Origin of the sequence: Streptococcus varani (assembly GCF_001375655.1) — a bacterium.
Classification (GTDB): Bacteria; Bacillota; Bacilli; order Lactobacillales; family Streptococcaceae; genus Streptococcus; species Streptococcus varani.
This window is the reverse complement of the sequence record NZ_CTEN01000002.1, coordinates 288,358-346,028: the sequence shown is the minus strand read 5'-3', so window position 1 is coordinate 346,028 and position 57,671 is coordinate 288,358. Positions and strand designations below refer to the sequence as shown.

Sequence of the window (57,671 nt, the reverse complement as noted above, 5' to 3'; positions counted from 1 at the left end):
ATATCGAAATATGATGAACGGCTCTTCATGGTGCGTGAAGCGAGAAGATGGTTAGTTGAAATGCAGTAGTAGTTAGATTGATGTTCAACTAAGTTTTGCTCGAACATCAATCGATTATTTAATATTTTTTGAAAGTAGTGTATGAAGAGTTATATTTATAAACATGAAAATAAACTGATACTCATAATAAATGCAACAATGTTCAATTTATTGCTAATTTGTTTGTACTTACTTGGGCTATTTCCAGCGGCTTCGGTGTTAATCCCCTATGCCGTTATTGTAGCTACTTTGTCATATATTAAGTATTATCTACCAATCAAGATAAGTTCCCGACTATATTCCTGTCAACTAGATGATTATGAAGATTATATTCAACACCTCAAAATAAAATTGAGGAAAAAAACCTCGCTGAAGAATTACTATCTATTTCGGATAGCTCAATACTCATATTACCTTGGTCATTATGAGTATTGTATTCAAATACTTAAACAGGTTAAGGTGGAAAGTCTTTCTTCTAAAAAGTATGGGAATATAGATAAACTAGACTATTACTTACTAGCATATAGGATTAGGATAGAACTGGGTGGTGAACGTCAAATTATGAATATTGCCTCCCAATTGTCTTCCCAGCCTCAAAGTAAGAAAAAAGATTTGTATCTAAAGAGAATTCACTGTTATGAAGACTTGATAATTGAGAATCAAGGAAATGATTATGTTCATTTTTTACCAGATGATAGTCTTTTGAGTACAATTGAAAAAAATTACTTTATTGCTAAAAATAGTATCTTGAATAATGATGTTATACTTGCGAAAAATTATTTTGATAATGTAGCCCAGTATGATGAACGGCTCTTCATGGTGCGTGAAGCGAGAAGGTGGTTAGCTGACAATGAAAATGCAGCTGATAGAAAGCTACATAGCTATTAAACATCTCGGAAATTGACAATCATCAGCAGAACACATTTTGGAATAAATAAGAAAGAGGCATACTATGGATATTCAAAAAACATTAGCAAAGTTACATGAAGTCTACACGATGGAACCCTTGGTTTTAGATTTTCGAGCAAGGTATCTAGGTGATGAGGCTAGTTTGTTTATAGAAACAACAAAAGGATTTGAGGAAGATACAGAATGTTGGGAAATCAAGTTCTTGCAATGTTATCAGGGAAAAACTTCATTTCAATCTTGCTGATACTCAGATTGAAAAGTGGACATTTTATGATTCTAGGAAATTAGTCATAATTATTCTTTCAGATTGCAGTGCAAATATTTCAGTGTGTTCTGATGGTATTATAATTGAAGCACCATTCTGGTTGTCTTTCACTTTTGTTAGCAAAAGCGACTTCAATATTAAGGTCACAAATGAATCGGATGGTCCTATCACATTCAATTTTGATTTAGTTTATGAGTAAACAAAACAGTGTTTACAGTAGCTAATGGATTAAATTTCTACTAAATATTTCTAAGTAAAGTGAAACCTGTAATTGACGAGAAAACATATAAGAAAAATTTTCTAGGTAATTTCTTTCTGATGTACTAAAATAAAAAATAAAGACCGTTAAAGATACAGTATTTATTTAAAGACCAAAGGAGGTAAGAATGACTACATTAAGGGAAATTTTTCATCAAGCACCCAAGTTATTTTTTAGTCAAGAAGGATTAGTTAATATAAATATACTAATTAATCTTATCTCAAATTCTTCAGAATTAATTTTAGTACCAGGATTATTGTTACCATTTTATGTTGGAGAAGAGAGAAAACGTTATGAGCTATACCAGTATGAATTGATAATAAATGGATTCGAAGAAAAAGAGTTTGAAGAATTTATTTTAAAGAGAACCTCAAAATCTACAATTGAGGAAATTGATAAAAAAATTATTAAAATTTTGAGTTATTGTTTTATAAAAATTCAGATGATGGAAGATGATAAAACTAATTTTTTCAGATATATAGATTTTTTAAAGAATGAAGCTGATTTAAGAAAAGAGATGGTTGAGATATTTGGAGAGTTTTCACCAACGAATATCTATTTTGACTTTTACTAATTGTTATAGAACCTATATTTCGGAGATGAATGCCTATGTTAAGAAGATTGTGGTACCGGTAAGAATACGAAATATGCAAAACAGATTATAAAATAATCTCCCAATTTTAAAGTAATTCCATAGGAGGACATACAATGTTGCTAATAAAAGATATCATTTGGATAAGCGAAAAAATTGGAGAAGCTGATGTCGTAGTGACAGATGGAAATTATGAAATAAGATGTTTTCCGTTTTATACCCATCCAACGCTCAAAACAATTCCAAAGTAAACATGTTTATGGAAATATGGAATCAAGTATTATTTTTAGAGACAAATAATATAGAAGTGGATGGAATTGAGTTTAAATTGTAAAAAAAATGATGCTAGTCGCTTAGAAGTTTCTAATCTAGCATCATTTTTTATTATCTTTTTTCCAATGGGTTTTTATCTTTGTCTAAAGTAAAGCCTTCACCTAGCACTTCGTGGGCATCTGTAATGGTGATAAAGGCATGCGGATCGATGCGGTGAATCAGTTCTTTTGTTTCCTGAAGCTGGCTCTTATAGATCACGGAATAAATCATATCCATATCTGTTCGACTATAAAAGCCCTGAGCTTTGATGAGAGTGACACCGCGCTCGATTTGACTATCAATGGCAGCAGCGATTTCTTGTGACTTTTGACTAATTATCATGACCCCTTTACTACCATAGCCACCGTCACTGATAATATCAATTACACGAGAAGCGATGGTGACCTGAAGCATGGTATAGAGCACCACTCGTAAGTCTCGGGAAACGATAATGGTTAAAATCAAAACTAAGATGTCAATAGCTAGGATGATCTGACCGATGGTATAATGGCTGTATTTGTGGCCAATACGGGCTAAAATATCGCTGCCCCCAGTCGTTCCGCCGGCTTTGAAGATGATGCCTAAACCTATCCCCGATAGGACACCAGCAAGCATAGAGACGATGATGAGATCGTGGTCCAGATCCACTACAAATGGTAGCTTTTCAAAAATAGCCAACCAAATGGTAACAGAAAAAGTACCGAGGAGGCTGAGATGAAGGACATTCCTACCAAGAATTTTCCAACCTAGGATAAAAAGGGGAATGTTAATGAGAATATTGGTTACCCAAGGCTGTATATGAAAGAGATAGTACAGAATCAGGGAAATTCCTGTTGCTCCACCTTCATAAAGACCATTTGGCATGACCAAATAGTTGAGTCCAAAAGAAAATAAGCCTGCACCGATGATGATGAGGATAATGTTTTTGATGCGCATAGAAAACTCTCCTAAACAAGATGTCAACTCATTTTATCACAGTCTTCATTGAAAATAAAGAGTGCTTTTTTGTCTCTTTTTTGGTAGAATGAAGAGAAGTAGGAGAAATGAGGAACGATATGAATAAGGGTATTTTTATTAGTTTGGAAGGTCCAGATGGAGCTGGGAAAACATCTGTCTTGCAGGCTTTGTTGCCTAAATTAGCGGCATTTGATATGGAGCTTGTAACAACTCGTGAACCAGGTGGAGTTGCCATTGCAGAAGATATTCGTTCGGTTATTTTAAATCCTGAAAATACAGCCATGGATGATAAAACGGAGTTGCTTCTCTACATTGCAGCCCGTCGCCAGCATTTGAAAGAGCGGATTTTACCGGCTCTGGATGGTGGAAAGTTGCTATTGGTCGATCGTTTTATCGACTCCTCGGTGGCCTATCAGGGCTTTGGTCGTGGTCTGGATGTAAAGGATATCAACTGGCTCAATGACTATGCCACTGACGGTTTGGTGCCAGATTTGACTCTTTATTTTGATATCAATGTGGAAGAGGGCTTGGCTCGTATCGCTAAAAATCGTCATCATGATGTGGATCGTTTGGATATGGAAACGGTGGATATGCATGAGCGGGTGCGTCAAGGGTATCTGTCCATTTTGGAGCAAGATCCGGAACGCATGGTTAAAGTAGATGCCAGCCATCCCTTGGAGCAAGTGATTGAAGAGGCTTTTTCAATCATCTCAAAGCGATTTTTTAAGTAAGAGAAAATGAATCTAGAACAATTAAAACAATACCAACCCAGAGTTCTGGCTGGCTTTGAGCAGGTTTTACATCAAGGTAAATTAGCTCATGCTTATCTTTTTTCGGGTCAATTTGCCAGTTTTGACACGGCTATTTTCCTCAGTCAGGCTTCTTTTTGTCAAGAAGGGAAAAATAGTTTACCTTGTGGGAATTGTCGAACCTGTCGTCTGATTGAACAGGAAGAGTTTTCAGATGTGACGATCATCCGTCCTCGTGGAAACGTGATAAAGACAGAGCGAGTCCGTGAACTTGTCAAAGATTTTTCCCAATCAGGTTTTGAATCGTCAAAGCAGATTTTTATTATCTGTGATGCCGAAAAGATGCACCCAAATGCGGCTAATTCTCTCCTCAAAGTAATTGAGGAACCTCAATCGGATGTGACTATTTTTCTCTTGACCAATCACGAGGAAGCGGTGCTTTCGACCATAAAAAGTCGCACTCAGCTGGTCCATTTTCCCAAGAATCGCCAGGTGCTGATCCGTCAGTTGGAAGAAGAAGGTTTGCTAAAGTCTCAGGCTCGTATCTTGGCAGAGTTAGTTGCTAGTAGCGAGGAAGCAATGGAACTGATGAAGCTAAAGGCTTTTCAAGATTTGCTGCATCTGATTCCCAAGTTTGTGACGACTTTATTGGCTACACCTGATCGTGCTTTTCTGATGGTGCCTCAGTTGGTCCATTTGGCAAGTGAAAAAATAGAGCAAGAGAGAATCTTGGACTTGTTGACTTTATTTTTATCTGAGAAAAAAGAGAATCCTCAGGCTTTGATGCGACTGGAAGAACTCTTACAAGTGAGAAGAATGTGGCAAAGTAATGTCAGTTTGCAGAATGCCCTAGAGTATATGATTTTAAAAGAGAAGTGAGATAAGAGAATAGATGGATAAGAGAGAAATTTTTGATGCCCTAGATGGCTTCTCACAGAACCTCTTGATGACCCTAGCAGAAGTAGAAGCTATTAAGAAGCATTTGCAAGGAGTTATCGATGAGAATACCGCTTTGCGATTGGAAAATTCCAAGCTACGGGACCGCCTGTCCAAGGAAGAAAAAGAAGATGCAAAAAGCTCCAACTATGGTAAGGAAAATTTGGAAAATATCTATGAGGATGGTTTCCATATCTGTACTTTTTCCTATGGTCAACGCCGTGACAATGATGAGCCCTGCATGTTCTGTTTAGAATTACTGAATCGAGATTAAGATGCAAGTACAAAAATCATTTAAGGGAGTGACGGCAAGAGGAAGTCTTTATCTGGTCGCAACTCCTATTGGTAACCTGCAAGATATGACCTTTCGAGCGGTAGCTATTTTGAAATCTGTCGATTTTATCTGTGCAGAGGATACGCGAAACACAGGACTCTTGCTCAAACATTTTGACATTGAGACCAAGCAGATTTCTTTCCATGAGCACAATGCCTACGATAGAATTCCAAATCTCATTGACATGCTTTTAGCTGGCCAATCCTTGGCTCAGGTTTCAGATGCGGGGCTTCCATCCATTTCGGATCCTGGTCATGATTTGGTCAGAGCAGCCATCCAAGCGGATATTCCAGTGGTGGCAACGCCAGGGGCATCGGCTGGTATTACGGCCCTGATTGCTTCTGGTATCGCTCCCCAGCCTCATATCTTCTATGGTTTTTTACCACGCAAGGCTGGACAACAGAAGGAATTTTTTGACAGTAAGAAAGCTTATCCAGAAAGCCAGATTTTCTACGAATCTCCTTATCGGGTGGCGGATACATTGGAAAACATGTTGGCTGTTTATGGTGATCGTCAAGTAGTAGTAGTTCGTGAACTAACTAAGCTCTATGAAGAATACCAACGAGGACTGATTTCAGAAGTTTTGGACTATATAACAGACAATCCTCTCAAAGGCGAGTGTCTCATTATCGTTTCTGGTTTTGATGGACAAGTTAGGGATGAGGATTTGGAAAACTTGGACCCGCTTGAACAGGTTGAGCAACTGATTAAGGACGGAAACAAACCCAACCAAGCCATCAAAAAAGTGGCCAAGGATTTGGGTCTTAACCGCCAAGAACTCTATAACGCTTATCATGAAGTGTAACCAAAAAGATGATGCTCAAGCGACCATCATCTTTTTTGGTTTTATATCTTTGTCCCATGGACAATATTGGTACCCGTCAGACTAGCTAGTTTATGGCAGTTGTCAGCTGTCACACCGCCACCCATCATAATTTCAATGCGATGGTCGGCATAATCAACCAATTCCTTGATATGAGTGACATTCTCAAAGATATCATGACGTTGAGCGGAGCCGTGTAAGAGAATCCGGACAAATCCGTAGTCAATCAGCTTATCCATGGCAGTTTTTTGCTGCTCCATTGGAATCAAGTCAAAGGCCATGTGAAAAACCAAAGGCAGGCCTTGTGTCGCTGGAAGAAGTTGTTCAATTCCTTCTGTATCCAGTTCATTCTCTTCTGTCAGTAAGCCAAGGACTAGGCTATCCGATTCCAATTCAACCGCTTTTAAGATATCTTCTTCCATTACCCGCAATTCAATGTCATTGTAAACAAAATTGCCACCGCGCGGTCGAATCATGGTGGCCAAACTAATGCCTTTTTCATGCAGATAATGAGCGGCTTCTTTGAGAACACCATAAGATGGTGTAGTACCGCCTTGGGCCAAATTATCACAGAGTTCGACACGCCTTATTTCTGCGGCAGTCAGGTTTGGAAGATCGGTTAGATTTTCGGCACAAAATTCTTTTATTAACATCCGTTCACCTCGTTTTGTTTTAATCTATTATATCACGGAAAATCATTCTGACAATAAAATAGGCAATATCTGTCGTTTTTGTGTCAAAGAGTTGATAAAGCATGTCAAAACCGATACAATGGTCATGATAGTTAGACAGAGAGTTGAGATTATGCAAGATTTAACCCAAGGAAAACCCATAAAAGTCATATTACAATTTACACTTCCACTATTGATCGGAAGTTTTTTTCAGCTGGCCTATAACTTTGCTGATGCCATGATTGTAGGGCAGACTTTGGGTCAACTCGCCTTTGCTAGTGTTGGCGCGACAGGTTCCATCGTTTTCTTAATATTGGGATTTGCTCAAGGCTTGACAACGGGACTATCCATCATTATCTCTCAACGCTTTGGAGCAGGAGATAGTGAGGGGATAGAACGTAGTTTTGTTCACGGTCTTTTTTATTCGATTTTAGTGAGTTTTGTCCTGAGTTTTTTATCACTAGTCGGTCTACGTCCCTTACTTGAAATCATGCAGATGCCGCAAGAGTTGATCGATGGTTCCCAGGGTTTTCTAACAGCGATTTTTGGTGGTATGGTTTTTACAGTGCTCTATAATTATTTTTCCAGTGCCATCCGGGCATTGGGCGATTCCAAGACACCTCTTTATGCTCTGATTGTTGCCAGTATCATCAATGTCTTGCTTGATTTTTTCTTTATTCTAAATCTCAAAATGGGTGTTTTTGGAGCAGGACTTGCGACTATTTTGGCCCAAGCTTTTTCGGTTCTCTACCTTGTCATTTATAGTCAGAAAAAGATTTCTTACTTCAAGGTTCATAAGGGCATCTTTCAATTGAAGAAAGAAGAACTGCTGGTGCATGCTAAGATTGGTTTTCCTATGGCCTTTCAAGCTAGTATTATTGCCATTGGGGCCATTACCTTGCAGGTGGTCCTTAATCAGCTAGGAACCGATGCCATTGCAGCTCAATCTATTGCGAGTAAAACAGATCAACTAGCCATGCTTCCCATGGTCAATCTTGGTTTGGCCATTTCTACCTTTACGGCTCAGAATTATGGTGCAAAGAAATTTCATCGTCTTTTAGAAGGCTTGAAACAAACGCTATTGGTAACCGTTGTTTGGGCTATCTTCTTTGCAATCATTTTGATTGTCTTTAATACTCAATTTTCTGGTCTCTTTTTAGCCAATCCTTCCAAGAATGTCTTGGACTTAGCTTTTATTTATTACATCATCAATGGTCTTTGCTATTGGATTTTATCTATTCTTTTTGTGACGAGGTCCTTTATTCAAGGCTTAGGAAATGGTTTTGTTCCTACTTTGGCTGGTTTTGCTGAGTTAGTCATGCGAGCCGGTGTTGCCATTTTGGGGGCGCAATTCTTTGGCTATGCAGGAGTAGCAGCGGCAAGTCCTGCCGCTTGGATTGGGAGTGTTGCTATTTTAATTCCTTCTTTATTCGTTTTTATTCGAGGCATGAAGAAGGAAGGATTAATTCTATAAAATGACCGAATAAAAGCAGCTTGATCTTCAAGCTCTTTTTGCTTTAAAAGAGCTTTAGGCAAATAGTTGAAGATAGGAATAGATAGGAAACGATTCTTAGGAAATAAATATTCTTTCTTTGTATTTTTTTTCACAATTTTTCTTATTAATCTTTCAATATTCAGAAAATTGTGTTATAATTCTTTTATTATATTTTGGAGGTGTCGTATGACAATTTACAATTTTTCAGCAGGACCTGCTACCTTGCCAAAAGCCGTTCTTGAAACTGCTCGTGACGAAATGCTTGATTACCAAGGCTCCGGTATGTCCGTGCTTGAAATGTCCCATCGCTCTCCAGAATTTGACAAGATTATCAAGGATGCGGAAAGCACTTTGCGTGAACTAATGGCTATTCCGGATAACTACAAGGTTCTTTTCTTACAGGGTGGAGCTTCTCTTCAATTTTCTATGCTTCCTTTGAATTTGGCGCAAGGGAAGAAAGTCTACTACTTGGTGGCTGGTTCTTGGGGGAAAAAAGCCTACACAGAAGCAGTCAAATTGTCTAAAACCATCGAGTTTGAACCCATTTTACTGGCGTCATCAGAAGATACGGTTTACGATCATATCCCAAGTTTTGATGCGGCAACGATTGATCCACAAGCAGCTTATGTGCACTTGACTACCAACAACACTATCGAAGGTACAGCCATTTACGATTTGCCAGATACAAATGGTGTGCCAATAGTGGCGGATATGTCTTCAAATATTCTAGCTGCTCGCTACAATGTGGAAGATTTTGCGGTCATTTATGCCGGTGCTCAAAAGAATATCGGACCAGCTGGTGTGACGGTTGTGATTATCCGTGAGGACTTTCTCAATGACCAGCCGATGCTGTCCTCTATGCTGGATTATCGCATCCAAGCAGATAACGATTCACTTTACAATACACCACCAGCTTACAACATCTATATTTCAAAACTGGTCTTCGACTGGGTGAAAAATGAGATTGGTGGTGTGGATAAAATGGCAGAAATCGAACGCGAGAAATCAGGGCTCCTCTATGATTTTATTGAGAAATCAGATTTCTACACTAGTCCGGTGAAATTTGCCAAGGACCGCTCTGTCTGCAATATTCCATTTGTCACACCAAGTAAGGACTTGGATGCCAAATTTGCCAAAGAAGCTGATGCAGCTGGATTTAAAAATATCAAAGGGCATCGTTCAGTTGGTGGTATGCGTGCAAGTATCTATAACGCCTTCCCTCGCCAAGGTGTGCTTGACTTGTTAGACTTTATGGCTAAGTTTGAAGCAGAGAACAAATAAGTTAAAATAGAAAAGAGAAATGATGGAAATTCGTCTGGCTCATCCCAATGAACTGGGACAAATTACAAGCATCTTGGAGGAAGCAAAAGCCTTTCTAGCTGCTTCTGTGTCTAGCCAGTGGCAGGGCGAAAATGGCTATCCAAATCAAGAGGATGTTTTCGAAGATATTATTGAAAATCGGGCTTATGTAGGTTTGATGGAGGGGAAAGTCGTGGCCTATGCAGCTGTCTATCTTGATAACCAAGCGGAATACAATGCCATCTATGATGGTAAGTGGAAGCACGATAACTATCTTTATGTGACCTTCCACCGAATTGCGGTTTCCAATCAGTATCGAGGGCAACAAGTAGTCCAGACATTCTTACAAGGTCTGATTGAGGGGCACAAGGGGCCAGATTTTCGCTGTGATACCCATGAACTCAACAAACCTATGCAGCACATATTAGAGAAGCTTGGCTTTGTCTATTGTGGCAAGGTTCCCATTGATGGGGAGCGTCTAGCCTATCAGAAAATCAAGCATAAGTCTGAGACCAGCTTGTATCAAGAAATCTAGTCGGTTTTAGCATTATTTTTCAAAAAGAGGGAGAAGGCAGGTGGCTGCCTAGAGTGAAAAAATGATTTATAGCGTAAAAACATTTAATAATATCAACCAAATCGGCTTAAAAGAGTTGGGAAATCAATTTCAGATTGATGGAGATAAGGCGGAAAATCCGGATGCCTATATTATCCGTAGCCAAAACTTGCATGGAGTGGAATTTCCAACTAATCTCAAGGCCATTGCCCGTGCCGGTGCTGGAACCAACAACATTCCGATTGATGAAGCCACTGCAGCGGGTATCGTCGTTTTCAATACACCCGGTGCCAATGCCAATGCAGTAAAAGAAGCAGTTATTACTTCCATTCTCTTGTCTGCTCGTGATTATTTCTCCGCAACAAGTTGGGCAAATACTTTGTCAGGTGACGATGTACCCAAACAAATTGAAGCGGGCAAGTCACAATTTGCTGGAAGTGAAATTGCTGGCAAAACCTTGGGTGTGATTGGTTTAGGGGCTATTGGAGCTCGTATTGCCAATGATGCTCGGCGTTTGGGGATGAATGTTCTCGGATATGATCCCTACGTCTCTATTGAAGCAGCTTGGTCAATCTCTAGCCACGTCAAACGCGTCAATGATTTGAAGGAAATCTTTTCGAACTGTGATTACATCACTGTCCATGTTCCCTTGACGGCTGATACCAAGAATACGTTTGATGCGAATGCCTTTGCGCTTATGCCAAAAAGAACAACACTCATTAATTTTGCCCGTGCAGAATTAGTAGACAATGCAGCCCTCTTTGAAGCCATTGAGGCAGGGGTAATCAAGCGTTATGTGACTGACTTTGGTACAGAGGAATTGCTCAACAAAAAAGGAGTGACTGTCTTCCCACACGTGGGCGGCTCAACAGAAGAAGCAGAACTCAATTGTGCCATTATGGCGGGTCAAACAATCCGACGTTTTATGGAAACTGGAGAAATTACCAACTCTGTTAATTTCCCGAACATGCATCAGGTCCTAGATGCTCCTTATCGAATTACCTTGATCAATCAAAATGTACCAAATATTGTAGCGGCAATTTCCACGGCGGTATCTGATTTGGATATCAATATTGCAAATATCCTCAATCGTTCAAAAGGGGATTACGCGTATACCATCTTGGATTTGGATGAGACAGACGAAGCGAAAATTCAACAGCTGGTGGATCTCTTTACTAGCAGCGATCATATCGTTAAAGTCCGTCTGATTAAAGGTAAAAAATAAAGAAAATAGGCCTTTCTAAAGAGATTGGCCTTTTAAGGATGATATGACAGAAGAGCGATACCACCAAATCTATCTCAGTCCCATCGGAGAAATTAGTTTAGTAGCAAACAGTCAAGCTCTTCTGGGAGCCTGGTTTCATGGACAAAAATACCAGTTACGTGGTTTTGAGGAGACCGTCTTTTTGGAAGCAAGCAATCCTGTCTTGCAAGCAACTTGTGACTGGTTGACTGCTTATTTTTCAGGGATTGACTTACCTGCTTTACCCCCATTAAACCCTCAAGGAACAGAATTCCAACAAAAGGTTTGGAGAGAACTGTTGAAGATTGATTTAGGCCAAACCAGTACCTATGGTCAAATCGCAAAAAGCCTGAACTGTAAGTCAGCTCAGGCCATAGGTGGAGCTGTCGGGAAAAATTCCATCTCTATTCTTATTCCTTGTCACCGCATTTTAGGTTCAGATGCTTCTTTAACTGGTTATGCGGGTGGACTGGAACGAAAATTGTATTTATTAGCATTAGAAAAAGAAAGGAATGAAAAAGTCCAAAAACTTAGGGAAATGGAGTAGAGAACTATCTGGCTCCTCACAATGAAGAAAGTGACTGGTGAGAGCCGTTTGTAAGAGAATGAAAAAAAACGCTTGTAATAGCAGTTCGTTTTTTTATTCTAGGCTTATATACTCCACATGGATTATGTGAGTTGATTGCCCCTTTCACTTTCCTTTTGTTTTTGGTCGAATTCGGTATTTTAATGATGTATACGTTTTATGAATATCCTAAATGTAGCACTTGTAAGCAAGCGAAGGCAGAGTTGAAGAGTCTGAGCTTGGATTTTGAGGCCATTGATATTAAGACAAATCCACCCCAGGTGGAAATGTTGCGTAGTTTGATGGAGAAGTCAGGACTTGACTTGAAAAAATTCTTCAATACCTCTGGAAATTCTTATCGGGCCTTGGGTCTTAAGGACAAATTTGATACTTTGACCGTTGATCAAGCTTTGGAGCTCTTAGCTGCAGATGGCATGCTCATCAAACGGCCAATCCTCATCAAGGATGGAAAGATTCTGCAAATTGGCTACCGGACCGCTTATGAAGAGCTTGATTTATAGGAAATGGATTCAATATGAAAAAGATTTTATTGTCATCTTCCACTCTGCTTCTGGCAGTTGTCTGTCTGACAGCTTGCCAAGACAAGAAAGAGGTTCGGCTAGAAGATAATTTCTACCAAGCCGTCAACCAAAAATGGCAAAAGGAGAACCCTCTTAAAGACAATCAAGACGCTATTTCTTCCTTTGATGTCTTACAGGAAGAGATTGACCAACAGCTACAGAAAGATTTGGATGACTTTAGTTCTGGCAAGAAAGACGTTCCTTTTCAGGCCATGCAACCTGCGGTTGATTTTTACAAGCTGGCTATGAATTTTGAAGAGCGAGAAGACTTGTCTATCGCTATCATCAAGCCATACCTTGATGAAATTGAAAATCTAGACAGTTTTCAAGATTACCAACTCGTTGAAAAAGATCGTCTCCTACAGAAAAAAGCGATGCCTTATAACTTGGCTAGTGGTGCTTTTAGTCATCAAAGAGTACTCTATCTAGAGGCTCCAAATTTGATTCTGCGAACCACCAGTAACTATGAGGATGAAAAAAGTAAAAAGGAACATCTAGAGACCTTCCGTAAAAATAGCTCCAGTCTTTTGAAAAAATTAGGCTATTCGGATAAAAAAATCCAATCCATCATAGAGGATACTATTGCCTTTGATGAGTTGCTGCTTCCTTATATGCAGCATAAGTCTGGAAAACTGATTGGCACAGGCAATCAAAATACGCATCTCATACAGTTAATGAAATCCATTACAGGTGATGTAAAGGATGATATCGCTGTGAGTGAGGATGTTTATTTTTCGAATACGGATAAGATCATCAATGAGCAAAACTTTCCAATCATGAAATCCTGGCTCTTAGTTCAGCAAGTTTTACAATTGTCTGAACTGGTTGATACAGATACCTATGACAGGGCTAATCAGGTGGAACTTGAATTACGTGGCTTAAAAGAGAATGACAGCCCTGAAAAAAATGCTTTACTCTATACCTATTCCCTCTTTCCAGAAGTCTTAAGTAGCTATTATGGACAGACATATTTCAAGGAAGAGGATAAGCAGCAAGTTATCGAGATGACCACGGCTATTCGGGGAACGTTTAAAGAACGCTTAAAAACCTTGGATTGGTTAACGGAGCCGACACGTGAGAAAGCGATTGAAAAAGTCGATAAGATGACTCTACATATAGCCTACCCAGATGCAATGGATCCAATTGCAGACACGTTTACAGTGGACAAAAATAGCAATCTTGTGGATGCCTATTTAGACTTGAAGAGTCAGCGGTTAGCCTATGATTTGGGCCATCTAGGACAGCAGGAACAACATTTGTGGATTGCTCCAAGTTTTAATGTCAACGCTTTTTATTCTCCAACAGAAAATGCCATCTATTTGCCTGCCAGTATCTTGCAAGCACCATTTTATGATAGCCAACAAAGTAAGGCTGAAAATTATGGTGGAATCGGAACCACTATCGCCCATGAAATGATTCATGCCTTTGATAATCAAGGGGCCATGTATGATAGTGAGGGTAAGTCTAATTTTTGGTGGACTTTGGAAGATAGGAAGACTTTCCTAGATAGAATGCTTGCAGTGGAGAAACAATGGTCCAACCTAAGCTATGCTGATCAGAAAGTTGACGGACAGTTGACCTTGGGTGAAAACATTGCCGATGCAGGTGGTCTTGCATTTGCTCTGGAAACCTACGGTAAGCCGGATAAAGCCTTTTTCCAAGCTTTTGCAAGGGTCCACAGGAGTAATGCTCGCAAGGAATACACCAAGTATTTATTGACCTATGACCCGCACTCACCGGATGAACTGCGCACCAACATCCCACTCCAAAACCTTGATGCTTTTTATGAAGTGTATGATATTAAAGAAGGAGATGGTATGTATCTGCCTCCTCAAGAACGCGTCAATGTTTGGTAAAGAGAGTGACTTTAGGATAAAGGTCCAAACATAGATATCCATAGAGAACAAGACCGGTTTCTGTTATTCAGAAATCGTTTCTTGTTCACTATTTTATTTAATTGGATTGAAAAAATTCAAGGAATTTTTGAAACTCAGAAGAGCAATTTTGTCTGATTTTCAAAGAGTATTAGAGAAAAAAAGACAAGCCAAGAGCATAAATCGGCTTGTCTTTGGATAAAGCACGGGGGTGATCCTTGTGCTTTTTGTTTAGTTAGAACGAAAACTCTAAGCTACAGTGGTCAAATTCTTGTGTCAGTTTATCCAACAGATGATTTTTCTGGAGAACTAATCTTTCAATCAATTGACTGTCTTCTGGCTTTAAAATGTAGATTTTAACCTTGATATGCATCCCTTGTTTAAAAATCAAGATATCCAATTTATCAGCTTGAGTATGTAGGATATCACGGAAAATATCATTGATTTTATCATGAATCTCATCGTTTTGAACTGTTGAACGGGCAAACTCTTTAAAGGATTGGGATAAGACGGAAATTGGCTCCTTGAGTGAAAAGACGACTAAGAAGAAAGTAATGAAGAAATCTCCTGTATAGTGGAAGAAACCGAATGGTCCATTGATGTCTACTAGACTAAGTGCGATAATGGCGACACCGACACCAGCAGAAATCAGACCATCAATATAATTACCACGACTTTCAGCCTCCAACATGGTACTCAAACCATTTATTTTACAGTTTTGCCTTTTATTGTAATAAGCTAATCCGAAACAAGAAATCACCATGATGATGGTATATGGAAGGACGGGCCCAGTTACCATAGGCTGACCATCATGATGAACAAAATAGGCATACGCTGTGGCTGAGGTTTCCAAAAGTGTAATCACTAGCAGCATGAGTGTAGCGATAGATTTTAAGATTCCATATAAGGGTTCTAAAAAATACATACCATTTGGGAAATTCTCTGTTGTTCGATGACTATTTTTTGAAATAAAGAGGGCTGCAATGGATGATACAAAAGCAATAAGAGTAAAGACGCCATCTAAAAGCAAGGCATTCAAATCCGTTACAATATAGATGAGAATACCAGCTAAACCGTTAATGAGATTCATAACGATTGAAACCATCAGTGCCTTACGTTCGATTACTTTTTTGTCCATCTTTCCTCCATTTAATCCAATTCGTAGTTACAGATGCAAACTCTCATTTTCCACTTTAATCTTGATCTTATATATTATAGACTGATTTCTAAAACGATTGGAGTATGGTCTTGGCGACTACCCGAATCAATCATGTCTGATTTTTGGATGTTATTGGCCAAGCGTTGGGAAGTCAACCAGTAGTCAATTCTCCATCCTGTGTTATTGATTTTACTAGTTCTGCTGCGTTGCGCCCACCAAGTGTAGGCATCTGTCACATCGCCATGGACGTATCGGAAACTATCGATGAATCCTTTTGCCAAGAGATTGGTAAATCCTTGGCGCTCTTCATCCGTAAAGCCAGCTGAGCGGCGATTGGAAGCAGGGTTTGCCAAGTCAATTTCCTTATGGGCAACATTGTAGTCACCGGTTGCTAGAACTGGTTTTTTACTGTCCAATTCTGCCAAGTACTCAGCGTATTTTTCATCCCAAATTTGACGATCATCCAAGCGGCCCAAACCATCGCCAGCATTTGGTGTATAGACTTGGGTCACAAAAAATTCATCAAATTCCAGAGTAATGATCCGACCTTCACTGTCCATGGTAGAAGGAGCACCGATCTCTGGGTGAGTAATCTTTGGCTCTGGGAGCGTATTTTTGTAAAGGAACATGGTTCCGGCATAGCCCTTACGAGCTGGCTCTACCGATGAGCGCCAAGTAGTGTGGTAATCAGGGAAAAAGGTGTGAAGAATTTCTAAGTGTTTCTTTGTTGGACCAGCTGCTGAGAGTTTGGTCTCTTGAATGGCGATAATATCTGCATCCTCAGCAACAAGCGTGTTCATAACGGCACGAGATAAGAGGGCGCGTGGGGACTCGCTAGTGAGAGCAGCGTTGAGGGAATCAATGTTCCAAGAAATCAATTTCATAGTTGTAGTAGATGCCTTTCGCATTTATTTTATACTTCTATTTTAACAAAAAAATGCCATCTTCGCGACTCTTGTATTCTTGAACTATTTAGAAAAAAACCGAAATAGTTCTTGACAAGTCCAACAGGAGTGTTATAATCTATTTAGAAAAAGTTCTAAATAGAAAGGAGTCCACACCATGAAAAAAGTTTTTCCTTTTATCTTTCTTAGTTTTGCTCTAGCATGGGGGATTTGGGTCACAATCTGGCTAATGGGGATCAAACTGGGTCAACCAATCCAACAAATTGGAACGATCGTCGCTATGTGGATGCCTGCCTTGGCCTATTTTATCTTAAAAGCAGTAAATCCTCGCTCTTACAGATTAGGGGCTGGTTTTCGGTTAGCCTTCAAGAAAAATTGGAAGTTGTTCCTTTTGGCCATGTGGGGACCAACTATCTTGACCTTTATAGGGGTTGTACTCTATTTCCTTGTTTTTAGAGAGCAATTCAGCCTGAGTTTTTCCCCTCTAGGACAAATGTTAGCAGAACTAGGGGTTAAAACACCAGCTCTACCCTTGGAGATGATAGTCTTATCCCAAGTCCTTGCTGCTATGACATATGGTCCTGTAGTCAATTCTTTCTTGGCTATGGGTGAAGAAATCGGCTGGCGAGGCTTTCTTTTCCCGACACTGAGAGAAGAATTTTCACCACTACACAGTCATCTACTGGTGGGGCTCATTTGGAGCCTCTGGCACCTGCCAATCAATCTACAGGGCTATAATTTTGGTTTAACCTATTGGGCTTATCCATGGTGGGGCATCTTAGCCATGTTTTTCTTCTGTTTTAGTGTTGGAGTCCTTCTCAGCTACATGATGGAAAAAACGCATACCCTTTGGGCACCTGCTCTCTTGCACGGTGCTGTCAATGCTAGTGCTGGTATTGGAATGCTTTTTCAAATATCTTCTCAACAAACCCGAGCGATGAGAATTTTTGGTCCCTCGCCAGTAGGTTTGTTGGCAGGTCTGCCATTCTTCTTTGTGGCCATATGGATTCTCTCAAAAGAAAGGAAATAAGAAGATGAGCTTTGCAGAAACCTTTAAAGCCTTGTCCCATCCAGTCCGGCGTGACATTCTTAATTTATTAAAGACGGGACGTCTATCTGCTGGAGATATTGCGGCTAACTTCAATATGACAGGTGCAACGATTTCCCATCATCTGGCGACCTTGAAAAAGGCTGATTTAATTACGGAGACAAGGGAAAAAAACTTTATTTATTATGATTTAAACGCCTCTGTTCTGGAGGAAATTATGGTCTGGATTGCAGACTTACGAGGTGAAAACGATGAAGAAAATTAATGTAAAATTGCTAGTCCTAACATCTTGCCTAACTCTGCTTCCCATGTTAGTCGGACTACTTTTATGGAAAGAGTTACCAGATAGCTTGCCAAGTCATTTTGGGTTTGATGGAACAGTAGATGGCTATTCATCTAAAGCTGAAGCGGTTTTTATGATACCTGCTCTCATGATGGGGATACATATCCTTGCGGTTGTGATGACCTCGTTGGATCCCAAAGCAAGAAATGTAACCCCTAAAATGACTACATTTATCTATTGGGTCATTCCCCTTATCAGTGGACTTGTTCAATTATCTATTTACGGTTCCGTTATGGGATGGATCCACAACAGCACTCGGTTGGGTCTTATCTTTATCGGGGCTCTCTTTCTGATTTTGGGAAATTATCTGCCAAAAATTAAGCAAAATTATACCGTTGGCATCAAGTTGCCTTGGACACTCCACGATGAGGAAAATTGGAATAAAACACATCGCCTAGCTGGAAAACTGTGGGTTAGTGGTGGTTTCATCATTCTAATCAGCGAATTGCTGGGATTGACACACCCCTTCGTCTTTATTGCAACGATTGTCATCATGGTGGTGCTTCCGATTATTTATTCCATCGTTTTAGCAAAAAGTATATCAAGTCAAGTCTAAGAAAACGAGTTCGGATGAAGTGGGAGGCCCAAGGGCAGAGAGGATTTTGTCTTGGTCAAAACCCACTTTTTTATTTGAAATTCATATTTCTATGATATAATAGGTTAACAATTTCGAAATGGAGATGTGTGATGAGGAAAATGCTTAGTCGATGTTTAGTGATTCTTTTGCTGGCTATTATGGCGGTCACGTATTGGATTTTCTTGCCACCGCTCAATCTCTTGAGTACTGGATTTTGGTTCTTTCTTCTTGAGGGAATGCTCCTAACAGTATTAGGCTTATGCCTTTTAGGAATGGTGGATTCATTCCAATTCAAGGGCGCTAAGCTATTTTCTGGTCGCAAGGAAGTGACTACTGTCTCAGGCAAATATGGCAAGATTATCACTCGTTTGGGAGCTGGGATTGTTCTGATGCTGGCTTTGGGCTTTTTCATGAGCATTTTTAATTCGCGCCTCTTCCGTGCCAAAAGTTATGCCGCTGTTATATCCGTCAAGGAAGCTGATTTTAATCAAGATTTTCCTGAGACAGACATTTCAAAACTAGCTCTTTTAGATCGTTCTTCCGCTGAAAAAATCGGGGATACCTATCTAGGCACCATTGACAGGGTGTCACAGTTTGGGATTTCGGATGATTATCGTCAGGTCACCATTGGCCAGCAACCGTACCGTGTTTCCCCTTTAGAATACAAAAATTTCTGGAAGTGGCTTTCCAATCGGAAAGAGGGAATTAGTTACTATGTCAAGGTCAATCAAACCACAGGTAAGGCTGAGTTAGTCCGTTTGGAACAAGCTATGAAATATTCCGATTCGGAGTATATGTTCCGAGATACCTTGCGCTACCTGCGTTTCAAGTATCCTTTTACCATCTTTGGGGAGCCATCTTTTGAAGTAGATGATGAGGGCAATCCCTACTATGTAGCGACTGTTTATCAGCCTAAGTTTATGCTGACCTCTAATGACCCTGTTGGAGTAATCCTGCTCAATGCAGCCACAGGGGAGACTAAAGAATATGACCTAGATCATATCCCTGAATGGGTGGATCGTGTTTATTCAGCTGACAATGTCATTACTCGTGTGGATGATTATTATACTTATCAAGATGGTTTCTGGAACACTGTCTTTAGTCAAACTGGCGTTAAACATACAACCGATAGTTACAATTATATTTCCATCGGTTCAGATATCTATCTTTATACCGGTATCACCTCAGCGACAGCAGATTCGTCCAATCTTGGTTTTATCCTGGTCAATATGCGCACTCGCGAGGTCACCAATTACAAACTGGCTTCAGCTACCGAATCCGCCGCTATGGAATCAGCGGAAGGAGAAGTTCAGGAAAAGAAATACAAGGCGACAGCTCCAACCTTGGCCAAACTAAATGATAAAGCCTATTACATCGTTTCCCTCAAGGATGATGCTGGCCTCGTCAAATCCTATGCGGTTGTCGATGCCGAGGACTACCAGCAAGTTACGGTCAACAATGATATCCAAAGCCTAATTTCGCAATTTACCGATGTAGATACCTCCGTTCTTTCAGGGACTGTAGTTCCTTCTGGAGAAAGTGATAAGGATCTAGAAGTCATTAAAGGCGTGGTTGAACAATTAGCCAGTCAGATGATTTCAGGCTCGACCGTTTACTACATTTCTTCATCAGGTAAGATTTATAAGGTCAAGGCGACAGAAGAAAGTATCGATCAATTGCCCTTCCTCAAAGTAGGAGACCATTTCACAGGGGAACTGACTAAGAATAATTTTCTGCAGAATTTCAAGATTGAAGTGAAGAAGACAGACTAATCAAAAAGCCAAATCGGAAAAGATTTCCAATTTGGCTTTTTATATCCACTCATTTTCTTGGGCCTTATTGATGGCTTCGACGCGGTTGTTGACGCCTAATTTAGTAAAGATAGAAGTGGTGTAGTTGCGAATGGTTCCGTCGGATAGATAGAGTTGGGAGGCAATTTCCTTGCTGGTCATGCCAGCAGCAATCAATTTCAATACATTTTCTTCTTGTTTGCTTAAGGGATTTTCATGGCTCATGATAGACTCCATAAGTTCTGGCGAATATTCCTTACGGCCGGCTAAGACGGTGTGGATGGTGTTCATCAGTTCGGTTATGGAGCGGTCTTTGAGCACGTAGGCATCAACCCCGGCCTTGACAGCTCGCTGGAAATAGCCGACGCGCTTAAAAGTCGTAACGACAATGACCTTGATTGGCAAGTCTTTAGAGCGTATCCATTCCAATACATCAAGCCCCGTTTTTTGAGGCATTTCAATATCTAAGATGGCTATGTCCACAGACTGGTTCTCCAGCATTTCTATGGCTTCTTTGCCATTCTTGGCTTGGAAAATTCCCTCGATATCCTCTTCCATGAGAAGGAGTTGGCACATGGCGTCGCGGAGCATGGACTGGTCTTCAGCAACTAATAATTTCATGATTTCTCTCCTTCCTCTAAGGTCATACGGATTCTAGTCGGATTCTGGGAAGAAAGAATCTCTACCCTCCCTTTGACCAAGTGTAGGCGTTCCTTGATCGAATGCAATTCATGGCCAGTTAATGCTGGAAATCCTTGTCCGTCATCAGTCACTTCAATGACAATTTCTTTAGTTCCTTCCAGTTTGATGTGACACGTTCTAGCCTTGGCATGTTTGATGATATTGGTGGTCAATTCCCGCAAAATCATATTGATACTAGACTGGATGACCGGTGAGAGTTGATCTGTGTGGATGGTCTTTTCGATTTGAAACTCAATATTCGCTAGGGCGAACATGTCGCCAATAGTCTCTAACTCTTCAGTAACCGTACGGTATTTGAGGTTATTGATGAGTTGTCGGACATCTTTCATGGAATTCTTGCTGATGTGATGGAGGCCTTCCAATTCTTTCTGAACAGCCGTCAGATTTTCCTTGTCCAATTGTTTGAGTGCCAGCTCAGTCTTGAGGGTCATCATGGCAAAGGTGTGTCCCAATGTATCATGCAAATCCCGACCGATACGATTGCGTTCATTTTCAGTTATCAAAATACTGTTTTCTTGGGATTTTTGATAGAGTTGATTCTTTAAGCGATCTTCTTCTCTGGTTTGTACCATAAACACGGTCATACCAAGGATGAAAAGGAGGATTAACATAATGGCAATTTTATCCGCTACAGAGTTGGTAGATAAGATTCCAAAGATTGAAACCAAGCCAATCATGATTAATAAACTAATCCCACGGTAAGACCGCCAACTATTGTCAAATTTCCAGACCAAGAGATTGCTAGGATAGAAGAAAAACCACATCATATTTCCATTGATAAAACAGCTCATATAAGTGATATAGAGAAGAACATAGAGCCAGAGTATTTCTCGAACCTTGCCATACCCTTGTTTTAAGTGAATCAAGGCTAGATAAGCTATTAGAAAAAGAAGTGTGATTGGTAGTGTCCATAGTGGATAGCCAAAATATCTCAATCCCAAAATGGGAAAGACTATAAATACCAGACCAACATAGTAGGGCAGGAAGTGTTTTGAAAAGGGGTAAAACATTAGTTGACCTCTAGTTTTTTTCCGACTGCTAAGGCAGCTAGTAATACTATCATAGCATATCCCAGTAAAATTAGCAGAGACTGGCTGGAAAAGTCCTTGTCAAAATAGGAAATCAGTAGGTTGTTAAAGTGATAGGTTGGTGTGAAGCGTGCGATGGTTTGCATGAAATCTGGAAAGGATTGAACGGGCATCCAAAGTCCGCCTATAATCGCCAAGCCCATATAGAGGATGTTAGCTACGATAGAAAGTGTTTGAGAGGATTTGATATTGGCTAAGAGGGCGCCAAAGGGCATGAAACAAATGGCTCCGGCAAACAAGATTCCAGCACTTGTCAGCCAATCTATCAGAGGCATATTGATGTTTTTGACAAAATGACCCACTGCAAACACAACGATAATCGCTAGGATGAAGTGAACTAGGATTCCAATGATTTTACTAGCATAGTACTGCCATAAAGGAATGGGGCTGTGTTGGATGACTCTCAATCGATTGCCTCGTCGATCTTCCTGAAAGGCAAAGGGAAGGGAGAAGAAGGCAAAACTGAGACTTGAAAAAGCCGTCATCTGCATCATATATTGGCGTACCCATAGGGCAAGTTGGTCTTTTGGGATGCTTTCATCGTTTGTCCAGATGGATGTGAAAAGTAGAAAGAATGCTAGAGGCATCCCAATGGCCATGATTAGATTTGACAGAGAGCGTTTGTTTATCAGATATTCTTGTTTCAGAAGAGCTTTAAAGGTTTTCATGGCTAACCTCACTTTCAAAAATAGAGTCTAGGAGCGTTCGATTAGTCATTTCAATTTCTTCAATAGAACTGCCTGCTTGAGAAAGATGATTCCAAATGACTTGTGGTTCCTTGCTACTAAAGGAGATGGTGTCTGATTTTATGACTAAATCATTCATTTCTTTTTCTTCAAAGAGCGTTAGATAGGTAGCTGGAAGCGTGAAGACTTTTTCTTTTTCTTCTGTTCGCATGAGATAAGGTGTCGTATCTCGAAGGAGCTGACCTTGATGAAGGACTAAAATCCGATCAGCTGTATGCTCCACCTCTTCGATATAATGGCTAGAGTAGATGATGGTCTTGCCAGCCTTTTTCAAATCGGTCACAATTTCCCAAAAACGGACCCGGGTAGAGGTATCCATGCCAGAAGTTGGCTCATCAAGAAAGAGGATATCGGGTTGTCCAATCAAGACCTGCACAAAAGCGAGTAGCCTGCGTTGACCACCGGATAATTTTTCGGCAAATTGTTTTTTCTGCTCATCAGTAAATTGCAAGAGAGTATCAATTTCTTTATCCGATAAAGGATTTGGATAGATGGCCTTTTGGAAATCTAGTAAATCGTTGACTGTCATCTTATGTTCCGTTTGATTCTCCTGAAAGAGGATACCGACCTTTTCCTTGAGTTGCGGAGAACGTGTCTCTTTATGCAAGACTGAAATCTGACCGGAACTGGGATGAAGATCACCCAAGAGGCAGTTGAAGAGTGTCGTTTTCCCCGAACCATTTGGACCGATAAGGGCCAGACAATCTCCCTGCTTAATCGTAAAGGAAATGTTCGATAAGGCTTTCTTTTCCCTAAATTTTTTACAGAGGTCCTTGACTTCAATGACTATAGACATGGCGATTCTCCATTTCTTTATTTCTATATCCATTTTACAAGCAAGTCAAAAAAGATTTCAGCACCTATTGTCATGACTTGATATGACAAATGTCATGGATTTGGGCAAAAAGAAAAGCCTAGTGGCAGCTAGGATTTTTGATAGGGATTAGAAGCCCAACCAGGCCAGGAATGGCACAAGAAGGATGGGCAAAAAGACAGCGGGGATGTAGTTCATAACCTTGAATTTGGTGATGTCCAGCATATTAAGAGCCAGGGCGATGAGGAGTACAGAGCCCGTTGAAGACATGGCGGCGATAACTGAGGAACTGAGGTAATTTCCTAGTTGCCCAGCTAAAAGAGTCATGCCTCCTTCATAAATCAGAATGGCTACTGCTGAAAACAAAACCCCGACTCCATTGGTGGCCGCTAGCAGAATAGAAATGATGCCGTCGAGAATCCCCTTATTATAAAGCATGCTATGGTCGCCTAAAAGTCCGCTTTGTAAACTTCCGACAATGGCCATGGCCCCGACACAAAAAATCATGACTGCAGATAAGAAACCTTGGGCGAATGTAGATTGATCAGGATTTTTTACCAAGATTTTTTCTAATCGATAAGAAAACTTTTCCATGACTAGTTCAATATTGAGGGCTTCGCCAATGATAGCTCCCAAGACAATCGCCAGGATCAACAAGAGACCATTCTCAGCCTTTATAGCTCCTTGGATGCCCAGCAGCAAGACACAGAGACTAGCCCCTTTCATGATGATATCGCTAAACCGTGGGGATAGCCCCTTATGGATGATGAGACCAATCCCCGAGCCAATAACGATACAAATAGCATTTACAATCGCACCCATATTTTTCCTCCAAATAGACATTTGTTTACATTATACCATGATGTTAGATGAAGTGGGAAATTCTCTTTTCAAAATGCAGTTGAACTATGATATAATGAAGTGTTATAAAAACGTGTTTCATTAGCACGGAAAGGAAATTTATTTATGAAAAAACCATTTTACATCACAACCCCTATCTACTATCCATCTGGTAAACTCCACATCGGGTCTGCTTACACAACCATTGCTTGTGACGTCTTGGCTCGCTACAAACGCCTCATGGGGCATGATGTTTATTACTTGACTGGTCTAGATGAGCATGGTCAAAAGATTGAAACAAAGGCTGAAGAAGCAGGTTTGACACCACAGGCTTATGTGGACGGGATGGCAGTTGGTGTAAAAGAACTCTGGAAACTCCTCGATATTTCCTATGACAAATTCATCCGCACTACTGATGATTACCATGAAGAAGTGGTGGCAGCTGTTTTTGAAAAACTCTTGGCACAGGATGACATCTACTTGGGGGAATACTCGGGTTGGTACTCTGTATCTGATGAAGAATTTTTCACAGAAAGTCAACTAGAAGAAGTCTTCCGTGATGAAGTTGGCAAGGTAATCGGCGGTATCGCGCCATCAGGGCACGAAGTAGCCTGGGTTTCAGAAGAATCCTATTTCCTTCGCCTCAGCAAGTATCAGGATAAACTAGTCGAGTTTTTCACAGCTCATCCAGATTTCATCCAGCCAGATGGCCGTATGAACGAAATTATGAAGAACTTCATCGAGCCTGGTTTAGAAGATTTGGCAGTGTCACGTACCTCCTTTACTTGGGGTGTACCTGTTCCATCCAATCCAAAGCATGTCATCTATGTCTGGATTGATGCCCTCCTCAACTATGCAACAGCCTTGGGTTACGGCCAAGAAGACCATGCCAATTTTGATACCTTCTGGGAAGAAGGAACGGTCTTTCACATGGTTGGTAAAGACATCCTTCGCTTCCATTCGATTTACTGGCCTATCCTGCTAATGATGTTGGATATGGAATTACCGGATCGTTTGATTGCCCACGGTTGGTTTGTCATGAAAGATGGCAAGATGTCCAAGTCAAAAGGCAATGTCGTTTATCCAGAAATGTTGGTGGAACGCTTCGGTTTAGATCCGCTTCGTTACTACTTGATGAGAAGTCTGCCTGTCGGCTCAGATGGTACTTTCACACCGGAAGATTATGTCGGTCGTATCAATTATGAATTAGCCAATGACCTAGGAAATCTCCTTAACCGTACCGTTGCTATGATTAATAAGTACTTTGGTGGTCAAGTGCCGACTTATGTGGAAAATGTTACAGCATTTGATGGAGACTTGGCAAGTGTCGTTGCGGAAAATCTAAGAGCTTATCACAAGAATATGGAAGGAGTGGACTATCCACGAGCTCTGGAAGCTGTCTGGAACATTATTTCTCGGAGCAATAAGTACATTGATGAAACAGCGCCTTGGGTCTTGGCCAAAGAAGATGGGGATAAAGAGCAACTAGCAGCCGTTATGGCTCATTTGGCAGCTAGCCTGCGCGTGGTGGCCCACCTGATCCAACCTTTCATGATGGAAACCTCAAATGCGATTATGGAACAGCTTGGATTGGCTGCTGAGTTTGATTTGGAAAATCTTGAATTGGCCGCATTGCCAGCAGGGTTGACAGTCGTTGCCAAAGGTAGACCCATCTTCCCACGCTTGGATATGGAAGCTGAAATCGACTATATCAAGGAGCAAATGGGTGGTGGTTCAGATCCTGTCGAGGAAGCAACAGAATGGGACCCAGCAACTGTGGAACTCAAAAATGAGAAAAAAGCCATCAAATTTGAAGATTTCGATGCGGTAGAGATTCGCGTGGCAGAAGTTAAGGAAGTAGCTAAGGTGGAAGGTTCAGACAAACTTCTCAAATTCCGCTTAGATGCTGGTGATGGACAAGACCGCCAAATCCTCTCAGGGATTGCTAAATTCTATCCAAACGAACAAGAATTGGTCGGTAAAAAATTGCAAATCGTTGCCAACCTCAAACCACGTAAGATGATGGGCCTCCTCAGCCAAGGCATGATTCTCTCAGCTGAACATGACGGTAACTTGACCGTCATGACAGTGGATTCATCCGTTGCAAATGGCAGTCAGATTGGGTAATGTATACATCAAATGAGGAAGTTTCTTGACCTCTTCAATGAAAAGAATTGTCTGACTTAAAATAGGCCACAGTATGAAATACCTGTAAAAAATAATTTTCTAAGTAGGAAAAAATAAACAGTGAAAAAAGGAATGACCGTTTGTTAGTCTCTTAAAACTGAAAAAAATCATTTCTTTTTCTTTGTTTATTTCAAAATATACAAGTGGGATAGTCGATCTTGAGCAATACTGGATTTTTGGAGATATCTCCTTCATTTAATAAAAAATCAGTCTAAGGATGGATTAAAATTTTAGGCGAAAGATTGCTTGCAAGCTAAAAAAATGATAAAATTAACACTCAAAGATAGGGTTTCCGAGTGACAGCTTAGCCTAACTAGGTATAATTCTCTATCGCAAAGGAGTCCTATGAAAGAAGTGGGTCAATTTTTACTTAAAACTCTATTTTATGCCTTGATTTTTCTGATTTTAATTTATCTTTACGTTTTTTTGGGGCGTGGTCAAGGTGGCTTTATTTACAATGAATTTTAGGAAGGCAATAACATATGTTGCACGATATGATTGAAAGGCTGGAGCACCATGCTCAGCAACAGGGAGATTTTCCCGTCTATGATTATTTGGGTCAAAAATATAGCTATGGTGAATTGAAGGTGGATTCGGATTCATTAGCTGCCCATATTGACTGCTTAGGTATCGAAGAAAAATCTCCAGTTTTGGTTTTTGGTGGCCAGGAGTATGCTATGCTGGCAACTTTTGTAGCTCTTACTAAGTCAGGACATGCCTATATTCCAGTGGACCAACATTCGGCTTTGGATCGAATTGCAGCAATTATGGAAGTAGCAGAGCCAAGTCTTATTATTTCCATTGGCGAATTTCCACTAGACACGGGCGCAACTCCACTAATCAACAAGCAAGAATTACAAGAAATTTTTGCGCAAAAATCAGCCTATGAAGTGACACATTCTGTCAAGGGCGATGATAATTACTACATCATCTTCACTTCTGGTACGACTGGTAAACCAAAGGGTGTTCAGATTTCCCATGATAACTTACTCAGTTTTACCAACTGGATGATGGAGGCAGAAGCTTTTTCTCTACCTCAAAGACCGCAAATGCTAGCTCAAGCTCCCTATTCCTTTGATCTATCTGTCATGTACTGGGCACCAGCACTGGCTATGGGGGGAACCCTCTTTGCCCTACCAAGAGAGTTGACTCTTGATTTTAAAGATTTGTTTGCGGCAATCCATCAATTACCGGTTGGTATTTGGACCTCAACACCTTCTTTTGCAGAAATGGCCATGCTATCTGATGATTTCAATGCTGAAACTTTACCAAACCTGACTCATTTCTATTTCGATGGAGAAGAATTAACGGTTAAAACAGCTCAAAAATTACGCGATCGTTTCCCGGAGGCTCGTATTGTCAATGCTTATGGGCCAACAGAAGCAACAGTTGCTTTATCGGCTGTAGAGGTAACCGATGAGATGTTGACAAATTGCAAGCGACTCCCAATCGGCTATACCAAGGCAGATTCGCCAACCTTTATTATGGATGATGAGGGTAAGAAGCTGGCTAACGGTCAACTGGGGGAAATCATCATTGCAGGACCAGCAGTTTCTAAAGGCTACTTTAACAATCCAGAACGCACTCAGGCGGCCTTCTTTGAAGTAGATGGTCTGCCAGCCTATCATACAGGTGATTTAGGCTCCATGACAGACGAGGGCTTACTTCTCTATAGTGGTCGAATGGATTTCCAAATCAAGTTCAATGGTTTCCGTATCGAGCTGGAAGAAGTATCTCAAAATCTCAACAAATCGAGTCTTATTAAATCAGCGGTAGCTGTTCCCCGTTATAACAAGGATCATAAGGTACAAAATCTTTTGGCCTATGTTGTCTTGAAAGAAAATGTTGCCCAGAAGTTTGAACGGGAATTAGACATTTCAAAAGCCATCAAACTAGAACTCAAAGATATTATGATGGACTATATGATGCCATCCAAATTCCTCTATCGTGATAGCTTACCATTAACTCCAAATGGGAAGATTGATATCAAGGGGCTTATGAATGAGGTAAATCAGCGATGATGGATTTTTTTCGCCATCTACCTCGATTAGAGGCTTATGGCAATCCTCAGTACTTTATATACCTGCTCATTGCCATCCTGCCTATTTTCATCGGTCTCTTCTATAAAAAGCGTTTTGCTTTCTATGAAGCTTTGGTCAGCCTCAGTTTTATCGTCCTTATGCTGACGGGCAAACAACTCTATCAACTAGTTTCTCTCCTAATCTATGTACTTTGGCAGGTCGTGCTCGTCTATAGTTACAAGATTTACCGCAAGAAGTATGACAGTAAGTGGATTTTCTACCTCTGGGTTTTTCTGGCAATTTTCCCGCTAGCATGGGTTAAGCTTCTTCCTCTTATTGAAGTGCAGGGTAGAGCAGCCTTTTTTGGCTTCTTGGGGATTTCCTATCTGACTTTTCGCGCTGTCGGTATGATTATGGAAATGCGGGATGGAACTCTGACCCAATTTAGCCTCTGGCAATTCTTACGTTTCTTGCTTTTTATGTCCACTTTCTCAAGTGGTCCTATTGATCGTTTTAAACGATTCAATGAAGATTATGAAACTATTCCAGAGCCTGATCAACTCATGGACATGTTAGAAGAAGCTGTCAAGTACATCATGTTAGGTTTCTTCTATAAGTTCATTTTGGCTTATGTTTTTGGTCAGTTAATCTTGCCAGAAGTTAAAGAAATGGCTCTTTCGGAAGCTGGTATTTTTAATTTACCGACCTTAGCCGTTATGTATGCTTATGGTTTTGATCTTTTTTTTGATTTTGCTGGCTACAGCAGGTTTGCTCTAGCTGCTTCCAATCTCATGGGTATCAAGAGTCCAATCAACTTTAAGCAACCTTTCAAATCTCGGGATTTGAAAGAGTTTTGGAATCGTTGGCATATGAGTCTATCTTTTTGGTTCCGAGACTTTGTTTTCATGCGGCTCGTCAAGCTTATGGTACAAAAGAAAGTCTTTAAAAATCGCAATGTCACCTCTAGTGTTGCCTATATCATCAATATGCTGATCATGGGATTCTGGCACGGCTTGACTTGGTATTATCTAGCTTATGGTCTTTTTCATGGGCTAGGACTAGTCATCAACGACATATGGATTCGGAAGAAAAAAGCTATCAATAAGGAAAGAAAAGCCAAGGGCTTACCCGCTTTACCAGATAACAAATGGACGGTTGCATTAGGAATTTTTATCACTTTCCATGCCGTCATGTTTTCCTTTCTACTTTTTTCAGGATTCTTGGACCAGCTTTGGTTCCCACAAATTCCTGGTAAATAGATAAATTCAAAAAAGAAGGAGTATAAAAATGGATATTAAGACAGAAGTCATTGCATTGATTGATGATCTCTTCATGGAGGATGTTACTGATATGATGGATGAAGATTTGTATGATGCAGGTATTCTAGATAGTATGGGAACTGTTGAATTGATTGTCGCCATGGAAGAAAAATTTGAAATCAGTATCCCTGTTTCTGAGTTTGGTCGCGATGACTGGAACACTGCAAATAAAATTATTGCAGGTGTACAGGAACTTCGTAATGCTTAAGCGAATTTGGCTTATTTTTGGACCAGTTTTTTGGGGTCTCATACTGGCCGTAGCTATCATCTTTTTCTATCCAGTTAAGATTGATCATTCTCAACTATCTGAATTGGTTGATGCAACATCATTGACCAAGGATAATTTTAAAAGTGGAGATAAGAAAGTCCGTGCCTTATCGGATCCGACTCTCCATTTCGTGCCTTTTTTCGGTTCAAGTGAGTGGTCTCGCATGGATAAGATGCATCCGTCAGTTTTAGCGGAAGCTTATCAGCGTTCGTACCGCCCTTATTTACTGGGGCAAAGAGGATCAGCTTCTTTGACGCATTATTTTGGCATTCAACAGATTAATAGTCAATTAAAAGATAGACAGGCTGTCTATCTTATTTCTCCACAATGGTTTGTGAGAAAAGGAGCTAATGCCAGCGCTTTTCAAAATTATGTGAGTACCGGTCAGATCGTAGACTTCTTGCAGCAGCAAACCGGAAGTCCTTATGATCGTTATGCTGCTAAACGTTTTTTAAGACTCAATCCAGATACAATTTTCACTAAAATGATGGAAAAAGTTGCCAAAGGGAAAACTTTAAGTTCTTCCGATAAGGAAAATTTAGTTTTACAAGCAAAAATTTTTGAAAAAGTAGATGTTTTTTTTAGTCAGTTTCGTTTTGTCAATCATCAGGAGAATATCATTTTGCCTCAGGTGGAGCAATTGCCTCGGAAATTTTCTTATGAAGAATTGGAAAAAATTGCGACTCAAGATGGTCAGTATTCGTCCACGAATAATTCATTTGGGATTGAAGATGAATTCTATAATAAACGGATTAAGAATCAATTGAACTATATTGAGGGATCACAAAAGAACTTTACTTATGTTCAATCACCTGAGTATAATGACTTGCAATTGGTTCTAAATGTCATGGCAAAAAATCATACGGATGTGCTTTTTGTGATTCCACCGGTCAACAGTAAGTGGGCAGCTTTCACAGGTTTAGATTTAGAAATGTATGAAAAGTCAGTCGCAAAGATCAAGTACCAGTTACAAAGTCAAGGTTTTGATAATATAGCAGATTTTTCAAAGGATGGAGACAAACCATACTTTATGCAGGATACGATCCATATGGGTTGGAATGGGTGGCTAGCCATGGATAAATCCGTTAATGACTTTATCAGTCAAGAAAGACCTGCACCAACTTATAGGATTAACGATACTTTTTTGACCAAAGAATGGGCAAGGTATGAAGGAGATCCTAGTCAATTTCAACCATAAACCTTAATAACTGGAGCGAAAGGGCTACTCAGCCCACTGGAAAAGTCTAATAATCAACATTTGAGCAACTAAAAAACGAATGATCGTTTCGGGTTAGAGAATTCCGATAACGATTCATTCGTTTTTTTTTTACCTTGGTTATTCTAAGAGAGAAGTCTTTGTTATTTTTTGAAACTCTCTACTTTTTCAGTAGCCTCGGGACTGCTTTCCTCTTTTCTGCACCTTTTTAGATAGACAAACCCAAATATTTTTTTCTCGTAATCAAAGAAAATCAAAAATCAGACAAAGCGATCTAAATATATCGAGTGGTAGGCAAGGAGCTTGAACCACTTATAATGTTGATTTTCAAAGAGTATCAGGATATTGTAATTCGAGAATAGACAATGCTTTATTGGATAGAGAAATGGTAACAAAAGAGGTAGTCAATTTCGATTTTTTCAAGGAAAAAGTTAATAGATTTTTTACCTAAATACCAGGGAAAGCTATCTATTTTTTCCCACCTCTGTCTTAATTTTACGAATAGATAAGATAAGGAGGACGTATGCTAACTGCCTTAAATCAAGATTCACAACTAATTAATCTACTCACGCAAGAAGTCAAAAAATCGGATACTTTCAACTGTCCTGGCTGTGGTGGACAAGTTCGTCTCAAGGCCGGGAAAATTATGCGAAGGCATTTTGCCCATGTCAGCCTCAAGGCCTGCCATTACTTTCATGAGAATGAATCTGCACAGCATTTAGAACTCAAATCCTCTTTGTATTCTTGGTTGCAAAAAGAGTCTCAAGTCGAAATGGAAGCCCATTTGCCTGAACTGAATCAGATTGCAGATCTTTTAGTGGATGGAAAGCTAGCTCTAGAAGTTCAGTGCTCCCCACTTTCAATTACGCGGCTACAAGAACGGACTCAATCTTATCACGCCAAGGACTATCAAGTTATTTGGCTTTTAGGTAGAGACCTCTGGCTTAAGGATAGACTGACTTCTCTGCAAAAACAGTTTCTACGTTTTAGTCAAAACATGGGATTTCATCTCTGGGAATTGAATTTGGAGAGAAAGCTTCTCAGGCTACACTACCTGATACATGAGGATTGGCATGGTCGAGTTCATTATTTGACCAAGTCATTTCCTTTTTTCAAGGGCAGTTTAGTAGCTATTTTCCGCCAACCCTATGCCAAACAGAGTTTATCTTTTTTTAAAGGCCAGTTGGACCAAAATCTAAAAATGTATATTGCTAAACAACTTTATTATCAAACGCCTCTTTGGATGGAGAAGCAAAGGCAGGCTTATGAAAAGGGGGAGAATCTACTGACCAAATCTTTGGATGATTTTTACCCTCAGATTCGTCCACCTCAGTCCAACATCGGATTTGCTCAGATTCGAGAGGATGTAGAACTTTACCAGAAGAATTTTTTCCATTACTATGAAAAACAAAACAATAAGCAAGAACAAATGGTCTATCCCCCGGTTTTCTACTATGGAAATCTTGGAGATTAAGCGCTTTTATGGTAAAATAAAAGGCATGGAGGAAATACAATGACCAAAGAACGGAAAGAAATTGAAGAAAAATACAAGTGGGATTTGACCACTATTTTTGCGACAGATGAAGCTTGGGAAGCTGAGTTGGCAGACTTGATGTCTGAAGTTGAAAAAGCTAAGGAATTAGCAGGCCATCTCTTGGATTCAGCTAAGTCATTCTTGGACATCAGCGAAACTCAATTGGGCTTGAGCCGCCGCATCGAAAAACTCTATGTTTATGCTTCTATGAAGAATGACCAAGATACTCGTGTTGCAGTCTACCAAGAGTTTCAGGCTAAAGCAACAGCTCTATATTCACTCTTCTCACAGGCTTTCTCATTCTATGAACCTGAATTTTTGAAGATTACAGATGAGCAATTAACAGCTTTCATGGAAGAAGAGCCTGCTTTGAAACAGTATGCCTTCCAATTGGAAAAATTATTGTCCAATCGTGATCACGTTCTTTCGCAGGAAGTGGAAGAAGTATTGGCAGCAACCAGCGAAGTCTTTGAAGCACCGTCCGAGACTTTCTCACTTTTGGATAATGCCAGCATCCGTTTTCCAGAGATTGCGGATGAAGAGGGTCACTTGGTACCTTTGTCACATGGTAATTACATTTCCTTCATGGAATCAAGCAACCGCGAAGTGCGCGAAGAAGCATATGAAGCCATGTATAGCACCTATGAGCAATTCCAGCATACCTATGCTAAAACCTTGCAATCAAATGTAAAAGTCAATAATTTGCAAGCACGTTTGCGCAACTACAATTCTGCTCGCCATGCAGCCCTATCACACAACTTTGTACCTGAAGCTGTTTATGATACCTTGGTATCAGCTGTCAATAAACACTTGCCACTCTTGCACCGCTATATTGATCTTCGCAAGAAACTTTTAGGTATTGACGACCTCAAGATGTATGATATGTACACGCCTCTATCATCTACTGACTATAAGTTTACTTACGAGGATAGCTTGAAAAAAGCAGCAGATACCCTCACTATTTTTGGGGACGATTATAGCAAAAAAGTGGATCAAGCTTTTGCGGAACACTGGATTGATGTCCACGAAAACGAAGGCAAACGCTCAGGTGCCTACTCAGGTGGTGCTTATGATACCAATGCCTTTATGTTGCTCAACTGGCAAGATACTCTAGATAATCTCTACACCTTGATTCATGAGACGGGACACTCCATGCACTCTATGTACACCCGTGAGAATCAGCCCTATGTGTATGGACACTATCCAATTTTCTTGGCAGAGATTGCTTCAACAACCAATGAAAATCTCTTAACAGAAAAACTATTGTCAGAAGTAGAAGATGACAAGGTTCGCTTTGCTATCCTCAACCATTACTTGGACGGTTTCCGAGGCACTGTATTCCGTCAAACCCAGTTTGCTGAGTTTGAGCATGCTATGTACCAAGCAGACCAGGAAGGTCAAGTCTTGACAGCTGATTTCCTCAGCAACCTCTATGCAGGTATCAATGAGAAGTATTATGGTTTGTCTGCGGAAGATAATTACTTCATCCAATTTGAATGGGCACGCATTCCGCATTTCTATTACAATTACTATGTCTTCCAGTACGCAACCGGTTTTGCGGCTGCTTCAGCTCTCTCTGACAAAATTGTCAATGGTAGTCCAGAAGATAAGGAAAAGTATCTCGATTACCTCAAGGCAGGAAGCTCCGACTACCCACTGGAAGTCATGAAAAAAGCAGGTGTGGATATGACCAAGGAAGATTATCTGAACGATGCCTTCAAGGTCTTCGAAGCTCGCTTGACCGAGTTGGAAGCCTTGGTTGAAAAAGGTGTTCATCTATAATGAGAGTCGTTTACTTTTTCTAGTTGCTTTCAAGAATCAAAAACAATCAGCACTCGAGTGGAAGTGCTGATTGTTTATTTTTTAAGAGAAAAATCGATACCAACCTTATTTGATAAGAAACGGAAGAGGTAGTAGGCTAAGTAAAAATCAATAAGACCATGAACTACGGTACCCAGTCCAACCAAGCCTAAGATGGTCCAGATATAGCCTGCTTCTGTAGTGGTCGTGACTGTCAGAAGGTAGACAAGAGCAAATTCTGCGATGCCGTGGATGAGATTAATCATGACTGCAAAGAGACTTAGTGTAAGGGGTTTATCTATGAGTTTTGGGAATTTTTGTAAGATTAGTCCCCCAATAAGTACAAAGAGAAGGTGGCTTAAAGCTCGCAGGACAATAAGGAAGGGCATACCAGTAAGGAGGAAGCCAAGTGTCGTTCCAAATGCTACTAGGATAGCTACTGGTAAAGAGATGAAAAGTGCCATAAAGATGGTGACATGACTGGCCAGAGTGTAAGAAGCTGGCGGAATAACAATCTTAGCCGGCATCATCATCGGAATCAAAATACCAAAGGCGATTAAAATGGCCGTAAAAGCCATTGATTTGTTTCTTGTCTTCTTCATTGGAACTCCTTTTAGTGACTTCTATTATAAAAGAAAACAGTACAGGTGTCAAGACACCTGTACTGTTTGTAGTTTATTCTTCCTTCATTAAATATCCTCGATTATCTAAAGCTTCTTTAATCGTATCAAAGATATCCTTAGATGGGCAAGCTATCGTATGCAAATGAATGCCTTGTGTCAAACTCGAGAGAAGAGTGGCCTTGGAGGAGTTCATTTTTTCTGCGAAATTCAGTACGTCTTCTATAGTGGAGATATTGAGAGCAGCTGTCAGCATACCATAGACAGGGTGCTCGATTTCGACATCCAATATTCTACCACCATTCTCTACAATTAGTTTTAGTTCATCTTGCGACTCTTCTAGACTATGGCAGCAAACAAGTTTTCCTTTGTAGTCGTGAGATATAAGATTATTGGCTAAAAGGTAACCACGTGGGGTGGAGAGAATGTCCTGATTATTGGCACGAAGGAGTGCGACATCACCGACAATAACTTGGCGACTCACCCCTAACTGATGAGCCAGTTGACTAGCTGAAATGGCCTGACTAGTTTTACCTAAGATCTCGATAATGGTTTGTCGACGCTGAGTGGCTTTCATGAGAACTCTCCCTAAAACAAGATTTTATTTTCTTTCATCATATCATAAATTGGCTCATTAGGCATATACTTGAAAATTTCTAGTTTTAGGAAAAATGTTTTGAAAAAGAAAGTAAATCAGGTTATAATAAAAGACATGGTTGAATCATATAGTAAAAACGCAAATCACAATATGCGCCGTCCTGTTGTCAAGGAAGAAATTGTAGATTTTATGCGGACTCGTCAAGCGCAGAATACAGGATTTTTAAAAGAATTAGAAGACTTTGCTCGTCAGGAAAATATTCCCATTATCCCGCATGAAACAGTAGCTTATTTTCGACTTCTCATGCAGACCTTGCAACCCGAAAATATTCTTGAAATCGGAACCGCTATTGGTTTTTCAGCTCTCTTAATGGCTGAAAATAGTCCACACTCAAAGATTTCGACTATCGAACGAAACGATGAAATGCTCTCTTTTGCCAGAAAAAATTTAGCTCAGTTTGATAGTCGACAGCAGATTGAACTGTTAGAAGGAGATGCTTTAGAAGTTCTTCCTCAACTGCCGGATAATCATTTTGATTTTGTCTTCATGGATTCGGCTAAATCAAAATACATCGTCTTTCTTCCGGAGGTTTTGAAAAAACTTAAAGTTGGTGGCTTAATCATTCTGGATGATATCTTTCAAGGCGGTGATGTGGCAAGGGATATAATGGAAGTCAGACGAGGACAACGGACCATTTATCGCGGGCTACAGGGACTTTTCGATGCGACTTTAGACAATCCAGACTTGACGGCCTCTTTGGTATCCATGAGCGATGGTTTGCTCATGATTCGAAAAAATGTCGCTAATGTTAGCCTATAAATCAAAGAAATTTAAGCAAGTTTTAAGCTTTTATGGTATAATACCAAAGTTAAGGAAAAAAGGAGAATCAATTTAAAAATGAAATCTAAAAAAATCATTGCAGGTGCAGTAACACTTTTAGCAGCAGCGACTTTAGCAGCATGTTCAGGTTCCGCTGGTAAAGACATTATTTCCATGAAAGGCGGCACTATCACTTCATCAGAATTTTATGAAGAAGTAAAACACAATTCAGCAGCACAACAAGTCCTCCTTCAAATGGTCATCAATGATGTTTTTGACGCAAAGTATGGTAAAGAAGTTTCTTCTAAAGAGGTTGATGAAGCATATAATGACATGGCTAAACAGTACGGTGATCAATTTGATCAAGCACTGGCATCAGCTGGTTTGACAAAAGAAAGCTACAAAGAACAAATCCGTACCAATAAATTGGTTGAGTATGCAGTCGAAGAAGCAGCGAAAAAAGAGTTGACAGATGAAAACTACAAGGCTGCCTTCGAGAAATACACTCCAAAAGTTGAAGCTCGTATTATTAAGTTAGCAGATGAAGCAAAAGCCAAAGAAATTCTTGCTAAGGCCCAAGAGCAAGGCGCTGATTTTGCAAAATTAGCTCAGGATAACTCAGCAGATGCGACTGCTAAGGATGGTGGAAAAGTAACTTTTGATTCTACATCCACTGAGGTTCCGACAGAGGTTCAAACAGCTATCTTCTCCTTGGATGAAGGGCAAGTTGGAGCAGCTTTGGTACCTGTTGTTGATATGGCTACTTATAAGGCAGACTACTATATCGTTAAATTGGATAGTAAGACAAAGAAATCTGACAAGTGGGAAGATTACAAAGATGTCTTGAAAGATTCAATCGTATCAACTAAACAACATGATTCTGAGTTCATCACAGGTGTTGTTTCAAAAGCTCTTCAGGATGCTAATGTAAAAGTAAAAGATCAAGCTTTCCAAAATGTTCTCTCACAATATATCTCAACTGGTGAAAAATCAGCAACTACAGAAGCACCTACAACTGAGAAATCTGACAAGTAAGACTTGACCTAGGCTATAAAAATCAGTATAATTAAGTGTTAAGATTTGTTTTTCAATGATTGGATTCAGAAAAATGGCGGTTGCTGCGAGCCATGGACAATTAGGAAGACTCGCTCCTTAATGCTACAATCGAATAAACAAAATGAGATGACAAGTTCATGAAATGAAGGTGGTACCGCGGAAAACTCGCCCTTCGTTGACTGGGCTTGTCTTTGTTTTTTGGAGGTGATCATGAAGGCTTTTCAACTAAAACAAGAAATGTGGTCCTTAGGCGGTCACTTCACCATCTCTGATGAGTTTGGGATCCCCAACTATCAGGTTATGGGGAGTTTCTTACACATTCCCAAGACCTATAGTATTAAGGATATGGAAGGCAATTTAGTCAGTCAGATAGAAAAGGAATTTTTTAGTTTTTTGCCCAAGTTCAAAGTACATTTGGCCTGTGGACAAGATTTTATTCTGCGCAAGGATATGACTCTTTTAAAGCCTCGCTACCATATTGACAATTTGAATATGATTATTCAAGGCGATCTCTGGGATATGGACTTTAACCTGATTCAAGAAGATAAAGTTCTGGCTAAAATTTCGCAAGAATGGCTAAATGTATCCTCTATATACAATATTGAAGTTCATGAGGAAGCACTCTCTGATCTCGTTATTTCTCTCGTCGTGGCTATTGATTGTGTGAAAGAAATGGAAGGTGGTACCTCCAGAGGTAGCTAAATGATACGATGTCACTAAAAATTAAAAGGAACTGAATTCGTCCTGTGATTGTCGTTTTCTGATTTCTTTCAACTTACAAAAAATATTTAAAGAAAGGAAGTTTGGTTAGTTAGTCTAACTGAACCCGGGACTAATTTCTTAAGAAAAAAGATAAATCTTCCTAGGCGTCTATCGCCTGCGTCAGGTTCCCTATTTTTCTACAGAAATTTTCGGGAAGCCGAAACGTCCCTTGGTATCTTTCAAGTTTTGTTTATTATTCTTATAACTACTTATTATTTAAAGAAAGGAACTGAATTCGTCCTGTGATTATCAGAAAATAGATAGTCTTTCTAAGATGCAAGCATCTGTCGGCAGACTCCTAATTTTCTATCCAATCACGGTCGGACTCTATATCTTATATTATGAAACAAATGTCTTCTGCTCAAATCCGTCAAATGTGGTTGGATTTCTGGAAATCAAAAGGGCACGCTGTGGAGCCTTCTGCAAATCTTGTGCCAGTCAATGACCCAACTTTGTTGTGGATTAACTCTGGTGTTGCAACACTTAAAAAATATTTCGATGGATCTGTTATTCCTGAAAATCCACGGATTACGAACTCTCAAAAATCAATCCGTACCAACGATATCGAGAATGTCGGTAAAACAGCTCGTCACCATACTCTCTTTGAAATGTTGGGCAATTTCTCTATCGGGGATTACTTCCGTGATGAGGCCATTGAGTGGGCTTTTGAACTCTTGACCAGTCCAGAATGGTTTGATTTTCCTAAAGATAAACTCTACATGACCTATTATCCGGCTGACATGGATTCATACAACCGATGGATTGCTTGTGGTGTGGATCCAAGTCACTTGATTCCTTTGGAAGGAAATTTCTGGGAAATCGGTGCGGGTCCTTCAGGTCCGGATACAGAAATCTTCTTTGACCGCGGTCCTGAATTCGATCCAGAAAACCAAGGCATTCATCTCTTAGAAGAAGACTTGGAAAATGACCGCTACATCGAAATTTGGAATATCGTCTTGTCTCAATTCAATGCAGATCCAGAAGTGCCACGTTCTGAATACAAGGAATTACCAAACAAGAACATTGATACGGGCGCAGGTTTGGAGCGTTTTGCGGCAGTGATCCAAGGGGCAAAAACTAACTTTGAAACAGACCTCTTCATGCCTATTATCCGTGAAGTGGAGAAACTTTCTGGAAAAACTTATGATCCAGATGGTGATAATATGAGCTTTAAGGTCATTGCTGACCATATTCGTGCTTTGTCCTTTGCTATCGGTGATGGTGCTCTTCCAGGAAATGAAGGTCGCGGCTATGTACTTCGCCGCCTCCTACGTCGTGCTGTTATGCACGGCCGTCGTTTGGGCGTTAATGAAACCTTCCTTTACAAATTGGTGGTAACGGTTGGCCAAATCATGGAATCTTATTACCCAGAGGTACTTGAAAAACGCGACTTTATCGAGAAAATCGTCAAACGCGAAGAAGAAACCTTTGCTCGGACCATCGATGCTGGATCCGGTCACTTGGACTCGCTTCTAGCTGATTTGAAGACTGCTGGTAAGGATACTCTTGAAGGAAAAGATATCTTTAAGCTCTACGATACATACGGATTCCCAGTTGAATTGACAGAAGAAATGGCTGAAGATCAAGGATTTAAGATTGACCATGATGGCTTCAAGGCCGCTATGAAAGAGCAGCAAGACCGTGCGCGTGCCAGTGTCGTTAAAGGCGGCTCTATGGGCATGCAAAATGAAACCCTTGCTGGAATTGTGGAAACTTCTGTCTTTGAGTACTACAATGAAGTCTTAGATAGCACGCTTTCTGTTATCATCACGGACAATGAGCGCTCAGAAGTTGTTTCTGAAGGGCAAGCTCTTCTTGTCTTTGCGAAAACACCGTTCTATGCTGAGATGGGTGGACAGGTTGCTGACCACGGTGTCATTAAAAATGACAAGGGCGATATTGTGGCGCGTGTCACAGATGTTCAAAAGGCTCCAAATGGCCAAGCCCTTCATACAGTTGATGTCTTGGCTAGTCTAGCAGTCGGTACAAACTATACCCTAGAGATTGATAGCAAGCGTCGTCGTTCAGTGGAGAAAAATCATACAGCCACTCACTTGCTTCATGCAGCTCTTCACCATGTGATTGGGGAACATGCTACGCAGGCTGGTTCCCTCAATGATGCAGAGGTTCTTCGTTTTGACTTCACTCACTTTGAAGCAGTAACTGCAGATGAACTCCGTCGCATCGAAGAAGAAGTTAATCAAGTGATTTGGCAGGATCTGGCTGTTGAAACTGTTGAAACAGATATTGATACAGCTAAAACAATGGGGGCTATGTCTCTCTTCGGTGAAAAATATGGTAAGAATGTCCGTGTAGTGAAAATTGGTGATTATTCCATCGAACTTTGTGGGGGTACTCACCTTGCTAACACCTCTGAAATTGGTCTCTTCAAGATTGTGAAAGAAGAAGGGATTGGATCAGGAACTCGTCGTATCTTTGCAGTGACAGGTCAACAAGCCTTTGAAACTTATCGTTCCCAAGAGGATGCTCTTAAGGAAGTGGCTAAAGCTGTGAAAGCACCTCAACTAAAAGATGTTCCAGCCAAGGTTATTGCTCTGACAGAGCACGTTCGTGAATTGCAAAAAGAAGTGGCAGAACTCAAAGAAAAAGCAGCGGCAGCTGCAGCTGGTGATGTCTTCAAGGATGTTCAGGAAGCCAACAACTTGCGTTACATTGCTAGCCAAGTTTCGGTGACAGATGCAGGTGCCCTTCGAACTTTTGCAGATAACTGGAAACAAAAAGACTACTCAGATGTTTTGGTCCTTGTAGCAGCAATCGGTGACAAGGTCAATGTCCTTGTTGCGAGCAAGTCTAAAGAGGCTCATGCTGGTAACCTTGTCAAGGTTCTCGCTCCAATCGTCGCAGGGCGTGGTGGTGGTAAACCAGACATGGCTATGGCCGGCGGTTCAGATGCTAGCAAGATTCAAGAACTCTTGGCAGCGGTAGCTGAGAATTTGTAGCATAAAGAAAAGCAAAATAGCAAATCATATTGGCTCTTTGTCAACTGTAGTGGGTTGCTGAAAAGTCATAACCTGGAGAGGACCAACTTGGTTCTCTTCTTTTTGATGTTCAAAGCGATGAGAATTCTTAATTTAAAGTTGTCAAAGTTCCGGAAACCAAAGGCATTACGCTTAATGACTTTGATGAGGTTGTTAGTAGCGTCTAGTTTGGCGTTTGAATAGGGGAGTTCTAATGCGTTAATGATCTTGTCCTTATCCTTCAAAAAGGTTTTAAAAATAGTTTGAAAGATGGGATTTACGCTGGGAAGCAGCTCCTCAATGAGGTCAAAGAAATGTTCAGCTTGCTTCTTTTGAAAATGAAAAAGCAATAGTTGGTAAAGTTCATAGTGTTCTCGAAGTTCCTGCGAGTAAGAAAGTAGTTTTTTAAGAATCTCTTTGTTGGTTAAATGCATCCGAAAAGTAGGGCGATAAAAGCGTTTATCGCTGAGTTTACGGCTATCCTGTTGAATGAGTTTCCAGTAGCTTTTTAGCGCCTTGTATTCATGAGATTTTCTGTCAAACTGCTTCATGATTTGGATGCGCAGATGGTTCATGGCCCGACTCATATGTTGGACGATATGAAAGCGATCGAGGACAATTTTAGCGTTTGGAAATAATTTTTTAGCGATATCGTAGTAAGGACTAAACATGTCCATAGTGATGACTTTGACTCGGTTTCTCACCTGTCTGGAATAGCGGAGGAAGTGATTGCGAATGGTCGTTTGTGTTCGTCCATCTAGAATAGCTAAGATAGTAAGCGAGTCAAAATCTTGTGCGATGAAGCTCATTTTGATGTTCAAAGCGATGAGAATTCTTAATTTAAAGTTGTCAAAGTTCCGGAAACCAAAGGCATTACGCTTAATGACTTTGATGAGGTTGTTAGTAGCGTCTAGTTTGGCGTTTGAATAGGGGAGTTCTAATGCGTTAATGATCTTGTCCTTATCCTTCAAAAAGGTTTTAAAAATAGTTTGAAAGATGGGATTTACGCTGGGAAGCAGCTCCTCAATGAGGTCAAAGAAATGTTCAGCTTGCTTCTTTTGAAAATGAAAAAGCAATAGTTGGTAAAGTTCATAGTGTTCTCGAAGTTCCTGCGAGTAAGAAAGTAGTTTTTTAAGAATCTCTTTGTTGGTTAAATGCATCCGAAAAGTAGGGCGATAAAAGCGTTTATCGCTGAGTTTACGGCTATCCTGTTGAATGAGTTTCCAGTAGCTTTTTAGCGCCTTGTATTCATGAGATTTTCTGTCAAACTGCTTCATGATTTGGATGCGCAGATGGTTCATGGCCCGACTCATATGTTGGACGATATGAAAGCGATCGAGGACAATTTTAGCGTTTGGAAATAATTTTTTAGCGATATCGTAGTAAGGACTAAACATGTCCATAGTGATGACTTTGACTCGGTTTCTCACCTGTCTGGAATAGCGGAGGAAGTGATTGCGAATGGTCGTTTGTGTTCGTCCATCTAGAATAGCTAAGATAGTAAGCGAGTCAAAATCTTGTGCGATGAAGCTCATTTTGCCCTTCTTGAAACTATATTCATCCCAGCTCATGTGAGCTGGGAGCCAAGTTAGGTCAGTCTTGAATTGGAACTCCTTGAGTTTGCGAATGACTGTTGAAGTGGATACGGCCAAGCATTCAGCGATGTCTGTCATAGAAGCTTTCTCAATCAGCTTTTGAGCAATCTTATGGTTAACAATAGCTGGTATTTGATGATTCTTCTTGACCAGAGAAGTTTCTGCGACAGCTATTTTTCCGCAATCCTGACAACGAAAACGACGTTTCCTTAAACGAATTAAGGTCTTATATCCAGCACATTCCAGATAGGGGATTTTAGATTCTTTTTGGAGGTCATATTTAGCCATCTGACCATGACAGTTGTGGCATTTAGGAGCCGGATAGTCAAGTTTAGCGATGACTTCTTTATGAGTTCCAGCGTCCACATAATCTGAAATGGTGATATTAGGGTCTTTTATTCCAAGTAAGTTTGTGATAAAATCAAATTGTTCCATATGAGTCTTTCTAAAATGATGGTTTTGTCGCTTTTCATTATAGGTCATATGGGACTTTTTGTATACACTCAAAAAGGCTCCATAACCTCCATAGTGGTCTTACCCACTACAGAAATTATAGAGCCATCATATTGCAGTTGGAGAGGCCTAAGCGCCTCTCTTTTGCATAAATAAATGATGTTTAGTGTTTTGGTTTCTAAGAAAACAGGGTTTGATTTGGCAAGACTAACTCATTATGTTGGAAAATGTCATTTCATGTTAAAATGGAATAAATAAAATATGGAGGAAATTGGAGATGAGTCTGATTGAATTAGCGAGCAATCGTTCCCTTTGGCGTGGAGTTTACTATTATGAAGATGGTATGGTGATGAGTTTTGAAAAAGTTTCAGAGACAATTTTTGCTGGTAAAGTCAGGGGAAATCATTCGCTTCCATATAATCTTATATTGGACATTTCACACCCACGAAAGTCAACTTGTACTTGCCCTTTTGCTGAGGGTAGAAGAGTCATTTGTAAACACATGATTGCCCTTTATTTCACCATTTTTCCAGATGCTTATGAGAACTTTATGAAAGAAGTTGCGGCATGGGAGCTAGAAGAGGCTGAAAGCAAGGAGCAGCACGTAGAGGAGCTTAGAAATGATATCGCTAAATTAAGTAGGAAAGAATTACAGGACCATCTACTGAATGCTTGGTTAGAAATGGAAGAATTACGAGGTGATAGCTGGTAAGAGAATGGAAAAAGTAAAGAGTTCGGTTTGTTCAAACTCTACTTGAATCATCAGAAATCAGAAACAAACCCATTTCTGTGGAGATGCATCTAGAAGGATAAAAAACTATATCAGAACTCAAGAAGGAAGGCTCAAGCAGAGATTCGGAGGAAAGATTTCCTATTCAATTCCAACTTTCTAGTTGTGTGCAAGATTTTCTTACCTTGTTGCACTTAAAATCATGATAGAATTTATCTTTGGTCAGCTGTAATTCTTAAGATAAGCTTGAAAGACTAACCCCCAAGAGAGACATTCTACCCCACTATGACCTGATGAATGAAGAGACTATCCACTTCATACTACTTCAAAAATATAGAAGAGAACTAGTATCGGGTGTGACAGGTTGCCTGTTAGAAAAAAGAAAATTAAAATGAAAAGTGATATAATTAGTAAACATTACTTCTTAAAAGAAAATACTTGTTTTATAAAAGATTGGAGATTATTTTGGAAGAAAAGAAAATAGATGTTAGCAAACAGATTTATCTGTTTTTTGGTTTGATACTCTTTGCCTTTGTCAATGTCTTTCTATTTGATAATAAAGAGGGGATTGGTTTTTCTGTTTTCTCAACCATCACACTGCTGACGATTGGACTTTTATCTCAGCGTCCCTTGCTACGAATTTTAGGGATTGTTTCCTATTTGGTCAATCTCATTGTGGCTATTTTTGGCTTTAATTATCTAGGGTGGTTGACAGGAGTACAAGCTATTGAATTAATTTTTATTGTTTGGTATCTCTATCCTAAAGAAACCTTCTTAAAGGCAGATGCAACGGATAAATTTACCTACCGTTTTCGTTGGCAACAATTGCTCCTGACTGCAGCGATGTCCCTTGGTATATATGTGGTATTCAATATTGCTAGTTCCCTCTGGAATGGTTCTTTCTTGGAGTATGGTGGCAATACAGCCCTAATTTTTGGAATTCAGTATTTTCTTTATAGTTCTTTGGTTAAATCGAGAACCAATGAAGCTAGATTTGTTGCTAATTTAGAAGAGGCTCATAAGGTTATGGAAGAGCTTCAGGTTAAATCTCTTGAAAATCCTCAGTTTCTTCATAAAAAGCCTGTTTTACCAAGTTTAGCTTCAGATAACTTTATCAAAATGGCTGCTATTTGGTTGGTGGTGATGGACCTATCCATTTTATCCTACCTCATCAGACCCAATGATATTGGTTTTGGTATCGGTGCCTTCTTTGTTCTGCTTAGTATCGTTCTCTCCCTTTTTGTTAAAACGATTGAGAACAAAGCTGATGTTTTCTCGGTGATTTATCATAAGATTCGTCCCGTTCAGCCTGTTTTCTTTATTATTCTGTTGATTGCGAATGCCCATAAATTCAGCTATGGAGCTGCCTATGCTCTCCTCTTTGCAGCGGCTTATTTCATCTGGGCTATTAATAAAATCAATATGAAAACACTCTTGACCGCAACAATTTTAATCTATTTTTTCCCAATCTTCGGTTATATTTCAAATCCATTCCGCCTTGGTGCTAGGAATATGAATCAGGTCTTTAAAATGGTAACAGATAGAGGGAGAGTGGATTACTTCAATATCGGGTCATTCCTCAATTTAAATCCCTATAGTTGGTATGATATTGACCATTCAGATGATACTTTTAGCCAAGAAGATTTAGAGGAAAGTAGCCGTGCAATCAGCGAAAACTTGACGATTGATAAAGATGCTAATTACGAATATGCTGGTGTTTGGGATGGGCAAGATTTTGATTTGACTCTTAGTTATATATTTGATGGCAAGGTCAGTATTGAGGCGAATGGAACCTATGAGGAGTTAATCCTTGAAAATTTATCCAGCAAATATGCTAGCATGAAGACTCTTAGTTCTAACGATGAGGAAAATCGACGCTACAAGGACTATTATCTCATGGGGCAAGTTTCATCAGATTATGGAAGTTACCATATCTACTTAGAAATGGATGAAGCCTGGATCAAAGCATATGAAGCAGATCCGAGCGCTGTCAAATTTAATATCTTGATTCTAGGTGAGGATATTGAACCAGAAGATGTCTATGGAATCAATCTATAATTTATTACTATACATAAAGGAAGCCGATGGCTTCTTTTTTTAGGAAATTGCATCTATTTTCAAATATTTTTGTCCGATTTGTGTAAAAAAAGAGTATAATGATATTATATGAAAACGCTTTTGTGGCGGACTAAGTAAATCTGAAATAGTTTGCCACAACTCTCATCTAATCAGAAAAAGGAGTTTAATATGGGACTAATTAAAGCAGGCGTGGGAGCCATAGGCGGTGTGCTGGCTGATCAGTGGAAAGAATTTTTCTCTTGTAACGCCTTATCGAATGATGTTTTGGTAGCTAAAGGTGTGAAAAATACCTCTGCCCGTTCGTCAAACACTAAGGGTAGTGACAATGTGATCACAAGTGGTTCAGGAATCATTGTGGCTGATGGGCAATGTATGATGATTGTGGAACAAGGCAAGGTAGTTGAAGTCTGTGCCGAACCAGGTCAATTTATTTATGACAATTCTATCGCGCCAACCGTTTTTTCTGGTAATTTGGGTGAGTCCATCATGGCTACCTTTAAGGAAATTGGTAAACGATTTACTTACGGCGGACAAGCGGCAGCTGACCAGCGAGTATACTATTTTAATACAAAAGAACTCATGGACAATAAATTTGGGACACCTAGTCCCATTATGTTCCGTGTAGTGGATCATAATATCAAATTGGATTTGGATGTTAGCTTGCGCTGCTCAGGTCTCTATTCTTACCGGATTACTGACCCTCTTCTTTTCTATACAAATGTAACGGGGAATGTGGACCGTGAGTATCGTCGAGAAGAAATTGATAACCAGCTCAAAACAGAATTTATTAGTGCTCTACAACCAGCTTTAGCAAAAATTTCTGAATTACAAGTTCGACCAAGTGCCCTACCAGCACATGCTGAAGAGTTATCTATGGCAATGAACCAAGTTTTAACCCAAAAATGGGCTGAAAAACGTGGAATTTCAGTTGTCTCTGTCGCAATGAATCCAATCACTTTGACAGAAGAATATGAAGAAATGTTGCGTCAAGCTCAGGGTGCAGCTATCTACCGGGATGCCAATATGGCGGGTGCAGCGATGACGGCGGCAACGGCAGATGCTATGCGTTCTGCTGCTGAAAATCCAAACGGTGCTTTCATGGGTTACATGGGTATGGGAATGGCCCAGCAGGCAGGTGGTGTGGATACCAAGGCTCTTTATGAAATGGGTCAAAAACAGCAAGTTCAAGAAGCAAGAAGCCATCAGGAGAGTTCACAAGCAGGCGCAAGAAGTTGGACTTGTCCAGATTGTCAGACGAGCAATACTGGAAATTTCTGTAGTAATTGTGGCAAGGAAAAACCTGCTGTATCAGCTGCTAAATTCTGCAGCAACTGCGGTTGGCAAGTCACAGATCCAAGCAATCCTCCAAAATTCTGCCCAGAGTGTGGAACAGCTTTCTAATTTGGCGCGTACATGCCAAGTATAAGGAGGTGAAGCCATGGCAGAAGTAATCGAATACAAATGTCCCAACTGTTCCGGAGCAATCGTCTTCGACTCCAGCATTCAAAAAATGAAGTGTCCTTATTGTGATTCTGAGTTGGAGATGGACAGTCTTAAGAAATTAGATGAAGAATTAAAAGACCTACCAGCTTCTGAGGATTTAAGTTGGGAAAAAACAAGTGGGCAGCAGTGGCAAGACCACGAGGCAGAAGAGATGAGGGTTTACGTCTGCCAATCCTGTGGCGGAGAATTAGTGACAGAACAGACGACTGCTGCAACTTCCTGTCCGTACTGTGATAATCCTGTTGTTCTCAAGGAGAGGTTGTCTGGAGATTTAAAGCCCCAATATGTCATTCCTTTTCAATTGGATAAGAATGATGCCAAGGCTGCTTTCCTAAATCATCTTAAGGGCAAAAAATTACTTCCAAGTGTCTTTAAAGATGAAAATCATATTGATGAAATAAAGGGACTCTATGTACCCTTCTGGCTCTTTGATGCGGATACCGAAGCAGATGGCAAATACAAAGGTACCATGGTTCGGCACTGGAGCGACGGCAACTACAACTATACCGAAACAAGTCATTTTGCGCTCTTACGTTCAGCAAGCATGTCCTATGAACGTGTACCTGTGGATGCCTCTAGTAAGTTAGATGATCAACTGATGCAGTCTTTAGAGCCCTTTGACTTCAAGGATGCCGTGGATTTCCAGACAGCTTATTTAGCAGGGTATCTCGCAGATCGATATGATCAAAATGCAGAGAATAGTTTGGATTTTGCCAATCAGCGAATGCGACAGTCAACACAACATGCTCTTGCGGCAACAGTCCGAGGTTACGGAAGTATTATCCAAGACGATACCAGTATTCGTTTTAAAAATGCTCATCCACTTTATGTTCTCTATCCGATCTGGTTACTCAATACCACTTGGAAAGGAAATCAGTATGTTTTTGCCATGAATGGGCAAACAGGGAAGTTTGTTGGGAATCTTCCTATGGATCAGAGAAAATATTGGAACTATTTTTTGCTTACTTTTCTTCTGGTAACACTCGTAATCTACGGGCTAGTTTGGCTCTTTTATTTAATGTAGGAGGCGCCTGATGAAAAAAAGTATTTTATTATTCCTAAGCTTTCTAGTGAGTCTTTTCTTATGCATACCTGTTTTGGCGGATGATTCGGGTTATATTCGAGAGAATTCTCAATATATGGATAGTTTGACGGAAGCAAACTTGGAAGAAGAAGCTGCTACCATTGCAGAAAAACATGATTTCCAAGTCTATTACATTAGCCTTGATTCAAATATAGAGGATTTACAAGGTTACGCTAGTGATCTCTACCAATCTCTTGCTGGAAATAAAGATGGTGTGCTACTGCTAGTCAATGAGGATAGAAGCAAATGGTATGTTCATTATGGTGGACAGGCAGAAAGTCTTTTGAACCTTCAAGATCGAGAATTTTTATATAAATCTTTTATAAAAGAGAATCAAGCATCGGATTCCATCCAATCCTATCTAGCGACCGTCAAATCTAGATTTGAAAAACCGGCTCTTTTGGTAGATAATGGCGGACTGCTCTATGATGATGAAAAGGAAGAACTCTTAGCCAAGCTGACGGAAATCAGCAAACGGCAGGGTTTAGACCTGGTCATTCTGACAGAAGATAGTCTCAATGGCCAGACAGCTCAAGAGTATGCGGATAACTATTTTGATTTTAATAGTTATGGTCAAGGCAAGGCACATGATGGTGTTCTCTTATTGGTCAGCATGACGGAGCGTGATTGGTACATCTCCACTACAGGATATGGTATCTATGCTATTACAGACGGCGGTGTTGAATACATATCAAATCAGTTTGTTAAGTACTTAAGTGCTGGTGATTATGCTCTAGCTTTCAATACCTACGCTGATTTGGTAGATCAGTTTGTCAGTCAAGCTAAGACAGATAAGCCTTATGATCGAGGGAATATGCCAAAGGAACCTCTTAGCTTACTCTGGTTGCCGGCTTCGGCTTTATTGGGTCTTTTTGTAGCATGGGCTATAACAGCTCTACTGAAAGGACAGTTACAATCAGTTCAAAATGAGTCTGGAGCAGGAAATTATATGAAAAAAGACAGCTTTAAGCTGACCAATTCACAGGATCTCTTTCTCTATCGTAATGTTACTAGTGTGCCCATTCCAAAGAATAACAATTCGAGTGGTTTTCGAGGTGGCGGTGGCTCTAGTAGTCATGGTTCCTTTTCAGGTGGTAGCCATGGCGGTGGCGGTGGAAAATTCTAAGCAAAGCGGTCAAATCTTGGCTGTTTTTTTGCAAAAAAACTCCTAAAGGTTTAGGAGAATTTAAGGGGTTAACGGGTTAGGTAAAGCAAGAATAGAAAGAAGAGGTGGATGCCCATACGGATGAGATGGTGCTTGAGTTGTGGAACTTGTCTCATATACTGGGCATTTCGGAGGGCAACGGATGAATAACCAAAGAGCCCAGCTGCGACACCGGCGAGTGCATAGAGATTACCCTTTGTTACAAAAATGATACCAAAGATGATAATAAAACTAGTCCAAAGTAAGATCCAAGCCAAGTTACGGCCACTGATATGGTGGGTAATATACCCTAAAAACGCAACATAAACAACGATAGTAACATACAAGCCTAGCAAAATAAGGGCAAAAATCTGCATAATGTTCTCCTTTTATCTTCTAACTCATTTTATTGTATTCTGATGGTAAGGGAAAAGCAACAGAAATAATATATCAAACTTCTTTCGGAGGGTCCTTATCTAGTGACTAGGTGTTTAGAAATAGCCATGCTAAGCAATTTTTGATATAATGGGTCCATGTTATTATTCTTAAAATTTATCAGTCATCTTCTTTTTATCTACATGAGCCACCAGCTCTTGACCAGCACGGTTGATTGGAGTAAATTTCTGAAAGGAAATGCTGAAAATCAGCGAAAAAATCGATTACTCGTCCTGTTTTTAGCCATATCTTTGGGCTATCTCCTTTCTACTTTTTTCCTGGACTTGATGACTATAGGACGTACATTTTCTGAATTAGTAACCAATAAATAAAATCAATTTCAAACCAGTTGTAGCTCTGTTCACTAAGTGATAACTGGACTATAAATAAAGGATATATGATGGACACAATTATTGTTAGAGGTGGTCGAAATCGCTTGAAAGGCCAAGTGACCATTGAAGGGGCCAAAAATGCAGTCTTGCCCCTCTTAGCGGCAACGATTTTAGCTAGTGAAGGCCAAACGATTTTAGGAAATGTACCTATCTTATCAGATGTTTTCACCATGAACAATGTTGTTCGTGGCCTAGACATTGATGTGGTCTTTGATAAACAAGGCAAAAAAATTACGGTAGATGCTAGTGGCATCATCGGCAGTAAAGCTCCTTATCGTTATGTTAATAAGATGCGGGCCTCTATTGTTGTTCTGGGTCCGATTTTGGCTCGGAATGGCTATGCACGCGTATCTATGCCAGGCGGTTGCACGATTGGTAGTCGACCAATTGATTTGCATCTTAAAGGTCTTGAAGCTATGGGTGCAAAAATTAGTCAGAAGGCTGGTTATATTGAAGCTCGCGCTGAACGGTTGAAAGGGGCTCATTTCTACATGGATTTTCCAAGTGTAGGAGCGACTCAAAACTTGATGATGGCAGCTACTTTAGCTAGTGGAACAACGGTTATTGAAAATGCGGCGCGCGAGCCAGAAATTGTTGACTTGGCTATCTTTTTGAACAAGATGGGAGCCAATGTTAAGGGAGCTGGTACAGACACCTTGACCATTAAAGGTGTTGAAAAACTTTACGGGGCAGAACATCAAGTAGTCCAAGACCGTATCGAAGCTGGAACCTTTATGGTCGCAGCAGCTATGACAGGTGGTGACCTTCTGGTTAAGGATGCTATCTGGGAACATAATCGTCCTCTTATTTCTAAAATGATGGAAATGGGTGTTACTGTCACTGAGGAAGAAGCGGGTATTCGTGTTCAATCACAAGTTGAAAATTTAAAGCCGGTCATGGTTAAAACCATGCCTCATCCAGGCTTTCCAACAGATATGCAAGCACAATTTACGGCCCTTATGGCAGTTGCCAAAGGGGAATCAACTATGATCGAAACGGTCTTTGAGAATCGTTTTCAGCATCTAGAAGAGATGCGTCGTATGGACCTGCACTCTGAAATTTTACGGGATACAGCCATCATCTCTGGGGGACAACCTCTGCAAGGAGCAGAAGTGATGTCAACAGACTTACGTGCTAGTGCTGCTCTGATATTGACAGGCTTAGTTGCAGAAGGCGAAACAACTGTTGGTAAATTAACTCATTTGGATCGTGGTTACTACCGTTTCCATGAAAAACTAGCTGCCTTAGGTGCAGATATTGAGCGTGTGAATAGTGAGGAATCAGATGACTAGAGAAAGTATGCTTTATGTGGGAAGACAACTCCTCTTTGTGCTTCTAATTCTAATCTTAGCCTGTGTTATCTTTGCTATCGGCTTAATGGTTGGCTATAGTGTTGTTGGTGATGGAGGAAATGCCATGTCTGTCTTATCTGTCGACAAGTGGCAGGAAATAATTAGTAAATTTACTGGAAAGTAGGCTAGACCTACTTTTTTTGGAGTGATATGTTTAAGAAAAAAATAAAAAAACAGACGACTAACTTATTAAGTATTTTGTTAGCAGGTTTGGTTCTTGTAGGAGGCTATTATTTCCCACAATTATCGGAAAATTTATCCCAAGCTGATCAAGCAACTTATTACACTAATGATTCAAAAGCTAGTCAGGATACACCAAGTCAAGAATTATCTTCCAGTGTATTAACGGATGAAGTTAAGTCGCAACTAGGTCAAGAAATTGAGTGGAATCAAGCTGGTGCCTTTACCATTAATGGCAATAAAACAAATCTCAAGGCAGATGTGGCAAGCCTACCCTATGCTAACAATCAAACCAAGAAAGTGAACGGACAGCTTATCCCAACCGTTGCCAACGCTCTTTTGGCTAAGTCGACTCGCCAATATAAGGATCGAGAACAAACTGGTCAAGGACGGACTGATTGGCGACCTGCGGGGTGGCATCAAGTTCAGGGATTACCTGGAGAATATGATCACGCGGTGGATCGCGGCCACCTCTTGGGTTATGCAATCACGGGGGGCTTATCTGGATTTGATGCTTCATCTAGCAATCCAGAAAACATTGCAGTACAAACAGCTTGGTCTAATCAAGCAGATGATAAATGGTCAGACGAGCACTAGACAACAACAAGCGTGTGCGCTATCGTGTCACCCTTATTTATGCTAATGAAGCTGATATTATGGCCGTAGGTAGCCATCTAGAAGCTAAATCAGCAGATGGTTCTTTGGAATTTAATGTCTTTGTTCCCAATGTCCAATCAGGCCTGTCCATCAACTACCGAACTGGTGAAATCACTGCTAATGACTAGAAGAAATATCGAGCATACTATGACTTGTCAGACCTGATAAAATCTGATAGAATAAATATAATTGAATAGCAGTCCATGAGACCAGTAACTAGAGGGAACTTTACCAGGGAGGCAAGTCACGACTGAGAGCTTGCTAAAGGAAAACCTAGCCAATTCACTCAACTAAAGGACAATAAAGTAAGGTCTGGATATCCAGATGAAACGGATGGTACCGCGTGTCAACGCTCCGATATATATATGGAGTATTGGCACGTTTTTCTTTTTCTCGTCCTTCAGAGTTTCCATTTCTTCGTTAAGGTTCCTTGCCTACCACTAGGTATGCCTTCAGTCCCTTTCCTTGAACTGAAAAATCTGATGAACGAGAAGGGGATTAGCGCCTCAGCTTCTTGTCTGAATCCAGTTTGAAGTGACTGATGGTAAGGACTAGCTATTCAAATACAAACAATGATTTTAAATGAAAGGAATGTTTGGTTAGTAGTTCTAGCTGAACACGGGGCTAATTTTTCTATGAAAAAAGAGAAAACTGGCTAGACACAAGCGTCTTTGTTAGTTTTCCATTTTCGCTTTTGAGTTTTAGGCTCAAAGCTAAAAGAGTCCACTGGACCCTTTTACTCTACAAAAATTTTCACAAGAGAAAGGCCCCTTTGTATCTTAATTATGAATTTACAAGTGCAATTGGAGGAGTTGAAGCAATCAACTCTACTTAAATTAAAAGAAATGGATGGCAATCACCAAAAAGAATTGCAAGATTTACGGGTTGCTGTTTTGGGTAAGAAAGGTTCGTTGACAGAGTTACTCAAAGGTCTGAAAGACTTATCTAACGAAGAACGCCCTCTGGCTGGGAAACTTGTTAACGAAGTTCGCGACATCTTGACCAAGGCCTTTGAAGAGCAAGCTGAAATTGTTGAAGCAGCAGTGATTCGTGCCAAATTGGAATCTGAAAGCATTGATGTAACTCTTCCGGGTCGTCAAGTTTCTCTAGGAAACCGTCACGTCTTAACCCAAACATCTGAAGAAATCGAAGACATTTTCTTGGGGATGGGCTTCCAGATTGTGGATGGCTTTGAAGTGGAGAAGGATTACTACAACTTTGAGCGCATGAATCTTCCAAAAGACCATCCAGCTCGTGATATGCAGGATACTTTCTACATCACGGAAGAAATCTTGCTTCGTACCCACACCTCTCCCGTTCAGGCGCGTACCTTGGACCAGCATGATTTTTCCAAAGGTCCATTGAAGATGATTTCACCAGGACGCGTTTTCCGTCGGGATACAGATGATGCCACTCATTCCCATCAGTTCCATCAAATCGAGGGCTTGGTTGTGGGCGAAAATATCTCTATGGGTGACCTTAAAGGAACCTTGCAGATGATTAGCCAAAAAATGTTTGGTGCTGAGCGTAAGATTCGCCTGCGTCCATCTTACTTCCCATTCACGGAACCATCTGTTGAGGTGGATGTTTCCTGCTTCAAGTGTGGTGGAGATGGCTGTAATGTCTGTAAAAAGACGGGTTGGATTGAGATTTTGGGTGCCGGTATGGTGCATCCTAGTGTCCTAGAAATGTCTGGCGTTGATTCGGAAAAATACTCAGGCTTCGCCTTCGGTCTCGGACAAGAGCGGATTGCCATGTTGCGCTATGGGATCAACGACATTCGTGGCTTCTACCAAGGGGATGTCCGCTTTACAGAACAATTTAAATAATTGAGAACAATTTTGAGGATAGAAAATGGCTAAAACAATTGGTATAAAAGAAGTATCTAAGACTGAATTGCCAATCTTGAGGCAATTGATGTTGCAAACATCACTAGAAAAATTTCAATACAACTATACAGAAGAAGAGTTGAGTGACTACTTCAAAGAAGAATTTGACTTGGCCAAATTAGACTTAGAGCTAACAAATCATGAAACAGAAATTGATTTTTTGATGTTGAATGGACAGGCAATTGGGTATTTAAAAATAAACTGGGGTTCTGCACAGACGAAGAAGATGGCAGGCAATACAATTGAAATTCAGCGATTTTCTATCTTGAAAGACTTTCAAGGACAGGGTTTAGAAGATTTTCTATTTCAATATGCCATCGATATGGTGACGGCCTCCGATTACGATTGGGTATGGGTTGAAGTTCTGGAGACAGATGTAAATAAACAAGAATTCTATTCTAAAAATGGTTTTGTACTATTTGGTCAAGGTTTATTGACTATTGCTGATAAAAAACATATCAATTACTTAATGAAAAAACACTTACGTTAAAAAGAAAGAGAAAAAATGCTTGTATCCTATAAATGGTTAAAGGAGCTGGTGGATATTGATGTGACAACCGCTGAGCTTGCTGAAAAAATGTCAACGACAGGTATCGAAGTAGAGGGTGTGGAAACACCCGCTGAAGGCCTGTCCAATCTTGTAGTTGGTCATGTTCTTTCGTGTGAGGATGTGCCGGATACCCACCTTCATCTCTGCCAGGTTGACACGGGTGATGATGAACCACGCCAAATCGTCTGTGGAGCTCCTAATGTCCGAGCTGGCATCAAGGTCATCGTAGCTATTCCAGGTGCCCGTATCGCGGATAACTATAAAATCAAAAAAGGCAAAATCCGCGGCATGGAATCATTGGGTATGATTTGTTCCTTACAGGAACTTGGTCTTCCAGATAGCATCATTCCAAAAGAATTTGCGGATGGTATCCAAATCCTGCCTGAAGATACAGTGCCAGGAGCGTCTATCTTCCCAGTTTTGGGCTTGGATGATGAAATTATCGAACTCTCTATCACGCCAAACCGTGCGGATGCTTTGTCTATGCGTGGTGTTGCCCATGAAGTGGCGGCTATTTATGGCAAAGAAGTGCATTTTCCTGTGAAATCTTTGGATGAAGCAGATAAACTTGCATCAGATGTCATCCAAGTGGCTATTGAGTCGGATAAAGTCCTGACTTACAAGGCGCGTGTGGTGGAAAATGTGACTGTGGCTCCAAGTCCACAATGGTTGCAAAACCTGCTCATGAATGCCGGCATCCGTCCCATCAACAACATCGTAGACGTAACCAACTATGTTCTCTTGCTCTTTGGGCAACCTATGCATGCCTTTGACTTGGATAAGTTTGAAGATAAGAAAATCGTAGCTCGTGATGCGCGTGCTGGCGAAAAATTGATTACTTTGGATGCAGAAGAACGTGAATTGACGGCAGATGATATCGTTATCACAGTCGCGGACAAACCAGTTGCCCTTGGTGGTGTTATGGGCGGTCAATCGACAGAAATCGATGCATCTTCTAAAAATGTGGTCCTCGAAGCAGCCGTTTTTGATGGGAAATCAATCCGCAAAACCTCTGGTCGCCTCAACCTACGTTCAGAGTCTTCCTCTCGTTTTGAAAAAGGGATCAACTACGATAGCGTTTTCGAAGCCCTTGATTTTGCGGCAGCTATGTTGCAAGAATTGGGCAATGGCACAGTTTTGGCTGGACAAGTTGAGGCTGGAAATCTGCCAACAGAAGCCGTGGAGGTATCAACATCTATCGATTATGTCAATGTTCGTTTAGGTACAGAATTGACTTATTCAGATGTGGAAGAAGTCTTTGCCAAACTTGGTTTTGCTGTCACTGGCAATGCGGAAAACTTCACGGTATCTGTACCCCGTCGTCGTTGGGATATTTCCATCCAAGCTGATTTGGTGGAAGAAATTGCCCGTATTTATGGCTATGATAAATTGCCAACGACACTTCCTGAAGCAGGTGCAACAGCCGGTGAATTGACGGCTAGTCAAAAACTCCGTCGCAAGGTGCGTACCATCGCTGAAGGAACTGGTTTGTCAGAAATTATCTCTTATGCCTTGACAACGCCTGAAAAAGCGGTTGAATTTACTGCCCAACCAACAAACATCACCGAACTCATGTGGCCAATGACGGTTGATCGTTCAGCTCTCCGCCAGAATATCGTCTCTGGCATGTTAGACACAGTTGCTTACAATGTCAACCGCAAAAACAGCAACCTAGCGATTTATGAAATTGGAACGATTTTCCATCAAACTGGTGATGCCAAAGTTGACTTACCACAGGAAGTAGAAACGTTTGCCTTTGCCCTTTCTGGCTTGGTCCAAGAAAAAGATTTCCAAACACAACCTGTTCCAGTTGATTTCTTCTATGCCAAAGGAATCGTAGAAGCCTTAGCTGAAAAATTGGATGTGACCTTGGAATTCGTGGCTGAAAAAGACTTAAGTAGTCTGCACCCGGGGCGTACAGCAACTATCCTTCTTAAGGGAGAAAAGATTGGTTTTGTTGGACAAGTGCATCCACAAACGGC

Annotated in this window: 56 protein-coding genes and 3 pseudogenes (2 of these 59 only partly in view); 45 read left to right on the top strand and 14 right to left on the bottom strand. The window is 40.4% G+C overall.

All coding sequences use genetic code 11. The annotated features are described in order from the left end of the window. From BN1356_RS05295 to BN1356_RS13080, 6 genes are all read left to right on the top strand, one after another. A protein-coding gene (locus BN1356_RS05295) for a hypothetical protein (RefSeq protein ID WP_093650358.1) crosses the window boundary here: on the top strand, positions 1-69 show its final stretch. The gene continues 735 nt to the left of window position 1, outside the view; the window shows 69 of its 804 coding nt (coding positions 736-804); its start codon lies beyond the left edge, outside the window; it ends in the stop codon at positions 67-69. 72 nt (positions 70-141) lie between these two features. Then, complete coding sequence (locus tag BN1356_RS12610) at positions 142-927, top strand: hypothetical protein (RefSeq protein WP_093650357.1); 786 nt, start codon at positions 142-144, stop codon at positions 925-927. A gap of 64 nt (positions 928-991) precedes the next feature. Then, complete coding sequence (locus tag BN1356_RS05285; RefSeq protein WP_093650356.1) at positions 992-1,192, top strand: hypothetical protein; 201 nt, start codon at positions 992-994, stop codon at positions 1,190-1,192. 407 nt (positions 1,193-1,599) lie between these two features. Beyond that, a complete protein-coding gene (locus tag BN1356_RS05280; protein WP_093650355.1) occupies positions 1,600-2,046 on the top strand; it encodes a hypothetical protein in 447 nt (148 codons plus the stop codon). 134 nt (positions 2,047-2,180) lie between these two features. Beyond that, positions 2,181-2,315: a hypothetical protein gene (locus tag BN1356_RS12975; RefSeq protein ID WP_281175827.1), complete on the top strand. Its 135-nt coding sequence runs from the start codon at positions 2,181-2,183 to the stop codon at positions 2,313-2,315. After that, on the top strand, positions 2,267-2,398 hold the full coding sequence (locus BN1356_RS13080) for a YxiG family protein (protein ID WP_425423514.1): 132 nt from the start codon (positions 2,267-2,269) through the stop codon (positions 2,396-2,398). The genes BN1356_RS12975 and BN1356_RS13080 overlap by 49 nt, the downstream gene beginning before the upstream one ends. Before the next feature lie 50 nt (positions 2,399-2,448). Here BN1356_RS13080 and BN1356_RS05275 read toward each other — a convergent pair whose 3' ends face one another. Then, on the bottom strand, positions 2,449-3,312 hold the full coding sequence (locus BN1356_RS05275) for a YitT family protein (protein WP_093650354.1): 864 nt from the start codon (positions 3,310-3,312) through the stop codon (positions 2,449-2,451). A gap of 119 nt (positions 3,313-3,431) precedes the next feature. Here BN1356_RS05275 and tmk point away from each other — a divergent pair, with 119 nt between their 5' ends. From tmk to rsmI, 4 genes are read left to right on the top strand one after another with little or no spacing between them, the layout of a single operon-like run. Beyond that, positions 3,432-4,064: a dTMP kinase gene (gene tmk, locus BN1356_RS05270; protein WP_093650353.1), complete on the top strand. Its 633-nt coding sequence runs from the start codon at positions 3,432-3,434 to the stop codon at positions 4,062-4,064. A 6-nt stretch (positions 4,065-4,070) separates the two neighbouring features. After that, on the top strand, positions 4,071-4,961 hold the full coding sequence (locus BN1356_RS05265; protein ID WP_093650352.1) for a DNA polymerase III subunit delta': 891 nt from the start codon (positions 4,071-4,073) through the stop codon (positions 4,959-4,961). Positions 4,962-4,974: 13 nt separating this feature from the next. Continuing rightward, positions 4,975-5,292, top strand: coding sequence for a DNA replication initiation control protein YabA (gene yabA / locus BN1356_RS05260; protein WP_093650351.1), 318 nt, complete (start codon positions 4,975-4,977; stop codon positions 5,290-5,292). Position 5,293: 1 nt separating this feature from the next. Further along, entirely contained in the window at positions 5,294-6,157 is an 864-nt protein-coding gene (gene rsmI / locus BN1356_RS05255) for a 16S rRNA (cytidine(1402)-2'-O)-methyltransferase (RefSeq protein ID WP_093650350.1), read from the top strand. A gap of 41 nt (positions 6,158-6,198) precedes the next feature. Here rsmI and BN1356_RS05250 read toward each other — a convergent pair whose 3' ends face one another. Further along, on the bottom strand, positions 6,199-6,828 hold the full coding sequence (locus BN1356_RS05250) for a copper homeostasis protein CutC (RefSeq protein WP_093650349.1): 630 nt from the start codon (positions 6,826-6,828) through the stop codon (positions 6,199-6,201). Between the two features lie 151 nt (positions 6,829-6,979). Here BN1356_RS05250 and BN1356_RS05245 point away from each other — a divergent pair, with 151 nt between their 5' ends. The 7 genes from BN1356_RS05245 to BN1356_RS05215 all read left to right on the top strand — a co-directional run bounded on the left by BN1356_RS05245 (position 6,980) and on the right by BN1356_RS05215 (position 14,438). After that, complete coding sequence (locus BN1356_RS05245) at positions 6,980-8,320, top strand: MATE family efflux transporter (RefSeq protein ID WP_093650348.1); 1,341 nt, start codon at positions 6,980-6,982, stop codon at positions 8,318-8,320. A gap of 207 nt (positions 8,321-8,527) precedes the next feature. Continuing rightward, a complete protein-coding gene (gene serC / locus BN1356_RS05240) occupies positions 8,528-9,622 on the top strand; it encodes a 3-phosphoserine/phosphohydroxythreonine transaminase (RefSeq protein WP_093650347.1) in 1,095 nt (364 codons plus the stop codon). A 22-nt stretch (positions 9,623-9,644) separates the two neighbouring features. Then, a complete protein-coding gene (locus tag BN1356_RS05235) occupies positions 9,645-10,175 on the top strand; it encodes a GNAT family N-acetyltransferase (RefSeq protein ID WP_093650517.1) in 531 nt (176 codons plus the stop codon). A gap of 61 nt (positions 10,176-10,236) precedes the next feature. Then, positions 10,237-11,418 (top strand): 3-phosphoglycerate dehydrogenase family protein, encoded by a 1,182-nt coding sequence (locus BN1356_RS05230; protein WP_093650346.1) that lies wholly within the window; start codon positions 10,237-10,239, stop codon positions 11,416-11,418. Between the two features lie 43 nt (positions 11,419-11,461). After that, a complete protein-coding gene (locus BN1356_RS05225; protein WP_093650345.1) occupies positions 11,462-11,983 on the top strand; it encodes a methylated-DNA--[protein]-cysteine S-methyltransferase in 522 nt (173 codons plus the stop codon). Between the two features lie 185 nt (positions 11,984-12,168). Further along, positions 12,169-12,522, top strand: coding sequence for an arsenate reductase family protein (locus BN1356_RS05220; protein WP_093650516.1), 354 nt, complete (start codon positions 12,169-12,171; stop codon positions 12,520-12,522). A 14-nt stretch (positions 12,523-12,536) separates the two neighbouring features. Then, positions 12,537-14,438: a M13 family metallopeptidase gene (locus BN1356_RS05215; RefSeq protein WP_093650344.1), complete on the top strand. Its 1,902-nt coding sequence runs from the start codon at positions 12,537-12,539 to the stop codon at positions 14,436-14,438. Positions 14,439-14,691: 253 nt separating this feature from the next. Here the strand turns inward: BN1356_RS05215 and BN1356_RS05210 are convergent, their stop codons facing one another. Next, entirely contained in the window at positions 14,692-15,594 is a 903-nt protein-coding gene (locus BN1356_RS05210; RefSeq protein WP_093650343.1) for a cation transporter, read from the bottom strand. A 74-nt stretch (positions 15,595-15,668) separates the two neighbouring features. Beyond that, a complete protein-coding gene (locus BN1356_RS05205) occupies positions 15,669-16,499 on the bottom strand; it encodes an exodeoxyribonuclease III (protein ID WP_093650515.1) in 831 nt (276 codons plus the stop codon). A gap of 178 nt (positions 16,500-16,677) precedes the next feature. On the opposite strand from BN1356_RS05205, the gene BN1356_RS05200 reads away from it, so the two are divergent. The 4 genes from BN1356_RS05200 to BN1356_RS05185 all read left to right on the top strand — a co-directional run bounded on the left by BN1356_RS05200 (position 16,678) and on the right by BN1356_RS05185 (position 20,260). Beyond that, positions 16,678-17,550: a CPBP family intramembrane glutamic endopeptidase gene (locus tag BN1356_RS05200; protein WP_093650342.1), complete on the top strand. Its 873-nt coding sequence runs from the start codon at positions 16,678-16,680 to the stop codon at positions 17,548-17,550. 4 nt (positions 17,551-17,554) lie between these two features. Beyond that, positions 17,555-17,833, top strand: coding sequence for an autorepressor SdpR family transcription factor (locus BN1356_RS05195; RefSeq protein ID WP_093650341.1), 279 nt, complete (start codon positions 17,555-17,557; stop codon positions 17,831-17,833). After that, entirely contained in the window at positions 17,820-18,467 is a 648-nt protein-coding gene (locus tag BN1356_RS05190; protein ID WP_093650340.1) for an SdpI family protein, read from the top strand. Before BN1356_RS05195 ends, BN1356_RS05190 begins: the two co-directional genes overlap by 14 nt. A 131-nt stretch (positions 18,468-18,598) precedes the next feature. After that, positions 18,599-20,260: a hypothetical protein gene (locus BN1356_RS05185; RefSeq protein ID WP_093650339.1), complete on the top strand. Its 1,662-nt coding sequence runs from the start codon at positions 18,599-18,601 to the stop codon at positions 20,258-20,260. A 39-nt stretch (positions 20,261-20,299) separates the two neighbouring features. On the opposite strand, the gene BN1356_RS05180 is transcribed toward BN1356_RS05185, so the two are convergent. From BN1356_RS05180 to BN1356_RS05160, 5 genes are all read right to left on the bottom strand, one after another. Beyond that, positions 20,300-20,899, bottom strand: a complete 600-nt coding sequence (locus tag BN1356_RS05180; RefSeq protein WP_093650338.1) for a response regulator transcription factor — start codon at positions 20,897-20,899, stop codon at positions 20,300-20,302. Then, positions 20,896-21,846 carry a sensor histidine kinase gene (locus tag BN1356_RS05175; protein ID WP_342666763.1) on the bottom strand — a complete coding sequence of 317 codons (951 nt, stop codon included), beginning with the start codon at positions 21,844-21,846 and terminating at the stop codon, positions 20,896-20,898. The genes BN1356_RS05180 and BN1356_RS05175 overlap by 4 nt, the downstream gene beginning before the upstream one ends. Before the next feature lie 143 nt (positions 21,847-21,989). Then, positions 21,990-22,736 carry an ABC transporter permease gene (locus BN1356_RS05170; RefSeq protein ID WP_093650336.1) on the bottom strand — a complete coding sequence of 249 codons (747 nt, stop codon included), beginning with the start codon at positions 22,734-22,736 and terminating at the stop codon, positions 21,990-21,992. After that, positions 22,723-23,610: an ABC transporter ATP-binding protein gene (locus tag BN1356_RS05165; RefSeq protein ID WP_093650335.1), complete on the bottom strand. Its 888-nt coding sequence runs from the start codon at positions 23,608-23,610 to the stop codon at positions 22,723-22,725. The genes BN1356_RS05170 and BN1356_RS05165 overlap by 14 nt, the downstream gene beginning before the upstream one ends. Positions 23,611-23,757: 147 nt before the next feature. After that, positions 23,758-24,450, bottom strand: a complete 693-nt coding sequence (locus BN1356_RS05160) for a DUF554 domain-containing protein (RefSeq protein WP_093650334.1) — start codon at positions 24,448-24,450, stop codon at positions 23,758-23,760. A gap of 144 nt (positions 24,451-24,594) precedes the next feature. Between BN1356_RS05160 and metG the strand changes: the two genes are divergently transcribed. The 8 genes from metG (at position 24,595) to pepF (ending at position 34,795) form a co-directional block, all read left to right on the top strand. Continuing rightward, positions 24,595-26,595: a methionine--tRNA ligase gene (metG, locus tag BN1356_RS05155; RefSeq protein WP_093650333.1), complete on the top strand. Its 2,001-nt coding sequence runs from the start codon at positions 24,595-24,597 to the stop codon at positions 26,593-26,595. 405 nt (positions 26,596-27,000) lie between these two features. After that, positions 27,001-27,123, top strand: coding sequence for a teichoic acid D-Ala incorporation-associated protein DltX (locus BN1356_RS05150; protein WP_093650332.1), 123 nt, complete (start codon positions 27,001-27,003; stop codon positions 27,121-27,123). A 14-nt stretch (positions 27,124-27,137) separates the two neighbouring features. Beyond that, entirely contained in the window at positions 27,138-28,676 is a 1,539-nt protein-coding gene (dltA, locus tag BN1356_RS05145) for a D-alanine--poly(phosphoribitol) ligase subunit DltA (protein ID WP_093650331.1), read from the top strand. Beyond that, positions 28,673-29,935, top strand: a complete 1,263-nt coding sequence (gene dltB, locus BN1356_RS05140; protein WP_093650330.1) for a D-alanyl-lipoteichoic acid biosynthesis protein DltB — start codon at positions 28,673-28,675, stop codon at positions 29,933-29,935. The genes dltA and dltB overlap by 4 nt, the downstream gene beginning before the upstream one ends. Positions 29,936-29,963: 28 nt before the next feature. Continuing rightward, on the top strand, positions 29,964-30,203 hold the full coding sequence (gene dltC, locus BN1356_RS05135; protein WP_093650329.1) for a D-alanine--poly(phosphoribitol) ligase subunit DltC: 240 nt from the start codon (positions 29,964-29,966) through the stop codon (positions 30,201-30,203). After that, positions 30,196-31,461, top strand: a complete 1,266-nt coding sequence (gene dltD, locus BN1356_RS05130) for a D-alanyl-lipoteichoic acid biosynthesis protein DltD (protein ID WP_093650328.1) — start codon at positions 30,196-30,198, stop codon at positions 31,459-31,461. Before dltC ends, dltD begins: the two co-directional genes overlap by 8 nt. Before the next feature lie 541 nt (positions 31,462-32,002). Beyond that, positions 32,003-32,953: a competence protein CoiA gene (locus BN1356_RS05125; RefSeq protein ID WP_093650327.1), complete on the top strand. Its 951-nt coding sequence runs from the start codon at positions 32,003-32,005 to the stop codon at positions 32,951-32,953. Between the two features lie 39 nt (positions 32,954-32,992). Further along, on the top strand, positions 32,993-34,795 hold the full coding sequence (gene pepF / locus BN1356_RS05120; protein ID WP_093650326.1) for an oligoendopeptidase F: 1,803 nt from the start codon (positions 32,993-32,995) through the stop codon (positions 34,793-34,795). Between the two features lie 74 nt (positions 34,796-34,869). On the opposite strand, the gene BN1356_RS05115 is transcribed toward pepF, so the two are convergent. Together BN1356_RS05115 and BN1356_RS05110 are read right to left on the bottom strand one after the other, a co-directional pair. Further along, positions 34,870-35,415 carry a hypothetical protein gene (locus BN1356_RS05115; RefSeq protein ID WP_093650325.1) on the bottom strand — a complete coding sequence of 182 codons (546 nt, stop codon included), beginning with the start codon at positions 35,413-35,415 and terminating at the stop codon, positions 34,870-34,872. 73 nt (positions 35,416-35,488) lie between these two features. After that, positions 35,489-36,010, bottom strand: coding sequence for a transcription repressor NadR (locus BN1356_RS05110; protein WP_093650324.1), 522 nt, complete (start codon positions 36,008-36,010; stop codon positions 35,489-35,491). A 135-nt stretch (positions 36,011-36,145) separates the two neighbouring features. Between BN1356_RS05110 and BN1356_RS05105 the strand changes: the two genes are divergently transcribed. The 4 genes from BN1356_RS05105 (at position 36,146) to alaS (ending at position 41,628) form a co-directional block, all read left to right on the top strand. Continuing rightward, positions 36,146-36,850, top strand: coding sequence for an O-methyltransferase (locus BN1356_RS05105; protein ID WP_093650514.1), 705 nt, complete (start codon positions 36,146-36,148; stop codon positions 36,848-36,850). Positions 36,851-36,928: 78 nt separating this feature from the next. Further along, positions 36,929-37,885 carry a peptidylprolyl isomerase gene (locus tag BN1356_RS05100; RefSeq protein WP_093650323.1) on the top strand — a complete coding sequence of 319 codons (957 nt, stop codon included), beginning with the start codon at positions 36,929-36,931 and terminating at the stop codon, positions 37,883-37,885. Positions 37,886-38,116: 231 nt separating this feature from the next. After that, complete coding sequence (locus BN1356_RS05095; protein WP_093650322.1) at positions 38,117-38,608, top strand: LURP-one-related/scramblase family protein; 492 nt, start codon at positions 38,117-38,119, stop codon at positions 38,606-38,608. 401 nt (positions 38,609-39,009) lie between these two features. Continuing rightward, entirely contained in the window at positions 39,010-41,628 is a 2,619-nt protein-coding gene (gene alaS / locus BN1356_RS05090; protein WP_093650321.1) for an alanine--tRNA ligase, read from the top strand. A 65-nt stretch (positions 41,629-41,693) separates the two neighbouring features. Here the strand turns inward: alaS and BN1356_RS12865 are convergent. Together BN1356_RS12865 and BN1356_RS12860 are read right to left on the bottom strand one after the other, a co-directional pair. Beyond that, positions 41,694-42,458 (bottom strand): annotated as a pseudogene (locus BN1356_RS12865) (ISL3 family transposase); the annotation flags it as partial. Next, positions 42,456-43,676, bottom strand: a pseudogene (locus BN1356_RS12860) (ISL3 family transposase); the annotation flags it as partial. The pseudogenes BN1356_RS12860 and BN1356_RS12865, both read right to left, overlap by 3 nt. Positions 43,677-43,971: 295 nt before the next feature. Here BN1356_RS12860 and BN1356_RS05080 point away from each other — a divergent pair. From BN1356_RS05080 to BN1356_RS05060, 5 genes are all read left to right on the top strand, one after another. Continuing rightward, positions 43,972-44,406, top strand: a complete 435-nt coding sequence (locus tag BN1356_RS05080) for an SWIM zinc finger family protein (RefSeq protein ID WP_093650319.1) — start codon at positions 43,972-43,974, stop codon at positions 44,404-44,406. Positions 44,407-44,889: 483 nt separating this feature from the next. Next, the gene (locus tag BN1356_RS05075) at positions 44,890-46,482 is read left to right on the top strand and encodes a hypothetical protein (protein ID WP_093650318.1); all 1,593 of its coding nucleotides are present in this window, start codon (positions 44,890-44,892) and stop codon (positions 46,480-46,482) included. Positions 46,483-46,671: 189 nt separating this feature from the next. Next, on the top strand, positions 46,672-47,904 hold the full coding sequence (locus BN1356_RS05070; protein ID WP_093650317.1) for an SPFH domain-containing protein: 1,233 nt from the start codon (positions 46,672-46,674) through the stop codon (positions 47,902-47,904). Positions 47,905-47,941: 37 nt separating this feature from the next. Then, positions 47,942-49,030, top strand: coding sequence for a TFIIB-type zinc ribbon-containing protein (locus tag BN1356_RS05065; protein ID WP_093650316.1), 1,089 nt, complete (start codon positions 47,942-47,944; stop codon positions 49,028-49,030). 10 nt (positions 49,031-49,040) lie between these two features. Beyond that, the gene (locus tag BN1356_RS05060; protein WP_093650315.1) at positions 49,041-50,216 is read left to right on the top strand and encodes a TPM domain-containing protein; all 1,176 of its coding nucleotides are present in this window, start codon (positions 49,041-49,043) and stop codon (positions 50,214-50,216) included. Between the two features lie 68 nt (positions 50,217-50,284). On the opposite strand, the gene BN1356_RS05055 is transcribed toward BN1356_RS05060, so the two are convergent. Next, positions 50,285-50,611, bottom strand: a complete 327-nt coding sequence (locus BN1356_RS05055) for a hypothetical protein (protein WP_093650314.1) — start codon at positions 50,609-50,611, stop codon at positions 50,285-50,287. Positions 50,612-50,767: 156 nt separating this feature from the next. Between BN1356_RS05055 and BN1356_RS05050 the strand changes: the two genes are divergently transcribed. The 7 genes and pseudogenes from BN1356_RS05050 to pheT all read left to right on the top strand — a co-directional run. Beyond that, positions 50,768-51,001 (top strand): DUF1146 family protein, encoded by a 234-nt coding sequence (locus BN1356_RS05050; protein WP_093650313.1) that lies wholly within the window; start codon positions 50,768-50,770, stop codon positions 50,999-51,001. A gap of 68 nt (positions 51,002-51,069) precedes the next feature. After that, entirely contained in the window at positions 51,070-52,353 is a 1,284-nt protein-coding gene (gene murA / locus BN1356_RS05045; RefSeq protein ID WP_093650513.1) for a UDP-N-acetylglucosamine 1-carboxyvinyltransferase, read from the top strand. Further along, the gene (locus BN1356_RS05040; protein ID WP_093650312.1) at positions 52,346-52,537 is read left to right on the top strand and encodes a DNA-directed RNA polymerase subunit beta; all 192 of its coding nucleotides are present in this window, start codon (positions 52,346-52,348) and stop codon (positions 52,535-52,537) included. Before murA ends, BN1356_RS05040 begins: the two co-directional genes overlap by 8 nt. A 26-nt stretch (positions 52,538-52,563) precedes the next feature. Continuing rightward, positions 52,564-53,378 (top strand): annotated as a pseudogene (locus BN1356_RS05035) (DNA/RNA non-specific endonuclease). Positions 53,379-54,035: 657 nt separating this feature from the next. Beyond that, entirely contained in the window at positions 54,036-55,079 is a 1,044-nt protein-coding gene (gene pheS / locus BN1356_RS05030) for a phenylalanine--tRNA ligase subunit alpha (RefSeq protein WP_093650311.1), read from the top strand. Between the two features lie 25 nt (positions 55,080-55,104). Next, positions 55,105-55,629 (top strand): GNAT family N-acetyltransferase, encoded by a 525-nt coding sequence (locus BN1356_RS05025; RefSeq protein ID WP_093650310.1) that lies wholly within the window; start codon positions 55,105-55,107, stop codon positions 55,627-55,629. 15 nt (positions 55,630-55,644) lie between these two features. Next, positions 55,645-57,671: the 5' portion of a phenylalanine--tRNA ligase subunit beta gene (pheT, locus tag BN1356_RS05020; RefSeq protein ID WP_093650309.1), read on the top strand. It continues 379 nt past the right edge of the window; 2,027 of the gene's 2,406 nt are visible here — the first part of the coding sequence; the start codon lies at positions 55,645-55,647; its stop codon lies beyond the right edge, outside the window.

Bases quoted from the DNA above. Each gene is read 5' to 3' on its own strand.
- BN1356_RS05220 (WP_093650516.1), top strand. From the start codon at position 12,169: ATGTATACGTTTTATGAATATCCTAAATGTAGCACTTGTAAGCAAGCG.
- BN1356_RS05190 (WP_093650340.1), top strand. From the start codon at position 17,820: ATGAAGAAAATTAATGTAAAATTGCTAGTCCTAACATCTTGCCTAACT.
- BN1356_RS05200 (WP_093650342.1), top strand. From the start codon at position 16,678: ATGAAAAAAGTTTTTCCTTTTATCTTTCTTAGTTTTGCTCTAGCATGG.
- BN1356_RS05265 (WP_093650352.1), top strand. From the start codon at position 4,071: ATGAATCTAGAACAATTAAAACAATACCAACCCAGAGTTCTGGCTGGC.
- alaS (WP_093650321.1), top strand. From the start codon at position 39,010: ATGAAACAAATGTCTTCTGCTCAAATCCGTCAAATGTGGTTGGATTTC.
- pepF (WP_093650326.1), top strand. From the start codon at position 32,993: ATGACCAAAGAACGGAAAGAAATTGAAGAAAAATACAAGTGGGATTTG.
- rsmI (WP_093650350.1), top strand. From the start codon at position 5,294: ATGCAAGTACAAAAATCATTTAAGGGAGTGACGGCAAGAGGAAGTCTT.
- BN1356_RS05180 (WP_093650338.1), bottom strand. From the start codon at position 20,899: ATGAAATTATTAGTTGCTGAAGACCAGTCCATGCTCCGCGACGCCATG.
- dltA (WP_093650331.1), top strand. From the start codon at position 27,138: ATGTTGCACGATATGATTGAAAGGCTGGAGCACCATGCTCAGCAACAG.
- BN1356_RS05065 (WP_093650316.1), top strand. From the start codon at position 47,942: ATGGCAGAAGTAATCGAATACAAATGTCCCAACTGTTCCGGAGCAATC.
- BN1356_RS05115 (WP_093650325.1), bottom strand. From the start codon at position 35,415: ATGAAGAAGACAAGAAACAAATCAATGGCTTTTACGGCCATTTTAATC.
- murA (WP_093650513.1), top strand. From the start codon at position 51,070: ATGGACACAATTATTGTTAGAGGTGGTCGAAATCGCTTGAAAGGCCAA.
- BN1356_RS05165 (WP_093650335.1), bottom strand. From the start codon at position 23,610: ATGTCTATAGTCATTGAAGTCAAGGACCTCTGTAAAAAATTTAGGGAA.
- BN1356_RS05275 (WP_093650354.1), bottom strand. From the start codon at position 3,312: ATGCGCATCAAAAACATTATCCTCATCATCATCGGTGCAGGCTTATTT.
- BN1356_RS05185 (WP_093650339.1), top strand. From the start codon at position 18,599: ATGAGGAAAATGCTTAGTCGATGTTTAGTGATTCTTTTGCTGGCTATT.
- dltC (WP_093650329.1), top strand. From the start codon at position 29,964: ATGGATATTAAGACAGAAGTCATTGCATTGATTGATGATCTCTTCATG.
- BN1356_RS05210 (WP_093650343.1), bottom strand. From the start codon at position 15,594: ATGGACAAAAAAGTAATCGAACGTAAGGCACTGATGGTTTCAATCGTT.
- BN1356_RS05245 (WP_093650348.1), top strand. From the start codon at position 6,980: ATGCAAGATTTAACCCAAGGAAAACCCATAAAAGTCATATTACAATTT.
- BN1356_RS05110 (WP_093650324.1), bottom strand. From the start codon at position 36,010: ATGAAAGCCACTCAGCGTCGACAAACCATTATCGAGATCTTAGGTAAA.
- BN1356_RS05150 (WP_093650332.1), top strand. From the start codon at position 27,001: ATGAAAGAAGTGGGTCAATTTTTACTTAAAACTCTATTTTATGCCTTG.
- dltB (WP_093650330.1), top strand. From the start codon at position 28,673: ATGATGGATTTTTTTCGCCATCTACCTCGATTAGAGGCTTATGGCAAT.
- BN1356_RS05095 (WP_093650322.1), top strand. From the start codon at position 38,117: ATGAAGGCTTTTCAACTAAAACAAGAAATGTGGTCCTTAGGCGGTCAC.
- serC (WP_093650347.1), top strand. From the start codon at position 8,528: ATGACAATTTACAATTTTTCAGCAGGACCTGCTACCTTGCCAAAAGCC.
- BN1356_RS05285 (WP_093650356.1), top strand. From the start codon at position 992: ATGGATATTCAAAAAACATTAGCAAAGTTACATGAAGTCTACACGATG.
- BN1356_RS05160 (WP_093650334.1), bottom strand. From the start codon at position 24,450: ATGGGTGCGATTGTAAATGCTATTTGTATCGTTATTGGCTCGGGGATT.
- BN1356_RS05105 (WP_093650514.1), top strand. From the start codon at position 36,146: ATGGTTGAATCATATAGTAAAAACGCAAATCACAATATGCGCCGTCCT.
- BN1356_RS05235 (WP_093650517.1), top strand. From the start codon at position 9,645: ATGGAAATTCGTCTGGCTCATCCCAATGAACTGGGACAAATTACAAGC.
- BN1356_RS05205 (WP_093650515.1), bottom strand. From the start codon at position 16,499: ATGAAATTGATTTCTTGGAACATTGATTCCCTCAACGCTGCTCTCACT.
- BN1356_RS05280 (WP_093650355.1), top strand. From the start codon at position 1,600: ATGACTACATTAAGGGAAATTTTTCATCAAGCACCCAAGTTATTTTTT.
- BN1356_RS05100 (WP_093650323.1), top strand. From the start codon at position 36,929: ATGAAATCTAAAAAAATCATTGCAGGTGCAGTAACACTTTTAGCAGCA.
- BN1356_RS05225 (WP_093650345.1), top strand. From the start codon at position 11,462: ATGACAGAAGAGCGATACCACCAAATCTATCTCAGTCCCATCGGAGAA.
- BN1356_RS05025 (WP_093650310.1), top strand. From the start codon at position 55,105: ATGGCTAAAACAATTGGTATAAAAGAAGTATCTAAGACTGAATTGCCA.
- BN1356_RS05060 (WP_093650315.1), top strand. From the start codon at position 49,041: ATGAAAAAAAGTATTTTATTATTCCTAAGCTTTCTAGTGAGTCTTTTC.
- BN1356_RS13080 (WP_425423514.1), top strand. From the start codon at position 2,267: ATGTTTTCCGTTTTATACCCATCCAACGCTCAAAACAATTCCAAAGTA.
- BN1356_RS05195 (WP_093650341.1), top strand. From the start codon at position 17,555: ATGAGCTTTGCAGAAACCTTTAAAGCCTTGTCCCATCCAGTCCGGCGT.
- BN1356_RS05055 (WP_093650314.1), bottom strand. From the start codon at position 50,611: ATGCAGATTTTTGCCCTTATTTTGCTAGGCTTGTATGTTACTATCGTT.
- tmk (WP_093650353.1), top strand. From the start codon at position 3,432: ATGAATAAGGGTATTTTTATTAGTTTGGAAGGTCCAGATGGAGCTGGG.
- yabA (WP_093650351.1), top strand. From the start codon at position 4,975: ATGGATAAGAGAGAAATTTTTGATGCCCTAGATGGCTTCTCACAGAAC.
- BN1356_RS05215 (WP_093650344.1), top strand. From the start codon at position 12,537: ATGAAAAAGATTTTATTGTCATCTTCCACTCTGCTTCTGGCAGTTGTC.
- BN1356_RS05050 (WP_093650313.1), top strand. From the start codon at position 50,768: ATGTTATTATTCTTAAAATTTATCAGTCATCTTCTTTTTATCTACATG.
- BN1356_RS12975 (WP_281175827.1), top strand. From the start codon at position 2,181: ATGTTGCTAATAAAAGATATCATTTGGATAAGCGAAAAAATTGGAGAA.
- BN1356_RS12610 (WP_093650357.1), top strand. From the start codon at position 142: ATGAAGAGTTATATTTATAAACATGAAAATAAACTGATACTCATAATA.
- BN1356_RS05070 (WP_093650317.1), top strand. From the start codon at position 46,672: ATGGGACTAATTAAAGCAGGCGTGGGAGCCATAGGCGGTGTGCTGGCT.
- dltD (WP_093650328.1), top strand. From the start codon at position 30,196: ATGCTTAAGCGAATTTGGCTTATTTTTGGACCAGTTTTTTGGGGTCTC.
- pheS (WP_093650311.1), top strand. From the start codon at position 54,036: ATGAATTTACAAGTGCAATTGGAGGAGTTGAAGCAATCAACTCTACTT.
- BN1356_RS05170 (WP_093650336.1), bottom strand. From the start codon at position 22,736: ATGAAAACCTTTAAAGCTCTTCTGAAACAAGAATATCTGATAAACAAA.
- BN1356_RS05230 (WP_093650346.1), top strand. From the start codon at position 10,237: ATGATTTATAGCGTAAAAACATTTAATAATATCAACCAAATCGGCTTA.
- metG (WP_093650333.1), top strand. From the start codon at position 24,595: ATGAAAAAACCATTTTACATCACAACCCCTATCTACTATCCATCTGGT.
- BN1356_RS05250 (WP_093650349.1), bottom strand. From the start codon at position 6,828: ATGTTAATAAAAGAATTTTGTGCCGAAAATCTAACCGATCTTCCAAAC.
- BN1356_RS05080 (WP_093650319.1), top strand. From the start codon at position 43,972: ATGAGTCTGATTGAATTAGCGAGCAATCGTTCCCTTTGGCGTGGAGTT.
- BN1356_RS05125 (WP_093650327.1), top strand. From the start codon at position 32,003: ATGCTAACTGCCTTAAATCAAGATTCACAACTAATTAATCTACTCACG.
- BN1356_RS05040 (WP_093650312.1), top strand. From the start codon at position 52,346: ATGACTAGAGAAAGTATGCTTTATGTGGGAAGACAACTCCTCTTTGTG.